The sequence below is a fragment of the Pseudoalteromonas sp. SR41-4 genome (genome assembly GCF_014163985.1).
GTDB classification, from domain to species: domain Bacteria; phylum Pseudomonadota; class Gammaproteobacteria; order Enterobacterales; family Alteromonadaceae; genus Pseudoalteromonas; species Pseudoalteromonas rhizosphaerae.
In genome coordinates this window covers 195,412-253,082 of sequence record NZ_JACJEI010000002.1, presented here as the reverse complement: position 1 = coordinate 253,082, position 57,671 = coordinate 195,412, and the positions used below count along the sequence as shown (strand labels likewise).

The following is a 57,671-nucleotide window of genomic DNA, read 5'->3' as shown; positions in this document are numbered from 1 at the left end:
TAAATATGCCCTTGAACATCAATGGGTTGATTCTTTAAAAACCAATCAACAAGTGCGTCAACAATTAATTACCTTAGTAGGCACTGAAGAAACAGGCAAAACCTTTAACCAAGTATCGTTTAAAGAATATCTCTCATTAGTTAAATCGCCGATTGAGTTTGATAACCCAATGACAGAAAAAGTCGCCGTTGTGGTTGCACGCGGTACTATCTCTGACGGCGAACGTAAAGCCGGTGAAATTGGTGGTGACTCTACAGCGGCTTTACTACGTAAAGCACGCTTAGATGATAAAGTAAAAGCGGTTGTACTGCGTATTGATTCTGGCGGTGGCAGTATGTTTGCCTCTGAAGTTATTCGTGCTGAAGTGCTTGCTCTTAAAGCAGCTGGTAAACCAGTGGTTGCTTCAATGAGCTCAGTAGCAGCTTCTGGCGGCTACTGGATTGCCTCTGCTGCCAACGAAATTTGGGCAGCGCCGAGCACAATTACCGGCTCAATTGGTGTATTTGGTAACTTTATGACCTTTGAAAACACCATGGCTAAATTAGGTGTTTATTCAGATGGCGTTGCCACAACTGAAATGGCTGGTCTATCAATCGCTCGCCCGCTTAATGAAAAAATGGCACAGGTTATTCAACTAAGTGTAGAAGATGCTTATCAACGCTTCTTAGAGGTTGTTGGTGAAGCACGAAATATGACCCCTGAGCAAGTTGACTCTATTGCACAAGGCCGTGTTTGGATTGCAAGCCAAGCGCAAGAGCTTGGCTTAGTTGACAAATTAGGCAATAAGCAAGACGCTATCAAAGCGGCAGCTGAACTGGCTAAGCTTGATTTTTATGAAGTTAAAACCATTAAGCAGAGTCTATCGGCGGAAGAGAAATTAATGCAGGATATTTTTGGAAATGCATCGATTAGATCGCTAATTGGCTCACAAAGTACGCTACAAAACGCACTCTCAAACCAAGCATCTATCAATGGTTTAGTTAAGCAATTAACAACTGAGGTTGAAGGTCTAAAAGATTACAACGATCCGCAAGGCATTTATGCCCGCTGCTTAGTGTGTAATATTTCGCAATAAATAGTGTATAGGCTGTAATCGCAGCAACTAACCGTTATACTAAGCCCAGTTTTTTTACTGGGCTTTTTTTATGAAACGTAAACGTATTTATATCGCATATACTGGCGGTACGATTGGGATGAAAAAATCGAGTCGAGGCTATATTCCCGCTGAAGGTTTTTTAACACAAACCGTAGAAAACAATGCCGAATTTAATCGTGATGAAATGCCCTTATTCGATATTCACGAGTATTGCCCGCTGATTGACTCATCAGACATGTCCCCTGCTCATTGGCAACTAATTGCTGATGATATTAAAAGTAAATACCAAGATTATGATGGCTTTGTCGTGCTTCATGGTACAGATACCATGGCGTATACCGCATCTGCTTTGTCCTTTATGTTTGAAAACTTAACAAAGCCAGTGATAGTGACAGGCTCGCAAATTCCACTGTCGCAATTGCGCTCTGATGGCCAAGTAAATTTACTTAATGCGATGTATTTAGCGGCTAATTATCCGATTGCTGAGGTTAGTCTATTTTTCAATAATCAATTATTTCGCGGCAATCGTGCAACTAAAGCACATGCCGATGGCTTTGATGCCTTTGCATCCCCTAACTTAGACCCACTGGCTCTCTCAGGTATTAATATTCAATTATTAAAAGGCCAGTTGAGCCCGTATGTTGAAAATGAGCTACAAGTCACCAACATCACGCCGCAACCTATTGGTGTTTTATACTTGTATCCAGGGATCAGTCATGCTGTAGTTAAAAGTCTGGTAAACGACAATATCAAAGCCCTCGTATTATTGAGCTTTGGTGTGGGCAATGCACCACAAGATCCAGACTTTTTAGAGATCCTCTCCAGCGCAAGTAAGCGCGGTATGGTTATCATCAATTTAACCCAGTGTTTAAAAGGGCATGTAAATATGGGCGGCTATGCAACTGGTAACGCATTACTTAACATTGGTGTGATCAGCGGTTACGATATGACCTTAGAGGCATGCTTAACTAAATTACACTACTTATTTAGCCAAAAGCTTGAAATTGAAACTATTCGCCATTTAATGCAAGACAACTTACGTGGTGAGTTAAGTAGATAAGCTGAGCGCTTTATAATAAAAACTATTTTTTTAAACTAAAAAGGCACGCTAATTAGCGTGCCTTTCATTTTAACTTATTGGCCTAATTAACGTACTTTCGCGTCAATCTCTACTAAATCAGTTAAATGACATACCTCACCACTATGAGTTTTAATGCCATGCTCACCAAAATAATCTCGCTGTGCTTGTACTAGATGACCATTGCTTGGTGTCGTCAACGTCGCAAAATACGTTTGCGTTGAGCTAAGTACCGGAAATGCTAATCCAGTCATCATTGCTTGACCTGTTATTTTACGCAGCGCTAATGACTCTTTTTCTAAAGTGTCGATAAACTCAACACCTTCAGCGATGTTATCTAAGTAATCAGCACGGATAATACAACCAGCACGCCATGTTTGCAGTGTTTTAGATAAATCGACTTTCCATTGATGTGCACGTGATGCACCTTTGATCAGCGCAAGGCCTTGACGATAAGCCAGTAAACTTGCAAACAAGAAGGCATCTTTAAGTTCATCTAAATCTAATTCAACCTGTGAAGTTGATTTAGCTGCATACGTCATTTCTTTCGCTGCATGTGTGTCACCAGTATTGGTTAAGTGACGCGCTTGCACAGCTGCAACCAATGAAGGAACGGCTATACCCAGTTCTAATGCATTTTGTGCCGTCCACAAACCCGTGCCTTTCGCGCCAACTTTATTATCAATCAAATCAACTAACGCTTCACCCGCATCGGTTTCTAACGATAAAATATGACTTGAGATAGATAATAAATAGCTATTGAGTGTGCCTTCAGACCATTGATTAAAAATCTCTGCAACTTCATGTGGAGTGCGGTTAGTGCCTAAGCGTAATAATTGATACATTTCTGCGATTAGTTGCATTAATGCATATTCAATTCCGTTGTGCACCATTTTTACAAAGTGACCACTGGCTGATTGACCAACACGGGCAAAACACGATTCACCTTTGTAGCTTGCTGCTACTTTTTCAAACCATGGCTCAACGCGTTCCCAGCCGCCTTCTGAACCACTTGCCATCATCGCAGGACCATGACGCGCGCCTTCAGCACCGCCAGAAATCCCCATAGTGGCAAATTCAAATTTATTTTGATATTTTAGTTTACGAGTAATACCGTCTTTATAATTACTATTGCCACAATCGACGATAATATCGTCACAATCAACGCCTGCATCAACTAAATCGCTGCAAACTTTATCGACTAACTCACCCGCTGGCACTAATAACAAAATTGAGCGAGGCGGCGTTAACCGTTTTACCATATCACCTAAATCAGACACAATGTGCAGACGATCTGCCATGCCTTGTAATTTAGCACAGCTTAATAGCTCTTCGCCCGCGTCTGGGTTTTTATCATAAGCTACTAGCGTCATCCCTTGTTCAATCAAGTTGAGAGCAAGATTTTTACCCATAACGCCTAACCCTACTAATGCAACTTGCATTTAGTGTCCTCCTCGGTAACAACTATTGGTTAGTAAATGAAATAATACCGCGCGCATTATATACCCAAGCCACTTAAAATTGCGAGCCTAGACAACAGATACAACGCTTTGCGCAAGACAAACACGCAAGATACAGTGATTATATCAAACAACCGTTGCCTCGGGGCGATAAATTTTCCTGATATGGATTTCTGAGTCGAGCATTGACGAGACCTGACACCGGTGTCATAATGTGGTCATAATTTTTTTGTATAAAATAATGACAGCTTTACACGTTACCTTGATGTCAACGCGCTATTTGCTGTCAGTAAAAACTGTATTATGCGTGTCAGTTAAACTAACACCTATAAATAACGAAAAACCGTCAACCTGCTTACAACATTGTAAGCCTACAGGAGAATTTGATGCTTAGACGCACAAAAATAGTCGCGACCCTTGGACCTGCAACCGATCGAGATAACAACTTAGAAAAAATAATCCGTGCTGGTGCAAACGTAGTGCGTTTGAATTTCTCACACGGCATTGCACAAGATCACAAAGACCGTGCCCAAGCAGTGCGTGACATTGCCAAAAAACTAGGCAAGCACATTGCTATTTTAGCCGATCTACAAGGCCCAAAAATTCGTGTATCGACATTTAAAGATGGCAAAGTAACGCTACCTGTTGGTGCAAAATTTATTCTTGATGCAAAAATGGAAAAAGGCCTAGGCGATATCAACGCCGTAGGTATTGATTATAAAGAATTACCACAAGATGTTGCCCCTGGTGACTTACTACTTTTAAACGATGGTTTAATTCAATTAACAGTAGTAAATGTTGAAGGTCATTTAGTGCATACCACAGTAACTGTTGGTGGCGTGTTATCTAACAATAAAGGCATCAACCGCTTAGGTGGTGGTTTAACTGCTCCAGCCTTCACTGATAAAGATAAAGAAGATTTATTAACTGCAGCAGAAATTGATGTTGATTATATCGCAGTATCATTCCCACGCAGTGGCGACGATATGCGTTATGTGCGTTCACTAGCTGAAGCTGCAGGCTCTAAAGCACAGCTTTTAGCTAAAATTGAGCGTGCTGAAGCCGTTGAAACGGTAGAAGCAGTTGATGATATTATCCTTGCTTCAGATGCGGTGATGGTTGCTCGTGGTGACTTAGGTGTTGAAATTGGTGATGCTGCCTTAATGGGTAAACAAAAACTCATTATCCGTCGTGCTCGCTCACTTAACCGTACCGTGATCACAGCAACACAAATGATGGAATCAATGATCGATAACCCAATGCCTACCCGTGCAGAAGTTATGGATGTTGCCAACGCAGTCCTTGATGGCACTGATGCGGTAATGCTTTCAGCTGAAACAGCGGCAGGCGATTACCCAGAAGAAACCGTGGCAACCATGGCGCGCGTTTGTTTAGGGGCAGAATCACAAAAAGAAACTCACGTTTCTAAGCATCGCTTAGATAGTCGTTTCTCTTCTAATGCAGAATCAATTGCATTGTCAGCTATGTATGCGGCAAACCATTTAGATTCAGTAAAAGCGATTATTACTTTAACTGAATCAGGTAGCACAGCAAAATTGATGTCACGTATCAGCTCTGGCTTACCTATTTATTCATTGTCTCGTCATGCCAGTACACTTGGTCAAACAGCATTATATCGTGGTGTTTACCCGGTATTCTTTGACTCAACACAATGTGAAAAAGATAACATGGTAAAAGATGCCCTTAACACACTTGTGAATGCGGGTTCATTACAATCTGGCGATACTGTGATCATCACTCATGGTGATGCTATGGAAACGATTGGTGCAACCAATACTATGAAAATTGTTACTGTTGCTTAATTAACGCAGTTATAAAAAAACGCGAGCCAAGGCTCGCGTTTTTTTATTTAAAACACATGGTTTAATTTACTTCGTTATATAACAGCTATTGAGCCCGTTTCTAAGTTAACTTGCTAACGCAGCTTTTACTTTATCGCGATAACTACGGCTTACTTTTAATTCTTGGCCGTTCTCAAGCACTAATAAATACTCACCACTTACCTGAGTTACAAGCTTGCTAATTTGTTTAGTATTTACAATCGCACTGCGATGGACACGTACAAATAGCTGAGGATCAAGTTCCTGTTCTAGTTCTTTCATAGTTTTTCGTAAAATATGCGTTTGACCATCTTGGCAATGTAAACACATATAGTCACCAGCGGCATCAACCCATTGAATTGTCGCTACAGGTACACGGATTATTTCACCCTGCTCTTTCACCGCTAAAGATTCTGGGTAACGGCGATCTGTTAATGTATCGCCAGTTGCCAGTTTTTTCAAAATCTCTTCACAATTATTACCAGTAATTCCAGCTACAAAACTCGCCAATTTCTTTTTATGGGCGTTGTCTTGTTGCGTCTTCAAGTAGGTATGCACTTTTTCTACCGCCTGTTTTAGTCTGTTGTCGTCGACTGGTTTAAGGATGTAATCTAAAGCATGGATCTCAAATGCTTTGACTGCGAACTGATCAAATGCGGTTACGAATACAATAGCAGGTAACGCTCTGACACTTTCACTGAGTGCTCTGGCAACCTCAAACCCATTCATTCCAGGCATTTGAATATCTAAAAAAACTAAATCTATTTTCCCTGCTTGGCATGCATCGATAGCCTCTTGACCAGAGTTACATAACTTAATGACTTCGATATCATCAAACTCCTCTAATCTTACCGCTAACCCTCTACGGGCTAATGGTTCATCATCGACAATCAGGGTCTTAATCTTGCTCATTTCTTCACAGCCTTCTCAAACGGAACGCGCAGATTCACTTTCAATCCACTTGGCGTATTATGTGATAACACAAACGAATAGTTATTTTCATACAAAGTTTTCAGGCGGTCTTTCGTATTTGCCACCCCTACCCCTTGTGAATTAACTAATTGGCCATTAAGTAATTCAGTACCGGGGCCATTATCGCCTACTTCCAATAATAGTTCATTAGCAAAAACTTGTGCTTTAATATCAATTACTCCCCCTTCGCTAAGATGAGCTATTGCATATTTAATCGCATTTTCGATGATCGGTTGCAATATTAAACTCGGCACTAATGCATTTTTTGCTTCATCACTGATTTGCACATTCACTTGCAACCGTTCATCAAAGCGTACTCGCTCTATTTCAAGATAAAGCATCAGTGCATGCAACTCTTGTTCAAGTGGGACTTTTTTTATCGGATCGGTATTGAGTGTATAACGTAAAAAGTCGCTCAACTTTGACACCATTAAATTAGCATCTTTATTCTCTTTTACCAAAATCAACGTAGATATAGCATTAAGAGTATTAAACAAAAAATGAGGATTTAATTGATAACGTAGCATTTTCAGTTGTGCTTCATGCGCCATCGTTGTTGCTTTAAGGGCTTTTTGGCGCTCACTTTGCAGTAGTTGATAATATTTAATGCCAAAGTACAAACCACTCCAACAAAGAATAATATAAACCGAATCTAAGCCTTGTTGCAGATAGTAAAACCATTCTGTAGGACGATAACCATGGCGATAAATCTCCCATAAATTAAATTTTTGTATTACCGCCCATAAAGTGCCTGTAATGTACGAAGCGCCGAACACTACTAACATTAAAACCCAAGGAGATGCATTCCAGGCTTTGCGATACATATAGCGCAATGGCACAGTCATTAAACACCCGGCGTAAGCATTGAGTACGATCACAAATACATAAATATCGCGCATCTCAAAGACTTTTGAGCCAATGTAGTTAACAAGTGCATAACCGATCCAACCCGCAATCTGTAATACCCAGAAAAAGCGTTGGCGGTTATCAACTAAGGATTGCCAATTCAAAATAGTTAATTACCTCATTTATTTGTAATTATTATATAGCGTTAGCGCAGTTGGGATCACTACCGACTATCTCGCTTTTCACGAGCCTTACCGCAAATAACTGTTGGTGAAAACTTTATTTTAGCCACAAAAAAAGGAGCCATAGGCTCCTTTTTAATACTTATTTTAAAAGCTTAAGCTGCCGCTAGGCCTTCTTTAGCTTTTGCAACAAGCGCTGCGAATGCAACTTGGTCATAAACAGCGATATCTGCAAGGATCTTACGATCGATTTCTACAGATGTCTTTTTAAGACCATTGATAAAACGGCTGTAAGACAGACCATTTTGACGTGAAGCAGCATTGATACGTGCAATCCATAATTGACGGAAAGTACGTTTCTTCGCACGACGGTCACGGTAAGCGTATTGACCCGCTTTAGTAACAGCCTGGAAAGCTACGCGGTAAACACGTGAACGTGCTCCGTAGTAACCTTTTGCTTGTTTTAAAACTTTTTTGTGACGTGCACGTGCGACAACGCCGCGTTTAACTCTTGCCATTTCTAAAAACCCCTATTAAGCGAATGGTAACATACGTGAAACTAGACCATGGTCGTTCTTATGAACCATCATCTTAGGACGTAGGTGTAACTTACGCTTAGAAGTTTTCTTAGTCAGAATGTGACGAAGATGCGCTTGTTTACGCTTGAAACCGCCAGAAGCAGTCTTTTTGAAACGCTTAGCCGCGCCTCTGTGACTTTTTAGCTTATAAGCCATTGCAATAACTCCAAATGTATTGCTTTAAAATTAGTAAGCAGGCGTGAGATATATTGCTATAGCTCCACTTTTAGGCCTAACTTACTGCCATATTCCGGTGAAAACCCAACATAAATGCTGCAGTTTTACTTTATTACCGGTTAGCACAGGTGAATATTTGCATATTACTTGGTGACCTGAGCTAAATTCGCTGCGTATCTTAGCTTGTTTATTGCTTTTTAGCAACAGGCGCCATCATCATAACCATTTGGCGACCTTCAACACGATTAGGGAAAGACTCAACAACTGCAAGCTCTTCCAAATCGCCTTTGATACGGTTTAATAATTCTATACCAATTTCTTGGTGGGCCATTTCACGACCACGGAAGCGGATGGTAATCTTAGCTTTATCGCCACCTTCTAAGAACTTACGTAAGTTGCGAAGCTTAACCTGATAATCACCTTCATCCGTGCCAGGACGGAATTTGATTTCTTTTATCTGGATTTGCTTTTGCTTCTTCTTCTGCTCTTTTAGTTCTTTGCTTTTTTCAAAGATAAACTTACCGTAGTCCATGATTCTACAAACAGGCGGCTCAGCATTTGGGCTAATCTCTACTAGATCAACACCAGCGGCATCAGCCATAGTTTGCGCGTCTTTTAATGACTGAATTCCAGCTTGCTCGCCTTCAATGTCAATTAAGCGAACTTCTTGAGCTGTAATTTCTTCGTTAATACGATTTTTTTGGGCTGTTTGTTGCCCTTTCTTGCCGCCTCTAATAGTACGTTCCTCCAAGAATATCAAATAATAAGCGTGTAGTTAGCAATTAAATGTATGCCCTACACGCAGAGTTTTTATAGTCGATTTTTAATTTCTTCGCTAATTTTAGCGACAAATTCATCAACATTAAATTTGCCCAAGTCTTCACCTGTGCGGGTACGTACAGCTACTTCTTGTTGTTCAACTTCTTTATCACCAACAACAAGTAAATATGGGATACGTTTTAATGTGTGTTCACGGATTTTAAAGCCAATCTTCTCATTTCTCAAGTCAGCAGCGGCTCTAATTCCAAGTTTATTTAATTTTTGTACAATTTCCTGCACATAAGCAGCTTGTTTATCAGTGATATTCATAATCACTACTTGCTTTGGTGCAAGCCAAGTCGGGAATAAACCCGCGTACTCTTCTGTAAGAATACCGATAAAGCGCTCGATAGAGCCCAATATTGCACGGTGTATCATAACAGGTGTACGACGTTCGTTGTTTTCAGCAACATAAGTTGCCCCTAAACGCCCTGGTAATGCAAAATCTAGTTGCACTGTACCACACTGCCACGCTCTGTCTAAGCAATCGTACAAAGTAAATTCAATTTTTGGACCGTAGAAGGCGCCTTCACCCGGTAAATAATCAAATTCGATGTTATTTGCTTTCAGTGCATCAGCTAATGCAAGCTCTGCTTTGTCCCACATATGATCTTCGCCAATACGCTGTTCAGGGCGTGTTGACAGCTTAACCACAATTTTTTCAAAGCCGAATGTTTCGTACGTATCGTAAACCATTTGGATACACGCTGATACTTCGTCCATGATTTGCTCTTCAGTACAGAAGATATGGGCATCATCCTGAGTAAAGCCACGTACGCGCATTAGACCATGAAGTGCGCCTGACGGCTCGTTACGATGACAACAACCAAATTCAGCCATACGCAGTGGAAGATCACGGTACGATTTTAAACCTTGATTAAAGATCTGTACGTGACCTGGGCAGTTCATTGGTTTGATTGCGTATTCACGCTTTTCAGATTCAGTGGTAAACATTGCTTCTGAATACTTTTCCCAGTGACCTGATTTTTCCCATAAAGAACGATCCATCATCATTGGACCTTTTACTTCTTCGTACTGGTACTCGCGTAACTTTTCACGCACAAACTCTTCAAGTTCACGGTAAATGCTCCACCCATCGTTGTGCCAAAACACCATGCCTGGCGCTTCTTCTTGCCAATGCCATAAATCAAGTGCTTTACCAATACGACGGTGATCACGTTTTTCGGCTTCTTCTAAACGTTGTAAGTAGGCTTTAAGTTGCTTTTTATCGCCCCATGCAGTGCCATAAATACGCTGCAACATTTTATTATCTGAATCGCCACGCCAGTAGGCACCGGCTACTTTCATTATTTTGAAATGTTGGCAAAAACGCATGTTCGGTACGTGTGGACCACGACACATATCGATGTATTCTTCGTGGTGATATAATCCTGGACGGTCATCTTTAGCGATGTTTTCGTCAAGGATTTGAATTTTGTACATTTCGCCGCGCGCTGCAAATGCATCACGGGCTTCTTGCCAGCTTACGGTTTTCTTAATCACGTCGTAGTTTGTTTTAGCAAGTTGCAACATGCGCTTTTCAATAGCTTCTAAGTCATCTTGACTTAATGAATGTTCCATATCGATATCATAGTAAAAACCATTATCAATCGTTGGACCAATTGCCATTTTTGCATCAGGAAACAGTTGCTTAACCGCATGTCCTATTAAGTGAGCACATGAGTGACGAATTATTTCTAAGCCGTCATCATCTTTTGCGGTGATGATTTCAAGACGAGAATCGTCAGAAATTAAATCACAGGCATCAACGCGAGTGCCATTAACACGACCAGCGATAGTGGCTTTTGCTAAGCCTGGGCCGATATCATTGGCTACATCAAGTGTACTTACAGGGTTTTCAAAACTACGCTGACTGCCGTCAGGAAGAGTAATAACTGGCATTATAAGTCCTTACTACAGTGGTGACGCCTACAATGCATCACATGTATTTATTAAATTAAAATGAATAACTCGACAACGCTTTTACGAATAAGCATTGTTAATTTTAACCGTATTTGGTTAATGTATTTGTTGAGTCTTAGCAAACACAAGCGGTTATTGTCGCGTTTGGAGCCACTAAATACAAGTATTTAGCCAGACAAATTGACAAATAACCCTCGCATTTCATACTTAATTTAATTTCAGCTGTTGGATAACCTAATGACGACGTCTAATCGTATCCGTTTTGCCACTTTAAATTTACTTAATTTTACGGCGCCACCTTATTCTTTTTATCAATTACATGAACGTTACAACGCAACGCAATGGCGGCAAAAACAGCAATTTATCACTGACTTTCTACAGCAAAGTCAAGCAACGGTTGTTGCTTTCCAAGAGGTGTTTAGCCCTAAAGAATTGGCCATTTTGTGTAAAGAGCAAGGCTATGACTATTTTGCTACTGTTGCCAGTCCACGCAGTGATCATCTCTATCCACAGGTATTATTTAACCCTGTGGTGGCGATTGCCGCGAAAATCCCTTTTCAAGCATGCCACGAACTCACCCCTTGCCCAGAACTACTTGAGTACTTAAATAATCAAAATGAATTTAAATTTAATCGCACACCTATTAAATGCAGTTTTGATGTACCTGAATTTGGTGATTTAACCTGCTATGTGGTGCACTTTAAATCACAACGGGTGCATTCAATGGCGCATATTTTAAACATTCATAATCAAGACGATCCCTTATTAAATCTATTACAACAAACCGTTGGCATGATGCAATCGCAAATATCACGCTCACTGGAAGCTTCGATTGTTTATTATGATGCGCTAAAAACCCAGCGTGAAAAAAACTGTGCAACATTAGTAATGGGGGATTTTAACGACAATATTGACAGCCCTGCGCTGTCATTCATGACCCAAGGATTTCACCCTACTCGTTGCGAGCCCTGTTTAGAGCTTGAACAACCCATTGTAGGATTAACTGATTCGTTTGAATTAAGCAGTGAATCGGCAAATGGTAAAGTAAAACCAGCAACACATTACTATCAAGGTCGTGGCAATGTGCTTGATTATATTTTGACCTCAGGACACTTTAATACTGATTGTGCATTATCGCGGATAAAATCGTTGCACTATCTAAGCTTTGATAAACACTTAAATCCAAACCAAATTGATGAAGATATCTGCGTAAGCGACCACAGTGGCATTGGGATTGAAATCGGTTTTTAAAATGCACTGTTTTTAAGGCGTTTAATTGATATAATGCTGCCCAAATTAGTTATTTAGAGAATGACAATGAGAACATGCGGTGTAGAAATTACCGGTAGTGACGTACTACTGTGTATTTTAACAAAAGATAACGATGTATTTGATATACGAGATATTCGCCAAACTCGCTTTACCTTAGGTAATGGTAATGACACTGAAGTAATGCGTAAATTCCAATTTGATTTTGCGAAACTTATGCAGGACTATCAAATTGACTCAGTTGCTATTCGTCAACGTGCGCCTAAAGGTAAATTTGCCGGTAGTGCGAACGGTTTCAAAATGGAAACTGCAATTCAATTGATCCCTGAGCTGAGTGTTTATTTATTCAGTACAACCGAGATCAAAGAACAATTAAAACGTAATCCTATTCCTATTGATTTCGCTGAAACGGGGCTTAAAAAGTACCAAGAAAATGCGTTTGTAAATGCATATGTACATTTAATGAAAAAAACCTACCGCAGCGAAGAGCTTTAATTTTCAATTAGAGTTCAATTTATAATCAGATACTACGCTAGTGTGTACTGCAATGTTTTTGTTGTAGCTACAGCTAGCGTTTTTTTATTGCCTAATATTTATCATTTTTATTACTACATTGGTCGTATAGCGCTTTCATTTGTCGACAATCTGTGTTTTTCTAACTGAGTAGACTCTCACAACATTGACACGGAGACCGTACATGCAAATAAGTAACAATAATACAACTGCAACCGATGCGAATAAAACAGTCAAAGATACAGCTGGCTTAGAGCATAGCTACTATAAAGGAGCACAAAGCCCAGCATTGATCAATAAAACCATAGGTGATTACTTCGACTCCATTGTCGACAATAATCCAGACCACCCTGCGATAGTGCTGCATCATCAAAACATTCGTTTAAGCTATAAAGAATATCAGCAGCAGATCAACCAGCTGGCAATGGGGTTACTGGCTTTAGGTGTAAAACCAGGTGATCGTGTTGGTATCTGGTCACCAAACAACCTTGAGTGGTGCTTAACCCAATTTGCGACCGCCAAAATTGGCGCAATCATGGTCTGTATTAACCCAGCGTATCGTCCAAACGAACTGCAATTTGCACTAAATTCAGTCGAGTGTTCAACTCTTATAACCGCTTCAAGTTTCAAAGCCAGTAATTACCTAGGCATGCTTAATGAATTACTGCCCGAACTTGCCGCTGCAAAAGCTGGGCAACTGCAGGCAAAAAACCTCCCCTATTTAAAAAATATTATTCGCATTGGTGATGAGCCTGCCGCAGGCATGTTTAGTTTTAGTCAAGTTATGACAATGCCAACGGCCGCCCACCGCGTTGAGCTCAACGCCATTGGTGCAACTTTGCAACCAGATCAAGATATCAACATTCAGTTTACCTCCGGCACAACAGGCAATCCTAAAGGCGCTACGCTCTCCCATAAAAACATTTTAAATAATGGTTTTCTTATGGCTAATGCAATGCGCTTAACTGCAGATGATAAGCTGTGTATTCCAGTGCCGTTATATCACTGTTTTGGAATGGTATTAGGTAATTTAGTATGTATAAGTAAAGGAGCTACGGCAGTATTTCCAGGAGATTCTTTTGATCCAACAATCACGCTTGAGGTAGTTGAAAAAGAACGCTGTACTGCACTGCATGGCGTACCTACGATGTTTATTGCTGAACTGGAACTAAAAGATTTTGCTCGTTTTGACTTATCCAGTTTACGTACGGGCATCATGGCAGGCTCGACGTGTCCTGAGCAAGTAATGCGTAAAGTACAATCGCTGATGCATATGAATGAAGTTGTTATCGGTTACGGCCAAACGGAATGCAGTCCCATTAATAATGCCACGGAGATTGACTCATCCATTGAAAAACAAGTTACTACCGTCGGCCGCGCGCTGGCGCATACAGAAGTAAAAATTATTGACGAAGTAGGTAATATACAAAAAATAGGGCTTGCTGGCGAAGTATGCAGCCGTGGTGCGGGTATTATGCGTTGCTATTGGAATGATGAAGAAAAAACCGCCGCAACTATCGATAAAGAAGGCTGGCTACACTCTGGTGATTTAGGTGTAATGGATGCGGAAGGTTTTGTTGCAATAGTGGGCAGAATTAAAGATATGATCATTCGTGGTGGCGAAAATATCTACCCGCGCGAAATTGAAGAAGTACTTTACACTTACCCTGGCGTGCAAGATGCTGCTATTTTTGGCATCAGTGACGACAAGTACGGCGAAGAAGTATGTGCTTGGGTGCAGCCTAAAGATGATGCCGTGTTAACAGAGCAAGAAATTCGCAGCTTCTTAAAAGATAAATTAGCTTATTTTAAAATACCAAAACATATTCAATTTGTTGAAAGTTACCCTATGACGGTTACCGGAAAACTACAAAAGTTTAAAATGCGCGAACAAATGCAAGCACAATTAAAAGACAACGCGTTTTCATAATTAGCCAAAGCTCACGTTAGTTAATAACGCCCAATGTAATTTAAAACCTTGGGCGTATTATAAGATTAATAGCTTAACAGGCCTATTCTGGCGGTTTTAAAAAATACGTTTGCGCTAATGCATTATGAATGCCCGCTAATTCAATTTGGATTTGATCCATATAATTGTGTAAGTGGCCATTTTTAAGCGCTCTTACATCTTCAGCTTTCAATTGTTTTACCACTGCATCTATTAAATTTATAATCTCTGTAGAGTTTGGCAAAGGTGAAATCAGCGTTTTCAGCTCTATTAAGCAAAACAAAATTGATCGTGGAAATACTTCACTGTGCATCACGAATTCTAATACATCAGCACGTTGCACCCGTACGCTCATCTCTTGTCGATACATTTGATAAGCACTAAGCGAGCGCAATAAGCTGATCCACTGAATATTTTCATAAGGTTTTGCTTCATCGCTGGTGATCAACGTCTCTGAACGAATGTCTAATATCCGTGACGTCATATCAGCACGTTCTATTAACGACCCAAAGCGGATAAACGTAAAACCATGATCATGGTTAATAGTCGCATCTAAAGCACCAAATATTTGATGGGCTGATTCGATGATTTTCTTTAGATAAGCAAATCGGCCACGCTTAGCAAGCCCTTCTTTTTGATTATCTTTTACATAGTAATAAAGGGAGTTAATTTCTTCCCATACATCGCGAGGCATTACGTCTCGGATCGTCCGAGCGCTCTCTCTAGCATAGATAATAGAATTTAAAATAGACGAGCCATTATCACTACCTACAAGTAAATAACGCAGCGCTTTTTGCTCTGTGTAATCAGCGTGTTTATCTTCATACGCCTGACGTGCGCCAATAATATCTATTAATGGCTCCCAGCCTGTACATACGCCTTTAGGTAAATCCAACATCAGCATGTTGTTGACATTAATTAACCGTGCAACATTTTCTGCACGTTCAACGTAACGAGCTACCCAATATAAAGTTTCACCTACTCTTGATAACATATTATTTAGCCTCTTCGTCAACAATCCAGGTATCTTTACTACCACCGCCTTGAGATGAATTTACCACTAATGAACCTTTCACCATCGCAACACGAGTAAGGCCACCAGTAGTGATCTGTGTGTCTTTACCTGACGATAATATAAACGGTCTCAAGTCAACGTGACGTCCATCAGGCTCTGTCCCGTCAAGGGTGGGAACCGTAGACAAATCAAGAGTTGGTTGCGCTACCCAATTCCGTGGATCGGCTTTTATTTGTGCAATGGTTGCTTGTTGCTCTTTTTTAGTCGATTTAGGACCAATCAATAAACCATAGCCACCCGACTCGTTTGCAGGTTTGACAACTAGTTTATCGATATTTTTAATAACATAATCACATTCTTTAGGATCTAAACACTTATAGGTTGGCACATTTTCTATCTTGGGTTCTTCATCCAAGTAATATTTTATGATGTCAGGTACATAGGCATAAACCACCTTATCATCCGCAACCCCTGCACCGGGTGCATTGACTAACGCCACATTACCTTTCGACCATGCTCGCATTAAACCGGGTACACCTAATTGTGATTCAGGTAAAAAAGCTTCGGGATCTAAGAATAAATCGTCGATGCGTCGATAAATTACATCAACGCGTTGCAAGCCTGTAATTGTGCGCATATAGACACAGTCGTCTTTTTCGACTACTAAATCACGCCCCTCTACTAATTCACAGCCCATCTCTTGAGCAAGGTAACAATGTTCAAAATAGGCGGAGTTAAATACACCGGGTGTTAATACCACTACTTCAGGCTTATCGTCTGGACGAGGTGACATTGCTGCCAACATATCAAACAGTTGTGAAGGATAATCATCAACTGGTAAAATCGACACTTGTTCGAATAACTCAGGGAAAACACGTTTCATCACAGAGCGGTTCTCAAGCATATAAGACACCCCAGACGGCACGCGTAAGTTATCTTCGAGTACAAACATAGTGCCATTTCCATCGCGCACTAAATCGGAGCCGCAGATATGCGCCCATATATTATTTGGCGGAGTAATTCCAACACATTGAGAGCGAAAGTTAACTGATTTTTCGAGTAAGCCTTTTGGAAAAATACCGTCTTTTATTATTTTTTGATCATGGTATAAATCATTTATAAACAGATTCAACGCTTCAACACGCTGTTTTAAACCTACCTCAATAGTTTGCCATTCTTTTTTACCAATAGTGCGCGGAATAATGTCAAACGGCCACGCTCTATCGATCATATTGCCTTCATTATAAACTGTAAACGTAATGCCCATTTCTTTTATGGCAAGATCTGCAACAGCTCTGGCTTTAACTAATTCTTCTTTTGATAAGCTAGAAAAAAACTGTGCTAACTGTTTACCGTGCGTTCGAATATTTCCTTGTGCGTCTATTAATTCATCAAAAAAGCCATTTGTTTGATATGCTTTCCAGTCAATTTTCATACATCCTTCCGCCTTATCCATTATTAATATTGAGTTGTTTTAATCACTCCAATCGAATCATATCAACCGCTACATCAAGCAATTGTGTACCGCCACCAAAAACCACGCCTTTCAAAGGAGTGACATCAGAAAAATCACGGCCAACAGCAAGTGTTATATGCTGCTCATTAGGCATAACATTATTTGTTGGATCAAAGTCTACCCAACCAAACCTTGGCACAAACACAGAAAACCATGCATGGGTCGCATCTGCACCTGCTAACTTTTCTTCCCCCTCGGGAGGCATTGTTTCTATATACCCGCTAACATAACGTGCTGCTAAACCAATACTGCGTAAGCACGCTATCGCAAAATGTGCAAAATCTTGGCAAACGCCCCTTTTTTGTGCAAAAACAACACTCAAAGGCGTACTAATCGTAGTAAAACCGGGATCATACTGAAACTCATGAAAAATCCGTGCCATGAGATCTTTACAGCCACAAATCAAGCTAATATCAGCTAAAAACGACGTTAAAGCGTATTCCTTTATACCCTGTACAAAAGGAGTATATTGAGATGGCAAAATAAACTCCGATGTTTTTAACAGCTGATATGTATTTGGCTTTGCGACGATATCGCGAGCCTCTTGCCAAGGCATATCAGTGTCGACGAGGTTAATATTTGCACTTAATAAAAGTTCCACTTCACTGGTCATAGTCACTTTCAGTTTTTTATGCTGAGTGGCTATTTCAAACGCGGTCACTTTATTATCAAAATAATCCGTAAATTCTTGTAGATAATTTGCCGGCGGCTCAATATCTATGCGACTACTGTGGCATATCTGAGCACGATTTGTTTTTGGTGTTAACCGTGCTTGGTTTTGACACAAGCTAACAAAATCGGCATAACTGTAGGTTGTGGAATGCTTTATTTTATATTTCACGATTGAGCTTGCTCAATATTAGTCCAATTCAATTTATTCGCCGTTTGTGTATGAGAAAAATACTGCAATAATAATACATCACAAAAGGTATTTAAGTTCAGGCGAATATTATGGTTAAACTCGATTAACTGTTTACGAACTCCAGCGTCCGTCCTTTGCAGGTAGTCTTTTTCTGTGACATAGCAACTCGTTTTAGAAAGTAAAATTGCTTTTTCATGTGCTGCTATCACTCCCTGTCTGCGTTTAGTCGGTAAATGCTTACATAACTGGTTTATTTGCTCTAACTGAAAAAGTAATGAGCGAGGGTATTCTGCATCCAGTAATAACAGCTCAAGCCCAGTACCTATACTTTGATACATTCTATAGCGACGTTTATGGGTCACTAAGCTAACTTGACTACTCAAAACCGCTTCGAGTAAACCAAGCTCTTCAGCTTGCTCGAGTTCTTGCGTTAATAAAGCCCCTGTTAATGAGGTGATTTGTAAGCTGCGCTCAATCCTGCGACCCATCTCAAGTAAAAACCAGCCATTGCTGTTTGGCATACAATCCACTAACGAGCCATTAAAGGCCATGATCAAACCAATCACTTTATCTAAAATACTTTGCATCGCACGTGATGAAATATTGATATTGATATGCTTTAGCACTTTAACTTGTTCATTGATTTCATCAATAATACGACGACTATCATGGGACAATAATTCTTGGACCTGTACTGATGCATTCGCTAAATAATTTAACGTATTTATTATACTACCCGCGCGTAGCTCATCAGCGAGTAAAGCAAACGCTGTTTGCTTAGACACTGCGCTATCAAATTCTTCAAGCTTGATTGCTTGCTCTACATAAGGGTAAACAATATGCTGAGCGCTGATAGCAGCCAACAAACGAGCAACAGTACTGCGGCGTATTAAATCTGGATAAATAGCCAACTCAGTGTAACGATCAATAAAGATACGTAATATTCTTATGGTATTTTCACAGCGCTCTAAATAACGACCGAGCCAAAATAAATGTTCTGCAGTACGACTTGATATAACCCCTTCAAGTAAGCTTACATCCATTCTTTTTTTAATTGGTGTTGGTACACTTTGCTCAGTTAAATCAATATCTTTACTGGTATTTATCCAAGTATCTTTGAGCCAACCAGCGCCCTTAGCGTTAGCACTATTTTGATAAGAGAAACACAGTGCCGATGGCAGCACTTCGATGCCATTTTCTGTGGTTAATACATAACACCTAAATACCACAGGTTTTGCAATTAACTTACCGTCATCCCAAAATGGTGCGCTACTAAATGCGGGTTTATCTTGAAAATAATAATCGCTAGGTTGCTTAGTTATAAGTTGTTTAATTTTATCCGCGTCTAAATGGCCATCAAGTGTTAGTTTAGGATCTTTATAACTACCAAACACTAACTGTGACCAATCCGATGATTTAACATCTTCAATGCTGTGGTACTTAGGGCAATCTAGTAATAATGGTTGTTGTAAAAGTTGCTCTGATAGCTGGGCTAAATTACATTGTATTGCTGGTGATGAGAGTACCCCGCTACCAAAAGGATTTAATACTTTTACTGAGCCCTCACGTACAGCTTGTAATAAGCCTGGAATACCATGTAACGAGTATTGTGTTTGTTCAAGTGAATCGATACTTTGATCTGGGATCCAACGTAAAATCACATTGATTTTCCCCAACCCTTGTAATGACTTTAAACACACTTCGCCATTACGCACTGTTAAATCAGCGCTTTGCACTAAAGTATAGCCAAAGTAAGTAGATAGAAACGCATGCTCGTTATAATTTGGATCATCGATCCCTTGAGTTAAAATAACAATACGAGGATCATCCATATAATGAATAAACTCGTTAATGCCTTCTTGAAACAAATTTAAAAACTCTTTAATTTGTTGCACGTTGCATTCAGCAAACTCTTCAGCCATAACGCGCCTAGCTATAATGCGGTTTTTAAGCAATAGCCCTAGACCTAACGGACATTGGCAATGATCAGCTAAGACTTTAAATTCACCCGATGGTGCGCGATACACATCAACCGCTGTAAAAAACAGTTTTAGCTCATCACTTGGTAAGCTAAATCCTTCACGTAAGTAATGACTATCTTGGTACAGCTGCTGCGGTGATATTTGCCCACTCAAAAGTAGCTTTTGCTCAGAATAAACATCTTGTTGGATCTTATTAAGTAATAAAGTTCGCTGTTTTATGCCTTGCTCTAACGTATTCCAATCTGCTCGAGAAAACATAAAAGGCAGTGGATCGAAGTGCCACTGTTGATTACTCTCACTTTTAATATTGCCATTTTGCAAAAGTTGCGTAATTTCAATGGCACGACTACTTACATCTTCAGCGGTTAAACTTGCTAAACGATTAAATAAAGTATCCCAATGCTCAGGGTTTAAGCCACTGTGATCCGCCAATTCATCATGACCGTGGCGTTTATCAAGGTATAAAGACAACCAATTAGGCAGCTCTGGCATCGTATTATTATTAATGTACAAGCTAAAAGCGCTCCGCTATAGAAAGTAAACTATCATTCTAGTTCAATTTGTTGGTAATTGTATTAACAAAAGCGTCTGTTAAATAATGACTCTACTTTGCGTAATGTCAAAGTGGAGTCATACAATGAACAACCCAAAAAGATGATTTATTTGAACTTAGGTTGTCTCCTTAAATCGAGCGTATTAGGGTAATCTGAATTAGTATTTTCTTCATCGGGAACAACAAATTCACTCACCGATTGTGCTGATTCAAAGCTTCGTGTCGCAGCCGATGGGCTCCAACTAGGCTGATCAGATGCTAATAATGATGGTGTGTGACCATGCTCCCAAAATCGTGCAACCCTTCGCCCTTCAGCTTCAAATGCATTAACGGGTAATGTTTCTGGATTTCGCCCACCAGCATGACTAACATGGTAGACAAAACCACCCATTGAGCGGCCTTCCCAGGTATCGATCAGATCAAATACTAACGGTGCATGTACACCAATTGTAGGATGCAGCGCTGTTGGTGGCTGCCATGCACGGTAACGGATCCCGGCAACCATTTCATCTTTCGCTTTGCCTTTAACAATTTTAAGCGGCACGCGTCGGCCATTACATGTAACGATATAGCGGTCACTCATTGTGCCAATTACTTTGATTTGCACGCGTTCTAATGACGAATCAACATACCGAGCAGTACCAGATGCACTGGCTTCTTCACCCAGTACATGCCAAGGTTCAATCGCGGTTCTAAGCTCTAACGTCACATCATCGAGTTCTCGGGTGCCGCAAACAGGGAACCTAAACTCAAAAAATGGGTTTAGCCAACTTACTTGGAATGCAAAACCAGCTTGCTGCAGATCTCTAACAACCTCAGCTAAATCATTTTCAACATACTGAGGTAATAAAAATTTATCATGTAATTCGGTGCCCCAACGGATCAACGGTTTGTGATAAGGCTTTTTCCAAAACCAAGCTAATAAAGTCCGTAATAACAACATTTGCACTAAGCTCATTTGTGAGTGAGGTGGCATTTCAAACCCCCTAAACTCGACAATACCTAGTCGTCCTGTTGCTGAATCGGGTGAATATAGCTTATCAATACAAAACTCCGCCCTGTGTGTATTACCTGTTAAATCAACAAGTAAGTTGCGTAACAAACGATCAACGAGCCATGGCTCAGGTACTTCCCCTTCAGGCATATGTGAAAATGCGATTTCAAGCTCATAGAGCAACTCATCACGTGCTTCATCCACACGAGGTGCTTGGCTTGTAGGGCCAATAAATAAACCTGAAAATAAATAAGATAATCCAGGATGGTGCTGCCAATAAGTAATAAAACTTCTTAAAATATCTGGGCGTCGTAAGAACGGGCTTTGCTGCGGCGTTTCACCACCTAAAGTGACATGATTACCCCCCCCGGTGCCGGTATGACGACCGTCCGCCATAAACTTATCTGTTCCTAAACGTGCTTGTTTGGCTAGATCGTAAAGTGTCGTTGTTCTATCTACCAATTGCTGCCATGACGAAGATGGGTGGATGTTCACTTCAATGACACCTGGATCAGGTGTCACGGCGTATTTTTCTACACGACTATCTTTAGGCGGGCTATAGCCTTCAATAACAACTGGGATTTGCAGGGCTTTTGCGGTGCTTTCAATCGCATTTAATAGCGACATATAATGTTCAAAATGGCTCGTTGGGGGCATAAAGATGTACAACCGCCCTTCTCTTACTTCCAATGCCATTGCGGTTTTGATCATTTGTTGACCAATAAAGCCTTTTTGCAGTTTTTTAGCTTTTGTAAAGTTATCTGGAATATCAAACGGATCTCGCTCAATAATGTTGCTTGTCCACTCAAGGCTATCAAGCGGTAATCTATAACCAAGGGGTGATTCACCTGGTAATAAAAAACAGTATTCGCGTTTAAATTCCCATTTGCATGACTGCCAGCAATGTTTCGCTTGATTAAACTGCAGCGGCAATGCATAACCAACAGGCTTTTCAATACCTTGTTCCATTTTAGCTAAAAAGCCTTTACGGCTCATTGCACTAAGAAGTTCAGGCTGTTTAGGCCCCACCTCTTTGGGTAACGATGCCTCTTGCCATAAATGATATAAAATATCTTCATAGGCTGTAGTGATAGCCTTGGTTTCAAGGCCTATTTCTGCACATAGCTGTTCTGTAAAACGCTTGGTATCTGTGTGGTCTAATTTATAATCTTTATTCGGATCAGCTAATAAACTGGCATCTTGCCACAAAGCTTCACCGTCTTTTCGCCAATAACATGCATATTGCCAGCGAGGCAGTGACTCTCCCGGATACCATTTACCTTGCCCATAATGTGTAAAGCCACCTTTGGTATATGCTTTGTTCATCGCAATAAATAAGCTTTGTGCTAACACTCGTTTTTCTTTACCGTCGGCTTCTGTGTTCCATTGGGGATGTTCCATATCATCAATAGAAATAAACGTCGGCTCACCGCCCATTGTTAAATGAACACCTTCCTTAACATATACATCATCAACTTGCTGACCCAAGCGGTTTATTGCAGCCCATTGTGTTTCTGAATATGGCTTTGTAACGCGAGGGTCTTCATGTACGCGCGTTACTTTGTTATAAAAACTAAATTCTGATTCGCACTTATCTATGCCACCAGAGACAGGTGCTGCTGAGCTAGGTTCAGGTGTGCACGCAAGCGGAATATGGCCTTCGCCAGCAAATAAGCCGGAGGTAGGATCAAGCCCGATCCAACCTGCGCCTGGGATATATACTTCAGTCCATGCGTGTAAATCAGTAAAATCTTCATCAGGACCACTTGGGCCATCAAGTGATTTTTGATCTGATGTAAGTTGGATTAAATAACCAGATACAAAACGAGCAGCCAAACCTAAATGACGAAACAGTTGTACTAACAACCACGCAGAATCTCGACATGAACCGGTTTTTTTTGTGATGGTTTCGTTCGCCGTTTGAACTCCAGGCTCTAAACGAATGCCGTAGCCAACAAGATTATAAATTGACTGATTGACCGCAACTAAAAAATCAACACTTCTGATTGGTTTTTCCGGACGTAACGAATCAATCAATTCTAAAAACTTAGGACTCGCCTTACGTTTTTTTAAATAGGGATTAAGCTCAGCCTTTGCGACTTTATCGTATTCAAATGGAAACTCTTCAGCATATTCTTCTAAAAAGAAATCAAACGGATTAATTACCGTCATTTCAGCCACTAAATCAACAGTAAAACTAAACTCAGTTGTGGGGCTATTAAATACCACTCTTGCCTGATAATTACCAAAAGGGTCTTGCTGCCAATTGATGTAATGATCTTCCGGCACTATTTTTAATGAATAGCTTTTAATTTTAGTTCGGCTATGCGGTGCTGGACGTAAGCGGAAAATATGCGGCCCCATATTTACTGGGCGGTCGTACTTGTATTGAGTATGGTGCGCTATACCAACAGTAATTGTCATCGATTAATCCCTCTTTAATTTTTTGTATAGCCATTTAAGTATAACTTACTACTACCTGCCTGCTATTTAAGCAATATACATTCCATATAGATTACATAATAAAATTAGGCTGTTAGCCTATATATTGGTCACTATTGACTGTTTAGAATCAAAGAGCGAGCGCTGTGAAGAATTATTTGGTGCGACATTCGCACCAAATTAGCACAAAGCTAAGTATTAAAAATCACACAGCGCTTATTATTTTATGTAATTCACCAATAAAGCATGCCTGTTTTTTCTAGCGATTAAATAGAAAAAAGTCCCAATTAATCACAACACCAGTTAAATGCTTCGCTAAAACGAACTTAAAAAATAGTTCGCAATAAAACCACGATTAAGCTTCTTAACAGTGTTATAGTAGTTTGATTTTTAATCGCCCTGAAAGCCAAACTAGCAAGCTTAGTGTCTTTAAACAAGCAATGTTGGCATTTTATTTTGCTAATTTATTATTAGCATCAATGCTTAAGGTAGATTGTTCACAGTTAGATCATGACGTAATACACATCCCGCCTATCTTCATATTAAGGACTCTATTTATGCAAACATTAACAAACATTGGTGACAACTTGGTTAAAGGAATATCTGCCCGCTATGGTTTAAGTTATGAGGCAGTAGTACATATGTTAGTTGCAGTAAATAATGGCGGCGGTTCAATGGCGCAGTTTAATTGCCCAGAGCTTGGCGGCTCAGGTCAATGGATGCGCGGTGGAATGACAATGGTAGGAGACATGTTCAATAATGGCTTGAAAAACACCGTTGATAACTTATGTAACGAACTTGCCACTATTTTAGCAAACAACCAAGTTTTCCCCGTCATTCCTGCCGGTACTTTAGGTAGCAACCAGTGGTGGCCAGTTAATTTAGGTAATCCATCGAGTACCGGTTCACAAAACAACACCCGTTATGCTGTTTTTCCTAATCGCTTAGCCATTGAAAAAAATGGTCAGGTCACACTCTATGATACGCTCGATCACCAGATCGGGGGAGTAAGCCAGCAACAAGGCAACGATATATCGCTTACCTTTAGTAGCCAGTGGGGAAACATTAGCGTAAATAGTTTGCCAGTGATTGCTGATGATAGCTTCACTCAGACACATTCAAGTCACAATACCAACTTTGCCCAATCAACAGACTTTGCAAAACAACAGCAATCCCCCCCTGAGACAGGCTCAAATGATAAAATGATGAGTAGCGAGTCGACAGCTATTAATGCTTCGCAATACTCAGTGAATGAAACCCTCGACATTATTGAAAAATTAGCACAATTACGTGATTTAGGCGCACTCACTGATGCTGAGTTTAATGAGAAAAAATCAGATTTATTGCAACGAATTTAACGGCAAGTAATCTCAGGCTTATTAATTTTATAATTTGCTAACTTTATAATTTGTTAGCAATATAGCTAATGTAAGTCTGTTCACTGAATAATTTGTCATTGTATTTATCAACGGATACGGTAAAAAATATGAAAACGTTTAAATGTAACTGCAAAGATAATCAAATATTGTTTTTTGAAAGTAGTCACTGCCTTGCCTGTGGCAAAACTGTTGGTATTGATGACAATTTTAACCTTGTAGAACCCTACGAATTTAATGACACAACGGGCTTATATTACAAAGCGTCAGCCCCTGATGTGCCCTATCAAAAATGTGATAACAATGCACACTATAAGGCATGCAATGGCATGGTTGATATCGACAGTTTTGTACCAGCGCCAGACACAGAAGAAGTGCTGTGTTTCGCATGTCGGTTTAATGAAACAATCCCAGATCTAAGTATTAATCAACACATTCCACTTTGGACCAAAATGGAAACAGCAAAACGCCGAGCATTGTATACACTTAAAGCGCTTTCTTTACTATTAAATAACCTCAGCCAAGATGCCGAAGGTGGCCTTAGTTTTGATTTTATAACCGACCGCAGTGTTAATGACCATTTCGTGACTAAATTAGCAGGTCAAGAAAATGTTTTTACTGGCCATAACTGCGGCCATATTACTATCAATTTGGCTGAAGCTGATGATGTCGCTCGCTCACAAACAAAGCATGCTATGGGTGAGCGCTATCGCACTTTGCTTGGTCATTTTCGTCATGAGTTAGGACATTATTATTTTGACCAGTTAATTGCAAATTCACCGCATAAACATGCTCTATGTAAACAATATTTTGGCGATGATTCTTTAGATTACCAACAAGCGATTGATGCCCATTATAAAAATGGCGCTCCTGCTAATTGGCATGAAAACTATATTAGTGAATACGCCACCATGCACCCTTTTGAAGACTGGGCAGAAACTTGGGCGCACTACATGCATATTATTGATACTTTAGAGACAGCAAAAAATTTCTCTATTACCGGTTCTACACTCGGTAATGAATTTGAAGTTGAGGACACTGATGAGTTAAGGCTACCGCAAAACTCGTATTACTTTAATAGCCAAACATCAATCGCAGTAATGTTGGATAGCTGGATGGAATTTTCGATTATTTTAAATTCGTTAAATCGCAGCATGGGCTTAGCTGATGCTTATCCATTTGTTTTAACACAGGCGGTACGCACTAAGCTTTCGTTTGTTCATCACGCGATCCATAACAGGCTTAACCTTATGCCTGATTTAAATACAACAGCTGAGAACACATAACAACAGCTTTGATAATGTAATTTCGGCAAATGCTCTATCCGGATTAACAGCACTGACACAGATAACAAACCGCAGTACGTTATCAGCCAGCTAACACAACACATCCGCTAATGAGTATGACCTGTATTGCGTTATAAACTTTTGGTATTACAAACTAAAGCTTGCCTGATACTTAGTTGAAATTAATCGTACTCGTTCAAATGGCCAATGCTCAGCGAGCCAATGTAAGATGCATAACCGTAAGGTATTATTTAATTCCTGACTATCATTACGTAGCCAAAAAGTAATCTCACTATCGAATTCATTGTTCACCCCAGGATCAATATACACTGAGCCTAGGCAGCGTGTTTTTTTAGGGTTTAATATCGCATAAGCAAATGCTTTTTTTTCGTTAAACTCTGCGGCATGTTGAGCTAAGCTTTGACGATTCTCTTCAAGGGTCATATCGGCTTTTGGCCAATCAGGCTTGGGGGCGAATATACCTTTTAGCTGCGGCACACTTGACATTACAGCAGTAAAATCAAGCTCGACTACCTGCTCATTTAATGGAGTAAAATAAAACGCAGTTGTTTGCAGCGCTTCTGGGGGGTTAAAATCCGTCGATACAAATAAAGACATTGCTTCCTTCCTTGCTAATATTTAACTGATAAAACCAGCCATTGTTGTTTTAATCCTATAAAATGAAAGCCGCCAATCAGTAAACAAATGATCGAGCTCCAAAGCCAAAACATCTCACTGCGTCCTAGCGGATTAGTCATTAAATATAATCCTGCAATACCGCGAAATAAATAAATCGCAGTTACCACAACTAACACAAAGCGTATGAAAGGTAGCTGTTTGAACAAACCCGCGGCTGAAAAAGCATATAACGACCAAACGCTTAATACAAAAGCGATGAAGAAAGTGATCAGCGAAGGCGTCAACTTACCCTGCTCCGCGAGCATTGCCATGTGCTCACCAGCACCGAAAAAGCGATACCACGGCGCACCAAAAACAATACAACCAAGGTGAGCGAGTGCGGCTAAAGCACTTAAGCTGCCTGCAATCAGCAAAAATAGGTTCATACACTGTCAACTAATTCACATTTAACTCCACCATAATACGAAAAAGCTATTAACTTCAAGTATTCACTGAAATTATTGTATGAAAAGCGTACATTCATAAACTAAGGTCAACATAAAATACAACTATTGCTGTTCAATTGCGAAGTCCGCTACTAAATTGTCTTGCCTGATATTCAAGCGCAACTGTAATTACGCTTGAATATCAGACGCTACACATTACTTTAGTGTTTGCTCAAACGCACCTACATCGCCAGGGAAAACCACCGGTGATTCAATACCGTCTTTATTAACCGCAGCAACCCCAAAATAATAATTATCAATGACTACATTTTTAAGAGTCGCTTCACTTACATCACCCACATAGCGGCTAAACTGCCATTGTGGTTCACTGGTATAACGCCAATAGAGTCTGTACCCCGTGGTCGTTTTATCATTATTTTTTTGCCATTTTAAGGTCGTACTAGGTTGCACAGCACCTGATATTTCAACGTTATTAGGTGGTGCCGGTGCCCATGCCATTGACGCTAAACTTACCGCATTAAGCGCTGTTAATTTTGCGGTATAATCAAAATCAACGCCATCAATGGTATCACCATAAACAATACCATCCTCAGTGCGTAAGTCTTGATGTTGATGGTTATAATTTTCGTTCGTTTCCATTACCCTTACAGCAGCATAACCCATGTCGTTAAACGGGCGATGATGCCCTCCTCGACCAAAGCGATCGAGTCGATAAACTAACAATGTGTCAAGATTGGGAATATAGCGATCGGCAATGGTATCGATATAACGGGCTAAATTACGACTAGCTGAATCGACCTCGCCACCGGTAAAACGGCGTTTATGCGCTTGCTCTTTGGTTTCGATAACCCGCGTACCTTCAGAGAAAATACGTGCAGTCGTGTTATCAGTAACGCCATTAATACCAGTAATATTACCAATCATGTCATTATTGAGTACACCGTGTACTTGCCAGCCTTGCTTTTGTGCATAGTCGGCTAAAATTTTACCACCAAACAGTCCTTGCTCTTCGCCTGAAAGCGCGGCATAAACAATTGAGCCATTAAATTTATATTTAGATAACACGCGAGCTGATTCAATCACCCCAGCAACACCCGATGCATTATCATTCGCCCCTGGTGCGTCGCTGGTAAAATCCATTACATCGCTGACCCGTGAATCAATATCGCCCGACATCATCACCATCCGGTTTGGCTGATCAGTACCGCGTTGAATAGCAATAATATTCACCACTTCAACAGGATTTGGAATACGCTTTTCGCCAGAAATGGTATCTTTAACTTCTATTACTTCTAAACAGCCACCGCATTGCTGAGAAATTTTCTCAAACTCAGCCTTGATCCAACGCCGAGCTGCACCAATTCCTCGGGTGTTTGATTTTGTATCTGATAACGTATGACGAGTGCCAAAATCAACAAGTGTTTGAATATCACTGCCAATACGTGTTGCTGAAACATCAGCGGCAATATCATGAAGCTTGGTTTGATCTTGATAATTTAGCTCAGCGGCCAAGGTGCTTGTTGAAATAAACAATGTAGTTATTAAAATTGCGGGCTTGAGGGTCGATAGCTGATAGGTTTTATGATCAGACATAGTGTTGATGCTCTTTATTATTTGATAAATATACAATACGTGAGCAGTTACCTGCTGCAAATAATTTTGAGACCAACACCTGTTTAACTCGTTCAATCACTGATTGGTTAGATAAACGGGATAATAATCGCGATATGAACAAATATACGTCAATAAAAAACCCACCACCAATATAGTGGGCTCATGTACATTAAGACTATCGTTTGTTAAACAACACCTTGCTCAATCATAGCATCTGCTACACGACGAAAAGCAGCAATATTAGCACCTAACACTAAATTACCAGGTTGATCAAATTCAGCGGCTGTATTACTTGCTGTATCAAAGATATTTTTCATTATTTGTTGCAGCTTAGTATCGACCTCTTCGAATGTCCACATTTGCATACTGGCATTTTGCGCCATTTCTAATTGGCTCGTCGCAACACCACCCGCATTAGCTGCTTTGCCAGGGCCATAGGCTATTTTAGCAGCAAGCAACACATCGACCGCTTCTTTAGTACTTGGCATATTTGCGCCTTCACAAACTAATATACAGCCATTGCTTATTAACGTTCGCGCATCAGCTTCAGTTAACTCATTTTGCGTCGCACAGGGAAAAGCAGCATCAGCAACAAAACGCCATACCGCATGTCCATCACTGGGGTAATCTGCACAAGTAATATACTTCGCATCGCTGTGGGTTTCTAAATAGACAGCTAAACCTTCACGCGCACCTTCTTTAAGCTTTTTAACAAGTGCAACATCAATACCTGATTCATGATACAGCGTACCGCTTGAATCACTGCAAGTGATAGGTGTTGCCTCTAATTGATAAAGTTTTTCCATCGCGTAAATTGCCACGTTCCCGGCACCAGAAACTAAACAGCGCTTACCTTTAAGTGAGTCATCATTGTCTTGCAACATGTAATTGGCAAAATAAACAGCGCCATATCCTGTCGCTTCTTTTCGAGCCAATGATCCACCCCACAATAAACTTTTGCCGGTAAAAGCACCGTCGTAACGTCCGGTCAACCGTTTATATTGACCAAACATATAGCCTATTTCGCGTGCCCCAACGCCAATATCACCCGCAGGCACATCGGTGGTTGGGCCGATATGACGATACAGCTCGTTGATAAATGATTGGCAAAAACGCATTATTTCGCTGTCAGAGCGGCCCTTAGGATCAAAGTTTGCGCCGCCTTTACCACCACCAATCGGTAAGCCAGTTAACGCATTTTTAAAAATTTGCTCAAACCCTAAAAATTTTATGATGCTGGCATTTACACTTGGATGGAAACGTAAACCACCTTTGTATGGACCTAAGCTTGAGTTAAATTCAATTCGATAGCCTTTATTGACATGAATATTACCGTCATCATCAACCCAAGGGACTCTAAACATAATTTGACGTTCAGGTTCAACTAGACGTTGAATAATCGCATTTTTTTGATAGTCGGCTGAGTTTTCAAGAATAGGTTCAAGTGATTCAAGCACTTCTTCAACGGCTTGATAAAATTCGCATTGTGCTGGGCTAGTTTGTTTTAAATGTGCAATGGTATCATGGATATAATTCATAATTATTCTTCCGTGTTAAAAGTTATGCTTGTCTCAGATGTTAAAATAGACGTGATCAAGTTTATGGGTCATCTAGTTAAGAGCCTTAAAAATTGTAATATTTTTAATACTGTAACATGATAAACCTATATATTTAACGTTCGATAACGTGAATTATTTTTGAGTTCATACGCAAGAGCAACAATTAACGCTCATTAAAAAGAATATAAATTTATGAAATGTGAATAAATAAAGATTTAAATACTAACGCAGAGAGCAGCTTAAAACACCGATGCTTAAAGTGGGGTTAAAAATCATATCCGTACGGTATAAATACGGATATGAACACGTAAATTATTCGCCGCTTGCCTCTGGACGAAGTTGTAGCTGTAAACCAGTTAAAAAGTTACGTAATATTTGGTCATTACATACACGATAATGCTTGTTCTCGGCTTTACGAGAAAATGCACTTAACTCATGCTTACTCAAACTAAAATCAGTTAAGGCAAGGACATCGATCACGTCTTCCGTTTTCATATTTAATGCGATACGTAATTTCATTAAAATAATATTATTATTTAATTTAATTTCTGGCGCTGGTTGCTCACCGTCGCGCTTACCGCGCTTTGTATTAATAAAACCATTTAGAAAAATGGCAAACTCAGTATCACTTGGATCTACGTAACCCTCTTCCCCTTCTCTGGTTAGCCAACCAATCACTTGTTGTTGAGTCACGTCATGATCTGCTGCAGCAAAAATTTCAATCATGGTAGTATCAGCTAAATTAAAGGTATAGCGAAGGCGGCGTAAAATATCATTATTAGTCAAAGTAAATTCCAGAGTAAGATAAGACAACCAAGCAGGTATTGCTGGCTTATGAGTAGCCATACAGTTTAGCAGAGTTAACAAGGCCACCCTATTGATTTTTTGTTTTGCTCAACATCCCCATTATGAAGGAACGGCATGATTGATTTAACGCCATTTACTACCGATGCATACCTAGTAGCAACAATCCAAAGTAAGCAAGACACGCTAAAGATTTTTGAAAATGCTGATTATCGTTGGCTTACACTCGGGGATAAGCTAACTTTACAAGGTGTAATGGAAAAATCACAACCGCAGCAAGTATGTAATCCGGTAAATCAAGCTATGCTGCTATTTTTGCTTTGTAGCGAACCCTCCTCACAGATATTAAATTTAGGTTTAGGCAGCGGTTGTTTTGAACGAGCAGTGACTAATAAAGCCGGATTTGAATTAACGACTGTCGAAATTAATCCGAATGTAATTAAAGCAGCTAAGCAGTATTTTTTCCTCAATGACAACAATCATATTGTAGCGCAATGTGCTGAACAATTTATTGCTCAAAGTAGCCGCAAATTTGATGTGATTTTAATTGATGTTTTTAGTGGTAAATCGCAGCCAGCGTTTTTACAAAAGCAGGCATTTTTGTGCGACTGTCATGCTCGACTTAGCACATACGGTAAGATCTGCATCAACTTTACTGCAAAAAATAAACAACAATTAATCGCTCTACTAACGACACTTCGAAGTCTATTCAGTCATATTGTGGTGATTGAATTTAACCAATATAAAAATATTGTGCTGATCGCCAGTGAGCAACGCCTTGATGCTATTAATATTGAACAGATAAAACAGCACAACAATTTTAGCTCGCCTGATTTAGCTGCTGAAATTAAACAATTATTTCATATACCTAAGCTTGATTAAAAATGCGAGCCTGGTTGAGCTAAAAACGCAACTTCCTCGGCGCTGGACTGACGCCCTAAAATGGCATTTCGGTGTGGGTAGCGACCAAACTGATCGATAATATTTTTATGGGCAAGTTCATAATCTTCATTACTCAAACCTTTAAATAATACCATCGCCTGTTGGTGTATAAAGCTCGATTCGCTGTGCATAAACGGCATATAAAAAAACACCCGCTGCTCAACAGGTAATAATTGATCAAAGCCTTTTTCGATTGCCAACTGTGCCAATGTTAACGCTTGCGGATCTTGACTAAACGCGTGAGGGGTATCCCGGTAAATATTACGAGAAAACTGATCAAGCACAATCACTTCAGCTAATGCACCTAAGGCAGTCACTCGCCAAGACGCATACTCGCCTTTTGTAATAGCTATCAACAGATCACTAAATGTATCTCGTATCTTAATATCTGTAGCATCAGATTTTTTATACCAACCAGATGGACCAAGTTCATCAAACCAATAATCAATTACTACTTGATAACTAAACATAAATTTCCCTTAGTTGCCTAATACCTTGGCTGGATCCACTCTTGTTGCCTGCCATGCAGGGTAAATAGTGGCTAATACTGCCAACACAAAAGTTACAATAACAGTGATCACAATATCTTGCCATACCAGCTTACTGGGTAAAAACTCAATAAAATACACCCCTTCCAGCGGGTTTGAGCCTAACAACTGACTCAGTAGGGTAAAAAGCTCACTGATGTTCAGCGCCAGTATCACACCTATAAATGAGCCCAGTACCACGCCAATAAATGCTTGGCTAAGTCCTTGTAAAATAAAGGTCGCTAATATCGTACTGTCTTTAGCGCCCATGGTTTTTAATATCGCTATGTTGGCCTGTTTTTCACGTACTTCTATCACTAATGACGAAACAATATTAAAACTTGCCACCGCAATGATTAAAAACACCACAATATAAACAATGGTTCTGACCATTTGTATATCTTGGTATAAGCTACCTTGGGTTCTAAACCAGCTAGAGATATAAACATAATCATCAATTGTTTGGCCAACCCGTAGCGCAATTTGGTGCGCTTGAAAAACATCGGTTACTGCTAAGCGAAGCCCTGTTACTTGCAGTGGTTCATAACCAAGTACTGATTGCGCCTTACTGAGATGGATGAAGGCAGCAGAACTATCAATAGGGCCACCCATTTCAATAATACCCGCAAGGGTTAAAGTGACCCTTTTGGGTGCTAAAATCTCAGTACTTATCTCATTAACTTGCGGGATCAATAAGGTAATTAACTCCCCTTGCTTAACACCTAATTGTTTAACAATTTGTTGGCCTAAAATAATTTCGTCTTCGCTTATTTGGCTGACCAACTTGCCATGAGTAAACTGATTAACCGCCGATACGTCACTTTCTAGAGCAGGATCAACCCCTCGCACTTCAACCGCTTTTAGTTCACTTTTGTATTGCGCCATGCCATTGACACTAATAAAAGGTGCTGCACCGGTTACGCCACGTTGCTCTGAGAGCTTTTGAACTTTATCCGGCCAGTTATCAATTGGACGATTAGGCGCAACATATTCAACTTGTGGCACAACGCTTAATAAGCGATGTACTAGTTGTTGTTCAAAGCCATTGATCACCGACAAAGCAACAATTAACACTGCAACGCCGAGTAAAATACCAATGGTTGACGCTTTGGCAATAAAACTAACAAAGCCATTTTTTTCATCGCTGCTGCCGGAGCTTGCTCTAAAACGTTTACTTAAATAGGCACTAAGCAACATGGCTGGCCTCTTTAATTGCCAATTTCCCATCATCAAGGTAAGCAATTTTACCCAGCTTATAGGCTAATTCTAAGTCGTGCGTCACCACTACAAAACTGGTATTCAAACTGCTATTAAGCTCTTTGATCAAATCGTAAATTTTAATCGCATTTTGTTTGTCTAAGTTACCTGTTGGCTCATCGGCCAATACTAAATCAGGTTCGCTCACCAATGCCCGCGCAATTGCCACACGTTGACGCTCTCCACCAGAGAGCATTGATGGTTTATGGCTACTACGGTGCGATAGCCCTACTTTATCGAGCATTACGAGGGCTTTAGCATTGGCTTTTTTAGCGCTGAGACCTTTGATCAAAAGCGGCATCGCAACATTTTCTAACGCGTTAAACTCCATTAATAAATGATGGAACTGATAAATAAACCCTAAATGCTCATTACGAAATTTTGCTTGCTCAGCACGTGATAGCTTAGCAACTTGTTGACCTTTAATTTTTGCCACACCGGCACTTTGTGAATCCAAAGTCCCCAAAATGTGCAGTAAAGTACTTTTACCAGAACCAGAGCTGCCAACGATAGCCAGCATCTCACCTTGTTGTAAGGTTAAATCAACCCCTTTTAAAACCTCAACGTGATTTTCACCATCTTGATACACTTTACTTAACTGTTCACATTGGATAACTAAATCATTCATAGCGCAATACCTCTGCTGGGCTAACATTGGCAGCTTTACGCGCCGGATATAAAGTGGCTAAAAAGCTCATGGTAATACTGCCTACGGCAATCAGCGATAAGCTCATTACGTCAAATTTTACTGGTAAGGCAATCCCTGTTAACAAGTTTAAACCTATGCCTGCCAGCACTTCGTTGATATAAGCACTGAGTAATAAGCCAAGGGCTGCACCGATACTGGTGCCAATCAAACCATTGTACAAACCTTGGATCATAAATACTTGCTGCACTTGAGCCGGCGTTAAGCCAAGCGTTTGTAAAATAGCCACTTCACTTTGTTTTTCGCTCACCATCATGGTCAACGCAGAGACAATATTAAATACCGCAACTAATACAATCAGCGCCAGCAGCATCGACATAATGCGTTTTTCCATTGCAACTGCTGCAAACAAAGTACCTTGTGACTGGCGCCAATCGGTGACTGTATGTTGACTTAAAATTGCACTAGCTGAAGCGCTAAAGGCATCTAGTTGAAAAGGATCGTTCAGTGAAATACTCAAATTAGGAGCACTAGTTTGTGGCAACTTTAATACCCGTTGTAGCGATTCGCCGCTAGTAAAAGCAAGTCCCATATCAATTTCAGAACCTGTTTCATAAATGGCAGCAACGGTGAACAAACGTTGGCTTGGTACGCGACCTAAAGGTGTATAGGTTGACGCATTAGGCATGATCACGCGCACTTTATCACCTAAACCAATTCCCAGTTTACGTGTTAAATAACGACTAACCGCAATGTGATAGCGCGATGTCATGACTGTTTGCCAGTTGCCTTGAATAACTTTATCGCTGATTTTATAAAGCGATGCGTTATCGTCGTACAAACCTTGCAATAGCACACCATGTAAATCGCGATTGGTTTGTAAAATGGCTTCACCATGGCGATACAAACTCGCTCTTTTCACAAATTTGGACGCAACAATGGTATCTTGCAGCTGGATCATTTGTGCTTGAGTTTGTCCATCAGACGCAATTTCAACATGAGGAATGAGGCCCAACATATTGGTTTTAAGGTTATTTTCAAAACCATTCATCACTGAGCTGACAGTAAATAATGCCATTAAACCAATGGCGATACCGGCAATGGAGAAAAACGAAATAAAAGAGATAAATGCGTTCCCTTTCGAGGAGCGACTGTATCTCAGCCCGATAAACAGGCTAACAGGTTGAAACATAATTATTTATGGTCACATTTAATGCCAATTCAGCGCTCATACTAGCATAAATAAAGCGCCATTGGGTATGCGCAAAAGTGTAAAAATTCACGACAAATCAACTGCTGTATCAAAATTAAGCCGCTTTATTTAAACTTTTAGTTTAGAGATTTAATAAGGTGATCGAGTAATGCTCTGACATTGGTCGCAACAAATTGTCGCGGAGGATACACTCCCCATACACCTTCTGGTTTTGGCTGATTATTGGTTAAAATAGGCACTAAATCACCCGTGGCTAAATCACTCTCAATGTAATAGTTTGGCACTTGTATGATACCAAGACCCTTTTTAGCTGCATCAGCTAACGCCCAGCCACTATTACACTGTAACCGCCCCGCAATTTTGATATGTTTATCACGCCCTTGCTCGCACACCCGCCAATAACTGCTGTTGCCGACTAAGCATTGATGGTGCTGTAATTCAGCTAATGTGTGAGGTTCGCCAAAACGTGCTAAATAGGCTTTTGAGCAGCAAATTACAAAATGACGCGCACTTAAGCGTCGTGCTTTTAAGCTAGAGTCTTTTAAATGACCAAGGCGAATAGCTAAGTCAAAGCCGCCCTCAAGTAAATTTTCTTGTTCATTGCTCAGCGCCATCACCACTTCTACATCAGGGTGCAGTTGCATAAAAGTATGCACTGCTGGCATCACGAAGCTTTCTCCATACATAACCGGAGCTGTGAGTTTAATTTTACCTTTAGGAGCATTTTGCTGTTGTGCTAATAACGCGGTGGCGTCGTCCATTGCATGCTGTAAATGTTTTGTTTGATGTAAAAAGACTTCGCCTTCTTTAGTCAGTACAACTTTACGGGTAGTACGCGTTAATAATTGGGTATTTAAGCGCTGCTCTAATTGCGTTACATGGCGGCTTATGTGTGCAACAGATACCCCTAATGCGGTTGCAGCGCGGGTAAAGCTGCCTTCTTCACCGACTGCGATAAATTCGTCTATGCCTAACCAACGACTCATTATTACCATACTGTAAAAGTGTTTTATTAAAATGAAGATTAACATTGTTTGAGAAACAAATAAAATAGCGTTATTGTTTTCAAGTCATCTTCGTATTTAACCAGCAAGAGAGTTACTATGTCTGAATTTATAAAATCAAAAGCCGCAATTGCTTGGGGTCCAAATCAACCACTATCTGTAGAAGAAGTGGATGTAATGATGCCTAAAAAAGGCGAAGTAATGGTAAAAATTACTGCTACTGGCGTATGTCACACCGATGCATTTACATTATCAGGTGCCGATCCTGAAGGGATTTTCCCAGCCATTTTAGGGCATGAAGGCGCTGGTGTTGTTTATGCTATCGGCGAAGGCGTAACCAGTGTTGCTGTGGGCGATCATGTTATTCCTTTATATACTGCAGAATGCGGTGTATGTAAAATGTGTACTTCAGGCAAAACAAACTTGTGTTCCGCTGTACGTGAAACGCAAGGTAAAGGCCTAATGCCAGACGGCACGACTCGCTTTTTCAAAGATGGCCAACCAATTTATCACTACATGGGCACATCAACCTTTTCTGAATATACGGTACTGCCAGAGATCTCACTGGCTAAAGTAAACAAAGCAGCATCACTTGAAGAAATTTGCTTACTGGGCTGTGGTGTTACAACTGGTATGGGCGCGGTCACAAACACTGCAAAAGTTCAAGCAGGCGATACCGTTGCTATCTTTGGTTTAGGTGGTATTGGTTTATCAGCAATTATCGGCGCGAAAATGGCTGGTGCCTCGCGTATTATCGGTATTGATATCAACACATCTAAGTTTGATCTAGCCACTAAATTAGGTGCCACAGACTTGATCAATCCAAAAGATTTCGACAAGCCTATTCAAGAAGTTATTGTCGAGATGACCGATGGTGGCGTTGATTTCTCATTTGAGTGTATAGGTAATGTTGATGTCATGCGCTCAGCCCTTGAATGTTGTCATAAAGGTTGGGGGGAATCGGTGATCATTGGTGTTGCTGGTGCAGGACAAGAAATTTCAACTCGCCCATTCCAGCTAGTCACTGGCCGTGTCTGGCGTGGTAGCGCATTTGGTGGGGTTAAAGGTCGTTCACAACTACCTGAGATTGTTGAACGTTACATGGCTGGCGAATTTGCATTAAATGACTTTATCACTCATACCATGGGTCTTGAAGACATAAACGACGCGTTTGATTTAATGCATGAAGGCAAAAGTATTCGTACTGTGATCCACTACTAATATTAAAAATACAGATACCGCATAGCGTGTAAGCTATGTGGTATTTTAGCGAGGAATCTATGTTAGATAATTTAAGCGCCACAAAAGTTAGCGGTGGCTGGCACAAGCAATACAGCCATACATCTACAAGCACCCATTGCCCAATGCGGTTTGCTATTTTCTTGCCACCCGGTGCCAGCCAAACTAATAAAGTACCGGTGCTGTATTGGTTATCAGGCTTAACCTGTACGGATGAAAATTTTATGCAAAAAGCAGGTGCATTTAAAAAAGCGGCAGCGCTTGGTATTGCTATCGTTGCACCTGATACTAGTCCTCGTGGCGACACTGTGCCAGACCAAGACAGTTATGATTTTGGCCAAGGCGCGGGGTTTTATTTAAACGCCACCCAAGCCCCCTATAACACGCACTATAATATGTATGACTATGTGGTAAATGAATTGCCTTCGCTAATTGAACAGCACTTTCCCGTGACTGATAAAAAAGCGATTAGCGGGCATTCTATGGGGGGGCACGGTGCGTTGATGATTGCATTGCGCAATCCAAAAAGTTACACCAGTGTTTCTGCTTTTAGCCCAATCACCAACCCTATTGACTGTCCTTGGGGGCAAAAAGCGTTTAGTCAGTACTTAGGAGATGATCAATCACAATGGGCCAATTACGATAGCTGTGAACTAATGAAAAAAGCACACAGTAACGAATTTTTACCAATGCGTATTGACCAAGGTGATGCCGATAATTTTTTAGTCGAGCAACTAAAACCAGACAATCTAACTGCAGTGGCAAAGCAAGTTAATTACCCGCTAACGTTGAATATGCACGCAGGCTACGATCATAGTTACTTTTTTATCAGCAGCTTTATCGACGAACACTTATCATTTCATCAACTGTATCTTCAGCGTTAATTGTATTCTCTACTGTGAGGTTGTCAGTCGTTACCTCCTCACATTGTTGTATTGATTTAGTTATTCTTTTGCAGACCAGAGTAGGCTCTGAGCTATCTTGCACTAACCCCACTAAAAAACGATCTACTTCGATGCCTAAGTCCGCAAATGACAAAGTCTGTTCATGACTAAAGTAAGTATTATCTTGAGGCGATACATGTGCGGGGGCCTGCGCTAAATCAGCATCATAATTTGTATCCGCTTTTGAATAAATAACTCCATCAACTAATACACCCGCTACAGTGCATGCGCTTAGTAATTGGCTGACAAGTAAAACAGTAATAAAGTGCTTGAACATAAATTTAATCCTTTATATCCCATTGCTTAAATGCGTAAGTTATTATTTAACTACCTCGAATGAGCCAGTTTTTAATAGCATTAGTATTGCTTAGTGGTTGTATCTGTAATACTCACTATAAACGAACGAGTATAAAACACTGTAAAAAACTGTAAGTGAATAACAATAAAGTAATTAAACTATAAACTAGCTCGAGCATAGCAACAGTAATAGGTTTAACTACACTTGTAACTCCTTCATAAACTCTTTTACAAATCCTATCAGCTGCAAAATAAAAATAAACAAAAATGGCACTGCACCAATAATTGCAATACTTCGGTTAAGTAATTCATTATTTTGTAATAACAATACCCAGCTACTTAGAGCTAAAGTAAAAGACCACACATACAAACTAAATCGATGACTGCTTTTTGTCCCCGCTAAATTACGGATCACTAAAATTGCAGAATCTGCCGAAGTAGCAACAAAGATCAGTAATAATAATAAGCTCGACCAAATAAGCACACCTCCTTGCCAACCTAACTGCTTAAAAAATACAAATAAGCCTTGTGTATAATCAGTTTTAATAGCGGCCATAATGCCACTACTATGGCCGCTATCCCAAGCAATAGCAGATCCCGAAAAAACACTAAACCAAATTAAAGTAACGAAAGTTGGCACAATTACTACGCCAACAATGTATTGCCAAACTGGCCGACCTTGACTTATTTTAGCTAAAAAAACCCCAACAAAAGGTCCCCACGCTAGCCACCAAAAATAATAATTATACGTCCAACTATTAGCCCAAGCAGGATCATTTAGTTGACTTGATAATTGCCATGTCCCTGTCACTAATAAGTGGCTATAAAATTTAACGCCACTGATCGCCACATCTATAATCGGTTGTAGTGGTACCATCATGATGAGCCAAATAAGTACTCCAAATGCTAAAAAAACATTAAATTGACTGAGTGTTTGAATACCCTTTTTTAATCCTAAGCGCGCAGATAAGCTAAACAACAGCGCTAATAACATAATAATAATCAAACCAACTAACCAAGGCGAGTTAATGCCAAGCTCAAGCTCAATCCCTTTTCGTAGTAATAATGTTGAATTTGCAATCGTGCCAACTACACCAAAAAAAATAGCTAAAATGGCCACTAACTGGATCACGTATTTACACTTTAGCTGCCCTGCGCGACTTAAAAATGAAATTGTTACACTCAACACCGGAGCACTTATATCTCCCGCTTTGCCACTGTTATGGCTCAAACCACCTAAGACTAAGCCAAATACTGCGTAGAGTGCCCATGCATGAGCGCCCCAGTTTACTAACGTAATAGCCAATGCAGCACCTTGTCTATCAGGGTAAAGACTTTGCTTTAATGGCGGTTGCAATACGTGCATGGCAGGCTCTGCTACGCCCCAAAAAATTAAACCCGATCCCATTCCTGCAGCAAATAACATTGACAACCAACCAAAAGTTGAAAACTCGACAGATGTATGCTTTCCACCTATTTTACGTTGTCCGAGTGGGCTAATAGCCAGCACAATAACGCTTATCAATAAAAAATTAACTAACAGAAAAAATGGTCCACCCAACACTGATAATGCATTAATGATCAGTGGTTGAATATGCGCGGTGAGCATATCAGGAAATAATAGAGCCCCGCTAACAAATAGCACACACAAGGTGAGCGCTAGTTTTTCAAGATTCGACACTAATTTAGGAATACGAGCTTTAATTACCACATAGATACCTTAAAAATTATACTAATTAAATCGGTTTTATCAGCGCTAACGTTACGACGCTTTAAAGCTACACCAAAGCAACTTTTTAATTTTACATAATTTAGACACAAAAAAACCGGCCGCAGCCGGTTTTCTGATACTTAATAGCAATTATATTGATTTACAGAGCTCTTGAACTCGCTTGCATGATCATGCATTTAATAAAACTGAGATCAATAAACTTTACTTTGCAGCCAAAAGCTTCGCTTGCTCTTGTTGGCTTGCCATAAATTCGTTAAAGGTGCCGTGGAAATTAACCACTTCTTTGTCACGAATATCAATAATACGAGTTGCCAATGATGAAACAAACTCACGGTCATGGCTGACAAAAATCAGCGTACCTTCAAAGCCTTTTAATGCATTATTAAGCGCTTCAATGGCTTCCATATCCATGTGGTTTGTCGGTTCGTCCATCACCAAAACATTTACGTCTTGCATCATTAATTTGCCAAACAATAGGCGATTTTTCTCACCACCTGAGCAGTTTTTAGCTTTTTTATTCGCATCATCCGCAGTAAACAATAACCGACCTAACATGCCACGCACCATTAAATCGTTATGCTTGGCTGTACGCCACTGTGACATCCAATCAAACAAGGTTAAATCGTTATCAAAGTCTTTACTACTATCTTGCGGACAATAGCCAATCGATGCATTTTCTGACCATTTTACAACACCGTGATTAGCTTCAAGTTCACCCACTAAACAGCGAATAAAGGTTGATTTACCAACACCGTTTTCACCAATAATCGCAAGTTTTGAACCCGCTTCTAAAATCAGCTCGCCGCCTTCAAACAATACTTCACCGTCAAAACCATGGCCAAAGTCTTCTAAGATCAATGCTTGGCGGTGCATCTTTTTACCTTCATCAAAATACAATGACGGCGCCATTCGGCTTGACGACTTCACTTCATCTAAGCTGATTTTATCCATGCGTTTAGCACGTGAACTCGCTTGTTTTGCTTTTGACGCATTAGCACCAAAGCGGTTAACGAAATCTTGTAACTCTTCAATTTCAGATTGCTTTTTAGCATTACCAGCAAGTAATTGATCACGAATAAGTGTTGATGCTTCAATGTATTTTTCGTAGTTACCTGGGTAAATACGCAGCTCACCGTAATCAATATCAGCCATATGAGTACATACCGCATTAAGAAAATAGCGGTCATGAGAAATAATGATCATGGTACATTTACGCTGGTTAAGTTCGTGCTCTAACCAGCTAATGGTATGAATATCCAAGTTATTGGTTGGCTCATCCAGTAATAAAATATCAGGGTTAGCAAACAAGGCTTGCGCAAGTAAGACGCGCAGCTTCCAGCCTGGGGCTACTTGTGACATTAGACCAAAATGAAATTCTTCTTCAATACCCGCTTTTAATAAAATATCACCCGCGCGGCTTTCTGCACTGTAACCATCCATTTCAGCAAAAACGCTTTCAAGCTCAGCGACTTTCATACCATCTTCTTCACTCATTTCTGGCAGTGAATAAATACGTTCACGTTCTTGCTTTATTTTCCATAATGCAACGTCACCCATGATCACAGTATCAACCACTGAGTATTGCTCAAATGCAAACTGATCTTGGCTTAAGTTACCGACTTTCAGTCCTGGGCCAATTGATACGTTACCTGATGTTGGCACTAATGAGCCATTGAGGATTTTCATGAAGGTTGACTTACCGCATCCATTGGCGCCAATTAAGCCATAACGATTACCGTTACTAAATTTAGCGGAGATATTTTCGAACAAGGGTTCGGCACCAAACTGCATGGTGATATTAGCGGTAGAGATCAAAATGAATTTCCTAAGCAAATACTGACAAGTACACTGTTCGCTGAATAAGGAAAAGTTAATACAGGCAATAAGACGGTATAAAGAGGCCGCGAATTATACAGGCACTAGCTGCACTAGTCGAGCTTAGTCTCAATAATTGACTCACCGAGCACTGGTTTTTATGTGACTTAAATAAATTTTAATGTCATCTACGGTTTCAGCCAATGATTTGTTCGATAGCAACAAAAAAGCGAAGGCAGTGCCTTCGCTTTTTTATCAAACGTCTCGTTTAAGCAAGTTTGTCTGAAGCAACTTTATAAGTTGGATCTTCTATTACATTAACTTCTACTAAGTCGCGCGCTTTATGTAATAACTGTATACAGTCTGGGCTCAAGTGGCGTAAATGCAACTGCTTACCTGCCTTGGTGTATTTATCAGCTAAAGTATCAATTGCTTCAATGGCACTGTGATCTGCCACTCGGCTGTATTTAAATTCGATGATAACGTCTTTAGGGTCATTTTTAACATCAAACAACTCCGCGAACTTTTTCACTGAGCCAAAAAATAATGGGCCGTGTAGTTCGTAGACTTTAGAACCTTCTTCATCAATGTAGTTTGTAGTAAAAATATGTTTAGCATGTTGCCATGCAAATACTAAGGCTGACACAATCACACCCACACATACTGCAATTGCTAAGTCAGTTATCACCGTTACACCCGATACTAATACAATGACAAAAGCATCTGATTTTGGGACGCGTTTCATCATTTTGAAACTCGCCCATTCAAAGGTGCCTAATACCACCATAAACATCACGCCAACCAATGCTGCCAGCGGCACCATTTCAATCAAACTGGCGGCAAAAATAATGAATGCTAGGAGCATTAATGCTGCTGTAATACCAGATAAACGCGAACGACCACCTGAGTTAATGTTGATCATTGATTGACCAATCATCGCGCAGCCCCCCATCGCACCAAAGAAACCACAGGTAACATTTGCAGCGCCTTGACCAATGCATTCTTTATTGCTGTGACCACGGGTTTCTGTGATTTCATCAATCAGGCTAAGGGTTAATAGTGATTCAATTAAACCAATTGCCGCTAAAATAAGTGCATAAGGTAAAATAATTTTCAGTGTTTCAAAGGTAAATGGCACCATTGGAATGTGAAATTGTGGTAAACCACCAGCAATAGTTGCCGCACTGTCACCAGTCATATCTTTTAAGAAATCAAGTACTGTACGCGCTTCTAAATCAAATCCGATAACAATGGCGGTTACAGTAACAATAGCGACTAATGTTGATGGCACAGCTGTAGTCAACTTTGGCAAAAAGTGAATAATAGCCATCGTTAAAGCGACTAATCCTAGCATGATCATCATCGGCGTGCCTGTCATCCACTGCATGCCACCTTGACCATCGGACACCTTAAATTGACCTAGTTGCGCTAAGAAGATGACAATCGCTAAACCATTTACAAACCCAAGCATCACCGGATGCGGAACCATACGAATAAACTTACCGAGCTTAAACACCCCTGCTAGTATTTGCAGTATCCCCATCAGCAATACAGTCGCGAAGAGATACTCAACCCCATGATCTAGCACTAAACTTACCATAACAACGGCAAGTGCACCGGTTGCACCGGAGATCATACCTGGGCGGCCGCCAAAAATAGCGGTGATCAAGCCAACAATAAATGCTGCATATAAACCAACTAAAGGCTCTACATTTGCAACAAACGCAAATGCAACAGCTTCAGGAACGAGCGCTAGGGCAACCGTTATACCTGATAAGATATCGTTTTTAGCAGAGCTCGGCGCCTTGCTTAATAAGTTAAACATTGAATTCCTCTTCGGGGTGTGGGATCAAAAAAGCGCTGAATTCTAACAAATTAAGCTAAGGTTAACAATTGCAGTAAGAGGAACATGCTAACGCCTTTATAGCGCTAGCATGATTAGATACGATTAAAGTGGCAGCGATGTACTGCGTTTGACACAAGTCATAGTGACATTTGAGTGAACTTCTTGAACAAATTCAAGATTCAATAAATTATCACGAACAAACTGTTCATAGCCTTCAATGCCTTTAGAAATGATCCGCAACATAAAGTCCATAGTGCCAGCCATACTGTAACATTCTGTTACTTCATCATAACTTAGGATAAGTCGTTCAAACTCAGCTAAATTTGTACGGCCATGATTTGATAAACGAACATGAGCGTACACTAGCATATCAAAGCCGAGCTTTTTCTCATCCAATAAGGCAACTTTGCCTTTGATGTAACCATCTTGCTCAAGCTTAGCAATACGACGCCAACAAGGTGATTGAGATAAACCGACTTTATCAGCAATATCAGCGGTCGAAAGACTTGCATCTTGCTGTAACAGTGCCAAAATTTGGCGGTCAACATGATTTAGAGACATTTTATTTCTTATTTATTTTACTAAATTGGTTAAATTATACATTGGTTTATAGGTTGAGTCTTGTACTTTTATGCATTTATTATGCGCAACTAACCAAATTTACCACTTATAAATGGATTCGATATGCGCTCAGTCAGCACTTTAGTGTCAGGTCCATGCCCAGATAGAATTCGCGTTTCATCAGGCAGTGTCAAAATTTGATTTTTAATCGAGTCAAGTAACTGCTGGGCATCCCCTTTAGGGAAGTCTGTACGCCCTACTGAGCCTTTAAAAATAACATCACCCACTATCACTAACTGATGTGTTGCTTCATAAAATACAATATGCCCAGGCGTGTGGCCCGGACAATGACGAATGTCAAATCGCAATTGACCCAATGTAAACGTATCACCATGACTTAACCAATGCTGAGGATGAAAAGGCGCAATTGGTGCAAAGCCAAACATTTGCGCTTGCATAGGTAATGCATCAAACCAAAACAATTCGTCTTTTTGTGGCCCGACAATATCAACAGAAAAATGCTCAGCAAGTACTTTTGCCGCACCGACATGATCAAGATGGCCATGGGTGAGTAAAATACACTGCAAGCTTAACTGATGCTTGGCAAGCTCAGTAATGATTTTATCAGCGTCGCCACCTGGGTCGATAACCGCTGCGTGGCGTGTTTGTTTACAAATAACCACTCGGCAATTTTGTGCAAAAGCGGTCACCGGTACGGTAATTATTTCCATATGTTAATTCTTTATTTGCGGTTTAGTGTCAAATGTCATCAGCACAGGATACTTTAAATAAGCTTGATCATAAAATGGCGTATGCTCATAGAGCCAGTTTAATCGTGCTTGTGCATCTTTAGCAAAAGCGGCATCCTCACGAATTTTTTTATCAAACTCAAGTGCAAGTGCCGGTTTATCTTTGAGCATATGGCGAGCATACGGCGCTAATGCATAGTTTTCCATGTACTCAGTACGTTGAAAAATCGTATTAAACTCACCCCACGCAAAAAATGAATCCGGTGCTTTGGGGTGTAAAAGATGGGCAACTAACTCACCGAAAGGTTGAGCAGTTTCAACTTTAGACCAACCGATCAGAGACTTTTCTGGTACATCGACAAAATCAAAATCTGCGTTTACTCGAAAGCGTCCTTCAAACGGCGCTTTATCAAATTCATGCTTTGTTACTACCGCGACTTTTAAATTAGTTACCAGCTCATCACTGCTCACGTTTTCTACTGTAATACCATGTAATTTGAGTTTTTCGACAATGTCTGGATACGCAGGTGGAATATAAAATGTACTTGGTACGGTGATCACGGTTTTTGCGTCCTTCTGCCAGTAAATAGGCAACGCATCATAGTGCTGTTTTTCGCCTAAATACTTTACTTCCATCTGGCCACTCAAGGCGCTTTTACTGCGCGAATATTTGATCCCTGCAAATGCGATAGTGTTTGGCTCTTTTGCATAACTGCGTTCAACAATAAGCTGGCTTGGCACAAAAGCTCGTTCTTTTTCAACCGCTTCGGTTAATTGATGATGATGTTGCGCCAATGCTGAAATAGCCCCATCTAAAAATACATAGGTGCCAAGTACACGTTGTTTATACGGTTTTAATGAATGATTTTCGACAAGAATTGTGGGTAACGATCTTAAATCCCCCCAACCATTCGAATAACGAGGCGTGGCAACCCAGCCCGCTAAGCCTTTTTTAAACTCGCGCTTATCCATTACAAATACCAGCGGCCCAGGTATATGGCCTTGCTCTTGTAATTTTGTGTCGATAATAGGTTTAAAATAATTATTGAGCGCATCTGACACACTTGGCGATTCACTGGCAAATACGGGGTTGTAACCGTAAGTTACATCGTATTGATAATCTGCACCGTCAGTCACATGCACATCGATATATAAATCTGGGTTAAACTGCTTGATCACCTTTAATACACCACGTACTTCCGGCGTATCTAGTTTGGTGAAATCACGATTTAAATTTAAATTATTAGCATTGGTTCTAAAGCCCATTTCAACTGGCCCACGCTGGTTTATGCGATTAAACTGACTACTACGCTCATGGCCATCAACATTTAAAATAGGAATAAATAAGATGTTCACTTGGCTTAAAATATCTCGACGTTTACCGGTTGCAATATCGCGTAGCAACATAAACATCGCATCTTTACCGTCAATTTCGCCGGCATGAATTCCCGCTTGAATAAAAATAGTCGGCTTGGCGTTTTGCATTAACTGCGAAGGTGTAAATGCGCCATCTTCGCTTGCTACCATCATGTTGATCGCACGGCCACTGGCACTATGTGCAATAGTTTGCACTTGGAATTGGGTAGGGTTTGCTGCAACAAGACGATCTACAAAAGCCATAGTTTGCTGATAATTTGGTGACTTTAGCCCTTCGCTTAGTTCGAAATCAGTGGTTAATGGGCCTTTTTGTTGTATCAGTGCCAAACTTTGACCTTGCCATGGCAACAATGGCGGTAAATGGCTATCTAATGTAACACTGGCACTTAACAATAATAAACTGGCGATCATAGGACTCTCAAACGTTGGCCTCTTTAATAGCTTGAAATTATAACAAGGATAAATGACAGATCGCGTAAACTGCGGTGATTCAACAAAAAAATGCAGCCAATGACAATTTAAAAACTTTATAGGGCTAATTTTCACGCATTAAAAAAGGCGCTATAAAAGCGCCTTGCCACTCAAGAATAATGTGCTTAAAACATATCTTGATAAGGATTCGTTTTACTAAATGCAATGGCTTTATCAAAACCGGGAATATGCATGTCGGTATCAGAAATGACAATTTCATCTTCATCAATCATGCCATCACCAAAGCGATAGATTAGCTCATATTGTCCTAAGTCAGCTTGTTGCTGATAATTAGTCTGAGCAGCTGTAACGGTTTGATTGCTCAATGCATATGCATCCATCACCGCACTACCATGGCGTTTTGCTAACATTTTCATGGTCACCATGGGTGACAAAACAGTGGCGGTGGCATTATTTCCGCCAAAGCCTTTTGAATTAATAAAAGCAATATCCATGTCTTCGCATTGATAATGCTCAGTACGAATATCTAAATACTGGTTATGCACATCCTTGGCCACTTTATCTATGGTGGTAATACCCGGCATAATATTATGTGCAAATACACCCAGCGCCATCGCTAATTGGTCGCCACTAGCTGGCGCAATTGTGTGCCCTACATACGCTTTTGGTGCTGCTACTTTCCAATTATCAATGGCAAACGTTTGTGCCACCTTATGATAAATTAATGACTCTGTTACGCGGTTTTGCGGTGTGCTTGAACCATGCGCTAAAATAAAGCTACGTTGTTGTAATGCTTCTTTACCTAATAAGCTCGTGGCTAATGCCGCCGACTTCGCCATGGTTATATAATTACCCGGTCCCGGTGATGTAATTGATTTTTTAACGCCATCAGCATTTACAAATACATCAGGCACGCAGCCTAGAATGTCTGCCCCCAACTCCAGTGCTAACGCATCATCCATTAGAATCGCTACTTGTGCGCCTTCACCTAAAGTAAAGCCACAATTTTCGCCAAATGGGCGGCTACTTTTACGATAATCAGGCTCATCATCATTGCTTAAGTTATCCAAGCGGCGTAAACCTTCAATATTCGCCAGCGCACTCATATTACCAAAGCCTTCAACAACTTCAGGGGTAATTGCGCATTCAACACTTGCCACAATAGCAACACGTGTACGCCCTGCTTGTATATCGTTTACTGCAGCGCGCAAGTTATATAAAAATGTTGCACACGCGCCTGAAGTTGAAAACGTAGTGCCTACATTGCCCGTCACATAGGCATTAATAAAATCGGTCGACATTGTATTTAAGCCAAGCGCTAACTGCTTGGTGCTGACGCGATCACCTTGCTGGCGCGCTTTTACTAAACCACCTAAGCCCTTGTCATCCATTTGACCAATAACCGACGCTGAATAAGTGCCAATTTTATCAGGCTCAACACTATTCATAATGTGTTGCCAATCGAGTCCGGTTGATTTAATCGCGTCAGTAGCAGCAAATATAGTGGCTTGTAAACCACGTGGCTGGTAGCGACTGTTGTACATAATAGACGGATCAAACCCTGTTGGTAGTTGCCCAGCCGATTTAATCGGATTATCGCGAGTAGAATCATGTTTAATATCAAACTGAGCCGCAATGGTTACTTTTACTTTTTTATTTTCAAGCTCTTCTACTTGCCAACTTGTAGGGACCGGCGAAGGTAAATCTTTACGACGTGTTTCAAACACAATAGCGCTTTCATCTGACGCGGTTAACGTCATTTTTTGCTGCCACGGTGTTGCATCGACATCAAAATGCTCTTTTTCAATTTTACGAATTAACGTACCGGCAATAATTTGCTCACCAAAGCGTGCTTCTATGTCGCTTTGCTCAACAGTATTGCCTTGTAAATCTTGCAGTTGCCCATTCACAAGACTCACTAAATTCATTAACGTGGCGAGGCCTAAAAATGTTTCTTGGCGGGCTTGAGTATCTAAGTTATTTAACACGATACGACGATAACCTTGATGAAAAGAAGTACGGCCTGCGGCGTTAATTCCACCCATGCCGATAATAACGGGTAATGCTGTCATAATTTACCTTGAGAAAACGTGTTATAGGAGAAGCTTGCAGTTTAGATGGATTTAATTATCAACATTGTGCTTAAATAGCCAAATAATGAGCCTATGAGGCCAAATCAAACTGGTCGGAGCAATTAAATGGACAACAACTTGGTACTTAGCCCTTTGCAAATAAGTATTTTGGTATACCAGCACTTATTGATCACCAGTGTCACCTTGCCAATTGAAATGCTCAGAGCCGGTGAGGCGTACGCCAAAGGGCATATAAACAGCGGAACTTTTCGGCCATTAACGATTAATTTAATCGCTGAGGACAGCGAACCTATCAAAAATCGCAGCGGCTTAGCAATATTACCGGATCACACTTACGGCACAGCACCTTACAGTGACTTGATTATTGTGCCCGGTATTTGGCGCAATCCTCGCCCTGTTGTCAGAGCAAACTCTGGGTTAGTTCAGTGGCTTGCCAGCAGCTGGCAAACGGGTAGCTCAATCATTGGCGTGGGTACTGGCAATTGCTTAGTCGCTGAAGCTAAGTTATTAAATGGTCACCCCGCTACCACTCATTGGCATTATGCAGAACAATTTAAACGCGACTACCCACAAGTGCTGCTCAAGCCTGATTTTTTTATCACTCAATCTGAGCGCTTATACAGTGTGGCAAGTCTAAATGCCTTAGCAGATGTGATCGTGCATATTATTAGCCAATACTACGGACAGGCCGCCGCTCAGCATGTTGAGCGCAACTTTTCTCACGAAATTAGGAAACCTTACGAAGATCAGCGCTACCTTGAAGGCGCCGTTGATCGGCATCCAGATGAACTCATCGCGCAAATTCAATTTTGGTTAAAAAACAACTTAACCACAGAACAAAGTTTAACAGAGGTCGCTCAACTATTTAGTTTGAGTTACCGCTCTTTTACCCGCCGTTTTCGCATTGCGACCAACCAAAGCCCCATTGAATATTGGCAGCAATTACGCGTACAAACAGCCAAAGAGCTACTTGCATCATCTAACTTATCAATTCAGGAGGTTGCTTTAGAGGTGGGTTACAATGATCAAGGTCATTTAACCCGCGTGTTTAAGAAAGTGCTCTCGCAAACGCCTAGCGAGTATCGAAAAGTGGTTAGAAGAAAGTTATTTGGTTAATAAGTTGGCGGGGTGTTATTTTTAAACAGTTAAACCTTTAGATAGCAAAATATACAGTGCGGGTTAAACATGAGTATCGACGTTTAACGCGTATCATTTATCATCGCTGTCGATTTGAGTACGCCTTTCAAATACTAACTTTAATGCTGCGTCCATTTCTTTAATAAAGTCATCCTTAAATGGAAATTTTTCTGATGGTGCTTTCAAATAACCAATGTGAGCAGTTCGCTTGAAAATAATTCTGTCTTGTTGAAGTTGACTCAAATCAACAAAAGGATGGCTTTTCTTAAGTGCTTTAATGCCTGATAAAATGGCCCACTTATCGTTGATATAACAGTCGATTCTATTTTTAGCCAGCTTCAAAATATTTGATAATGTATCTTTATTTTCCCATATTTTTATTTTGTTTTGCTCCATGGCAGTGTTCAATGCTTGATCGAATAAGAGATACCCTGCATTGATACCAACATTAATCGGCTTTAATGGATATTCTATATTTTCAATCTTGAGTAAGCTTGAGTTTGGATTACAAAAAGCTTGTATTACTTCTTCATGCAGCGGCTCTGAGTAAGGCCAAATAAAACTGCGCCCTTGCACATTTTTATAAGGAGGTAGTAAGGCAAAGTCCTCTCCTCGTCTAAGTGCGTCAACACCGCGCTTCCAAGGTACTGGTTGCAACTCTATAATATATTTTTCACTGATCAAATCGGCAGCTTGACGAACTACATCAACATATAAGCCCACTAACTCACCGTCTTTAAGGTAAGAATATGGGGGATAACTATCATCGACTAATATCACAACACGATAGCTTGGTTTGGCCACTACCTGTATTGTAAAAAAGAAAGCAAACAGCAGAAATACAATTCTTTTCGGCCCATTCCACTGTATTATTTGCCAACTCGATTCCATTAAACAACACCTAAATAATCACTGGTTATTAGCGTAGTCAGATTCATATTTTTTACAAATCTTACCATCCCCAAATATTATACCTACTGAAACGCTAAAATAACAAAAGCATAAGGCTTACTCTTATTATTACGATAAACGTACGACAAGGACCATCTAAGTGCCGGACTTTCTAGGCCATTAACGACCGATTTAATCGCGCAGGACTGCAAATCTATAAACGAGCTAGTCCCTCCCTGAATTATAGATAGAGAAAACTGAACTAAGCAGCAAATAAAATCAAACGCTAATTAGACGTTTATATCTATATAAATTATAGTAATAGCATTAAAAGTGCTAAAAAATCACATGGAGGCGCCATGACGGCAAATTTTAGCGATGTGCTTTTGGATCAAAAAGATAATTCGTCAATCGATGCTAAATTGACAAATTTGCTGGGATTAGTGCGCAAACATTTAAATATGGATGTTGCTTTTATTTCAGAGTTTATTAACGATGAACGCGTTTTCAAAGTTGTCGATAATCCATCAGTAAATAAAACGGTTAAAGTGGGCAATTCCGATCCTATTAATGAAACATATTGCCATAAAATCACTGAGAAACAGCTTAGCCCTATTATTACCAATTCAAAAATAAATCCAATTACTCAAATAATGCCAGTAACCGACAAGTTAAACATAGGCGCTTATATTGGTGTGCCTATCAATCTTTCAAATGGTAAATTATATGGTACGTTTTGTTGTTACAAATCGCATCATGATGAAAGCTTAAACGAGCGGGACTTGTCTTTTTTAAACATGATCTCTGAAATTGCAACTGGATTAATTGAAAAAAACCTGCATAACACTGCATTGCATTGCATTGCCAAACCAAATTAGCAATTGATGAGGTTATTGCAAGCAACAGTATAAGTATTTATTTTCAGCCTATTTTTAATCTATTTAGTAATGAAATTGCGGGCTTTGAATCACTGTCACGCTTTTTTACCAAACCTTATAAAACACCTGATCTCTGGTTTAAAGAGGCAACAGATGTGGGCCTAGGTGAATCTCTGGAAATGCTGGCGATAAAAAACAGCCTCGCCTATATTGCGCAATTTAATGACACCACTTATATCGCCATTAATTGTTCACCATCCCATATACTCTCGGGTGCACTTGAATATACTCTGCAAGGAGCCGATTGTTCAAGGTTGGTATTAGAAATAACTGAACATTCACCAATATCAGACTATACAGTAATGCGAGCTGCATTAGCGCCACTGCGAAAAAAAGGGCTACGTTTGGCTATTGATGATGTAGGTGCTGGCTTTTCGTCGTTTCAACATATTTTAGAACTGGAAGCCGACATTATTAAATTAGATATCAGCCTTACTCAAAATATAAATAAAGACAATCGTAAGTTTTTACTGGCCAAGGCACTGTGTGGCTTTGCTAAAGCAATAGACTGTTCGATTGTTGCCGAAGGCATTGAAACGCAAGCAGAGCTTAACGCATTAAGAAAACTAAATGTTGATAATGTGCAAGGTTACTTTATTGGCCGCCCAGCTCCTATTGAAGATGCATTGAGCTATCAAAGCATGACTTTATCAACATAAAAACGCCACTCTTAGTGGCGTTCTGATTCGTTAATTTCTTTTCGATAGTATCGTTTGTGATAACTTTTAACTTTAGCGTGTACACCTTTACTTAAGCTTTTAAACTTAGCTTCAAGGACATCTACACCATATAAAATACCCACCACTAAAATGGATAGTTTAATAGCTGCCAATAAATTATCGGTTGCAATCACTACACCAATAGATGCCAAAACCCAGATAGTTGCCGCAGATGTTACCCCAACCACAGCGCCATCTTTAGCGAGCATCACTCCAGCACCTAAAAAGCCGATGCCAGTAATAATTTGACCAACCACGCGCGAGTGGTCAATCACATCACCATGGAGCATAAACGCCGTGGCTAAAAACAAATAAGTACCTAATATAATCAGTACTGAGGTTCTTATTCCTACTGGTTTGCCCCGTAACTGGCGTTCCATACCAATCAAAGCACCACAAAATGCAGCACTGCCTATTGCCGACCACGAATAGGGGGCGATATCTACTAATTCAAAAAAAGTCACTCAAAATCCTAAAATTACTGCATGTGTATAGCCAGTGCCGTACTCAAACGAGAACTACCGAAACTGGCCATTTTTAAAAAGTCACTCTTAGCGATGGGTACGTGTTGACAATCAATCGCCAGCTGTTTATCGCTTTCACAAAAAGGGTCATGGACATATAGACAATGCTCATCTAAATGCGTTACACACACCCAATGCGGTGACTTTTTACCATCAAAGCGATACGTACTGATCAATAGCACCACGGCCATTTTGGCTGCTAACCAGCGCTCTATGTGCTCAAGGGTTAAGTCTTGATACTTCACATCTAGTTTGTGATTAATTGCCTCAACCACAAATTGATTATGAACCGTGTGTAAAATTGCTTTCTTCTTATCACTTCTTACGCCATCAACAAACAATGTATCACGTGTATTAATAATCACATCGGCTGTAAAACCGCGTTTATTGGCAGCTAAAGCAAGTCCTAATGGATGACAACCACCATGACCAGAGGTCATAAAAATAGTGGTTGCTTCACGCCAAATATCAAGCTCATTCACTTGTGAAATAATCGCTTTTTTTATTGATGACATTGCCATTAATAATGCCGCTGGCCCGCAAGTAAATTCGGTTGTTTGCTGATACCAAGGCGTTTCACGCGAAAACTCAAGCTCATTGGTTTTACGAATGTTTTTTTGCATCCGCAAGGCATCACTATGATCATCATAATAGTCACTGTATTGCCCAAATACCCGATAGCCAAGCTTTTCATAAAGTGCGATTGCAGCTTTATTATTTACCGCCACTTCAAGACGCATAAATAACCGTCCGCGTTCAGCCGTTGCTCTTTCTAGTGCTTTCAAAAGCTGCTGAGCAACGCCTTTTCCTTGTGCATTTGGTGCAACTGCTAGCGAATATAAACGTGCTAAACGAGTGCCTTTATGGCACCACACTAAGCCATAGCCGAGTAACTGTTGTTCTGACTCTGCAACCATTAAAATACCATGCTTGGCTGCAATCCAGCGCTTAAAGCTACGCGCACTTAATCTATCTTGATTAAAACTTTGCTGCTCTATCTCAAGTAACGCTTTTAAATCGCTATCTGTGGCAGCGCGAACTGCCACACTATGCTCGGTCATTAACTTCGACCTCGTGCTTCGAGGCGTTGTTTAAATTCTTCCATAATGATCATATAAAGTTCATCACCTAAGTAACCATCTTCTACTTTATGGTCAATACTTGGGTTATCGTTTACTTCAAGCACATATGCACGGCCTTGGTGTTCTTTAACATCCACACCATAGAGCCCTTTACCCACAGTTTTACATGCTTTTAATGCCGCATCTAAAACTGCTTTTGGCAACTCAAAAGTAGGCAGTGTTTCAAAACCACCAGAGAAAAACCGTTTTGCATCATGATTATAAATTTGCCAATGATTACGCGCCATTAAATAACGGCATGCATAGATAGCACGACCATTTAAAACTCCTACTCGCCAATCGTATTCTGTGTACATATATTCTTGGGCTAGAACTAAAGCGCTAAATTCAAATAACTCAGCCAATTTTGCTGCCAGCTCATTGCGATCAGTTACTTTGTAGACACCTTTTGAAAACGACCCTTCAGGCATTTTAAGCACTAATGGGTAAGTAAATGCCTCTTCAAGCTGACTGATGGTTTCATCACTTTGATCAGCTACTACCAAGGTTTTTAAGCTCGGTACTTTTTGATAATTAAACGCATCATGTAAATACACTTTATTACAACAGCGTAAAATAGACTCAGCATCATCAATCACCACTAACCCTAGGCTCTGCGCCTTACTTGCCAGACGGTAAGTTGGGTGGTCAATTGCAGTTGTTTGGCGAATAAATAGCGCATCAAACTGAGCGATATTATCTATTTCTTCAAAACTGAGCGCTTGAGCATAGATACCATGTTTAGCTGCCGCTTTAATAAAACGGGCTATTGCATCTTTATCGCTTGGTGGCACTTTTTCATTGTGATCAACTAAAATAGCCATATCCCAGCGGTAACGTTTTTGCGAACTGCTTATACGCCACTGTGTTTGCGTAAACTCAGTTAATTTAGCAACAAAGTCTTGATGCTGCTGAGTATTAAGCGACGCCAATGAACCTTGCTGTAACAGCCCGGCTTCATCTACAAATAAAATAGGCGCTGGATATTGTTTAAATACCGCTTTTGCTGCTTTGTTTTGTAGTTCATTTACTGCATGCCCAAAGTATAAGGCATCATCGAGATGGCCAACATTAAGCATCAAAGTTTGGCCATTACGTAGCGCATTAATCGTTTTTACGCTTGGCAATACTTGATGTTTACGTGCCTCAGCAAGTAATGAGCAATAATAGCCTTTACTCAAGTATTGGCTTGAGTCGCATAGATTAATAATGCGCGTTTTTGGCTCATTATGCTTTGGATAATCTCGTAAGTAGGTATTGAAGGTAATTACGTTTTCGAATGAGTGAGCAAGTGCCTGCTCGTTGTTATCAACCACAATCAAGGTTTTAAACACGACTTTTCCTAAAATAAGTCAAAATACAAATGTAAGAGTGAATATAAATAGAAACACCCATACTGCTAAGTCATCGTTGTGCAACACGTGTACTTAACAGGATGGGTGCTTTAGATTCAGCTACTGCTTAATCTACAGGTGATTTATAAAGGGTTTTTCGCTACCTTTCCAACGAGTAATTTTTAGCGTTAAGATAAGTAAATTTAATCAACCACAGTAAGATCAAAAAAAGCTGGTTAAAGCTCCTTTCAGCATCACTAACTTATTGAAATAATTTCTAATAACGTGGATTTATTCGCTATTGTAAAACTAAACTCATCACCTTGTTGCTTATCCATCAGTAATTGACCTAATGGTGACAGTGGTGTGAGAACATACACTGTAGTGTCTTTTATTTTAATGCTTAAACCACCAGAAAGTGGCCCTAAAAAATACCATTTTAGATTTTCGTCTTCATCGCAGATACAGACCAGCGAACCAATGGAAACTTTACTTGATACAGCGATTTTAAATGCCTTTTCAAACTCGATAATACTCAAATGG

General features: G+C 40.3%; 49 protein-coding genes (2 of these 49 only partly in view). 14 read left to right on the top strand and 35 right to left on the bottom strand.

Features of this window, described 5'->3' with window-relative positions; genetic code table 11:
- Together sppA and ansA are read left to right on the top strand one after the other, a co-directional pair.
- Nucleotides 1–1,075, top strand: partial view of a signal peptide peptidase SppA gene (gene sppA / locus H5180_RS02745; protein WP_145233189.1) — the 3' portion only. Its footprint begins 791 nt before the window's first position; only the last 1,075 of its 1,866 coding nucleotides appear in the window; its start codon lies off the left edge, out of view; it ends in the stop codon at nt 1,073–1,075.
- 70 nt (nt 1,076–1,145) lie between these two features.
- The gene (gene ansA / locus H5180_RS02740) at nt 1,146–2,156 is read left to right on the top strand and encodes an asparaginase (protein WP_182730605.1); all 1,011 of its coding nucleotides are present in this window, start codon (nt 1,146–1,148) and stop codon (nt 2,154–2,156) included.
- An 86-nt stretch (nt 2,157–2,242) separates the two neighbouring features.
- Here the strand turns inward: ansA and gndA are convergent, their stop codons facing one another.
- Nucleotides 2,243–3,616, bottom strand: a complete 1,374-nt coding sequence (gndA, locus tag H5180_RS02735) for an NADP-dependent phosphogluconate dehydrogenase (RefSeq protein WP_145233185.1) — start codon at nt 3,614–3,616, stop codon at nt 2,243–2,245.
- Nucleotides 3,617–4,020: 404 nt separating this feature from the next.
- Here gndA and pyk point away from each other — a divergent pair, with 404 nt between their 5' ends.
- Nucleotides 4,021–5,457, top strand: coding sequence for a pyruvate kinase (pyk, locus tag H5180_RS02730; RefSeq protein WP_182730606.1), 1,437 nt, complete (start codon nt 4,021–4,023; stop codon nt 5,455–5,457).
- Between the two features lie 105 nt (nt 5,458–5,562).
- Here the strand turns inward: pyk and H5180_RS02725 are convergent, their stop codons facing one another.
- The 6 genes from H5180_RS02725 to thrS form a co-directional block, all read right to left on the bottom strand.
- Entirely contained in the window at nt 5,563–6,387 is an 825-nt protein-coding gene (locus H5180_RS02725; RefSeq protein ID WP_145233180.1) for a LytTR family DNA-binding domain-containing protein, read from the bottom strand.
- On the bottom strand, nt 6,384–7,457 hold the full coding sequence (locus tag H5180_RS02720; RefSeq protein ID WP_145233178.1) for a sensor histidine kinase: 1,074 nt from the start codon (nt 7,455–7,457) through the stop codon (nt 6,384–6,386). The genes H5180_RS02725 and H5180_RS02720 overlap by 4 nt, the downstream gene beginning before the upstream one ends.
- A 173-nt stretch (nt 7,458–7,630) precedes the next feature.
- Complete coding sequence (gene rplT / locus H5180_RS02715; protein ID WP_008110477.1) at nt 7,631–7,993, bottom strand: 50S ribosomal protein L20; 363 nt, start codon at nt 7,991–7,993, stop codon at nt 7,631–7,633.
- A 15-nt stretch (nt 7,994–8,008) separates the two neighbouring features.
- Complete coding sequence (rpmI, locus tag H5180_RS02710; protein WP_004587840.1) at nt 8,009–8,209, bottom strand: 50S ribosomal protein L35; 201 nt, start codon at nt 8,207–8,209, stop codon at nt 8,009–8,011.
- Between the two features lie 208 nt (nt 8,210–8,417).
- Nucleotides 8,418–8,981, bottom strand: a complete 564-nt coding sequence (infC, locus tag H5180_RS02705; RefSeq protein ID WP_145233176.1) for a translation initiation factor IF-3 — start codon at nt 8,979–8,981, stop codon at nt 8,418–8,420.
- 59 nt (nt 8,982–9,040) lie between these two features.
- Nucleotides 9,041–10,951: a threonine--tRNA ligase gene (thrS, locus tag H5180_RS02700; RefSeq protein ID WP_182734229.1), complete on the bottom strand. Its 1,911-nt coding sequence runs from the start codon at nt 10,949–10,951 to the stop codon at nt 9,041–9,043.
- Between the two features lie 258 nt (nt 10,952–11,209).
- Between thrS and H5180_RS02695 the strand changes: the two genes are divergently transcribed.
- The 3 genes from H5180_RS02695 to H5180_RS02685 all read left to right on the top strand — a co-directional run bounded on the left by H5180_RS02695 (nt 11,210) and on the right by H5180_RS02685 (nt 14,684).
- Entirely contained in the window at nt 11,210–12,223 is a 1,014-nt protein-coding gene (locus H5180_RS02695; protein ID WP_182734231.1) for an endonuclease/exonuclease/phosphatase family protein, read from the top strand.
- A 66-nt stretch (nt 12,224–12,289) separates the two neighbouring features.
- The gene (locus tag H5180_RS02690) at nt 12,290–12,736 is read left to right on the top strand and encodes a DUF3010 family protein (RefSeq protein ID WP_145233170.1); all 447 of its coding nucleotides are present in this window, start codon (nt 12,290–12,292) and stop codon (nt 12,734–12,736) included.
- 202 nt (nt 12,737–12,938) lie between these two features.
- Complete coding sequence (locus H5180_RS02685; protein WP_182730608.1) at nt 12,939–14,684, top strand: AMP-binding protein; 1,746 nt, start codon at nt 12,939–12,941, stop codon at nt 14,682–14,684.
- Between the two features lie 82 nt (nt 14,685–14,766).
- Here the strand turns inward: H5180_RS02685 and H5180_RS02680 are convergent, their stop codons facing one another.
- The 5 genes from H5180_RS02680 to H5180_RS02660 all read right to left on the bottom strand — a co-directional run bounded on the left by H5180_RS02680 (nt 14,767) and on the right by H5180_RS02660 (nt 24,048).
- A complete protein-coding gene (locus H5180_RS02680; protein WP_145233168.1) occupies nt 14,767–15,696 on the bottom strand; it encodes an alpha-E domain-containing protein in 930 nt (309 codons plus the stop codon).
- Between the two features lies 1 nt (nt 15,697).
- Complete coding sequence (locus H5180_RS02675) at nt 15,698–17,152, bottom strand: circularly permuted type 2 ATP-grasp protein (RefSeq protein WP_145233167.1); 1,455 nt, start codon at nt 17,150–17,152, stop codon at nt 15,698–15,700.
- Between the two features lie 43 nt (nt 17,153–17,195).
- Complete coding sequence (locus H5180_RS02670) at nt 17,196–18,074, bottom strand: transglutaminase family protein (protein WP_145233166.1); 879 nt, start codon at nt 18,072–18,074, stop codon at nt 17,196–17,198.
- Entirely contained in the window at nt 18,071–20,590 is a 2,520-nt protein-coding gene (locus H5180_RS02665; RefSeq protein ID WP_145233165.1) for a circularly permuted type 2 ATP-grasp protein, read from the bottom strand. The genes H5180_RS02670 and H5180_RS02665 overlap by 4 nt, the downstream gene beginning before the upstream one ends.
- Nucleotides 20,591–20,736: 146 nt before the next feature.
- Nucleotides 20,737–24,048, bottom strand: coding sequence for a DUF2126 domain-containing protein (locus tag H5180_RS02660; protein ID WP_145233164.1), 3,312 nt, complete (start codon nt 24,046–24,048; stop codon nt 20,737–20,739).
- 575 nt (nt 24,049–24,623) lie between these two features.
- On the opposite strand from H5180_RS02660, the gene H5180_RS02655 reads away from it, so the two are divergent.
- Together H5180_RS02655 and H5180_RS02650 are read left to right on the top strand one after the other, a co-directional pair.
- Nucleotides 24,624–25,424, top strand: a complete 801-nt coding sequence (locus H5180_RS02655; RefSeq protein WP_149982508.1) for an SHOCT domain-containing protein — start codon at nt 24,624–24,626, stop codon at nt 25,422–25,424.
- Between the two features lie 128 nt (nt 25,425–25,552).
- Nucleotides 25,553–26,728, top strand: a complete 1,176-nt coding sequence (locus H5180_RS02650; protein WP_182757616.1) for a putative zinc-binding metallopeptidase — start codon at nt 25,553–25,555, stop codon at nt 26,726–26,728.
- 147 nt (nt 26,729–26,875) lie between these two features.
- On the opposite strand, the gene H5180_RS02645 is transcribed toward H5180_RS02650, so the two are convergent.
- From H5180_RS02645 to H5180_RS02625, 5 genes are all read right to left on the bottom strand, one after another.
- The gene (locus tag H5180_RS02645; RefSeq protein ID WP_182717431.1) at nt 26,876–27,346 is read right to left on the bottom strand and encodes a hypothetical protein; all 471 of its coding nucleotides are present in this window, start codon (nt 27,344–27,346) and stop codon (nt 26,876–26,878) included.
- Nucleotides 27,347–27,360: 14 nt separating this feature from the next.
- Nucleotides 27,361–27,792 carry a hypothetical protein gene (locus tag H5180_RS02640; RefSeq protein ID WP_182717430.1) on the bottom strand — a complete coding sequence of 144 codons (432 nt, stop codon included), beginning with the start codon at nt 27,790–27,792 and terminating at the stop codon, nt 27,361–27,363.
- Nucleotides 27,793–28,008: 216 nt separating this feature from the next.
- Nucleotides 28,009–29,406 (bottom strand): M28 family peptidase, encoded by a 1,398-nt coding sequence (locus tag H5180_RS02635; protein WP_149982512.1) that lies wholly within the window; start codon nt 29,404–29,406, stop codon nt 28,009–28,011.
- A 206-nt stretch (nt 29,407–29,612) separates the two neighbouring features.
- Nucleotides 29,613–30,965, bottom strand: a complete 1,353-nt coding sequence (gdhA, locus tag H5180_RS02630) for an NADP-specific glutamate dehydrogenase (protein WP_182757615.1) — start codon at nt 30,963–30,965, stop codon at nt 29,613–29,615.
- A 333-nt stretch (nt 30,966–31,298) separates the two neighbouring features.
- Entirely contained in the window at nt 31,299–31,772 is a 474-nt protein-coding gene (locus tag H5180_RS02625) for a DUF1456 family protein (RefSeq protein WP_182757646.1), read from the bottom strand.
- A 135-nt stretch (nt 31,773–31,907) separates the two neighbouring features.
- Between H5180_RS02625 and H5180_RS02620 the strand changes: the two genes are divergently transcribed.
- Nucleotides 31,908–32,672 carry a spermidine synthase gene (locus H5180_RS02620; RefSeq protein WP_182730616.1) on the top strand — a complete coding sequence of 255 codons (765 nt, stop codon included), beginning with the start codon at nt 31,908–31,910 and terminating at the stop codon, nt 32,670–32,672.
- Here H5180_RS02620 and H5180_RS02615 read toward each other — a convergent pair.
- The 5 genes from H5180_RS02615 to H5180_RS02595 form a co-directional block, all read right to left on the bottom strand.
- On the bottom strand, nt 32,669–33,202 hold the full coding sequence (locus tag H5180_RS02615; protein ID WP_145233156.1) for a DUF924 family protein: 534 nt from the start codon (nt 33,200–33,202) through the stop codon (nt 32,669–32,671). The two genes, H5180_RS02620 and H5180_RS02615, sit on opposite strands and share 4 nt — an antisense overlap.
- A gap of 9 nt (nt 33,203–33,211) precedes the next feature.
- A complete protein-coding gene (locus H5180_RS02610; RefSeq protein WP_182757614.1) occupies nt 33,212–34,456 on the bottom strand; it encodes a lipoprotein-releasing ABC transporter permease subunit in 1,245 nt (414 codons plus the stop codon).
- Complete coding sequence (lolD, locus tag H5180_RS02605; RefSeq protein WP_149982517.1) at nt 34,446–35,144, bottom strand: lipoprotein-releasing ABC transporter ATP-binding protein LolD; 699 nt, start codon at nt 35,142–35,144, stop codon at nt 34,446–34,448. Before lolD ends, H5180_RS02610 begins: the two co-directional genes overlap by 11 nt.
- Nucleotides 35,137–36,354 carry a lipoprotein-releasing ABC transporter permease subunit gene (locus tag H5180_RS02600; protein ID WP_145233153.1) on the bottom strand — a complete coding sequence of 406 codons (1,218 nt, stop codon included), beginning with the start codon at nt 36,352–36,354 and terminating at the stop codon, nt 35,137–35,139. Before H5180_RS02600 ends, lolD begins: the two co-directional genes overlap by 8 nt.
- 137 nt (nt 36,355–36,491) lie before the next feature.
- Complete coding sequence (locus H5180_RS02595; RefSeq protein ID WP_182739612.1) at nt 36,492–37,361, bottom strand: LysR family transcriptional regulator; 870 nt, start codon at nt 37,359–37,361, stop codon at nt 36,492–36,494.
- A gap of 117 nt (nt 37,362–37,478) precedes the next feature.
- On the opposite strand from H5180_RS02595, the gene H5180_RS02590 reads away from it, so the two are divergent.
- A complete protein-coding gene (locus tag H5180_RS02590; protein WP_145233151.1) occupies nt 37,479–38,600 on the top strand; it encodes an S-(hydroxymethyl)glutathione dehydrogenase/class III alcohol dehydrogenase in 1,122 nt (373 codons plus the stop codon).
- 59 nt (nt 38,601–38,659) lie between these two features.
- Nucleotides 38,660–39,502: an S-formylglutathione hydrolase gene (gene fghA, locus H5180_RS02585; RefSeq protein ID WP_145233150.1), complete on the top strand. Its 843-nt coding sequence runs from the start codon at nt 38,660–38,662 to the stop codon at nt 39,500–39,502.
- Here fghA and H5180_RS02580 read toward each other — a convergent pair.
- The 8 genes from H5180_RS02580 to H5180_RS02545 form a co-directional block, all read right to left on the bottom strand.
- Complete coding sequence (locus H5180_RS02580) at nt 39,456–39,839, bottom strand: hypothetical protein (protein WP_182757613.1); 384 nt, start codon at nt 39,837–39,839, stop codon at nt 39,456–39,458. The genes fghA and H5180_RS02580 overlap by 47 nt on opposite strands.
- Before the next feature lie 219 nt (nt 39,840–40,058).
- Entirely contained in the window at nt 40,059–41,570 is a 1,512-nt protein-coding gene (locus H5180_RS02575; protein ID WP_310736479.1) for a BCCT family transporter, read from the bottom strand.
- 222 nt (nt 41,571–41,792) lie between these two features.
- Nucleotides 41,793–43,406, bottom strand: coding sequence for an ABC-F family ATPase (locus H5180_RS02570; protein ID WP_145233148.1), 1,614 nt, complete (start codon nt 43,404–43,406; stop codon nt 41,793–41,795).
- A gap of 268 nt (nt 43,407–43,674) precedes the next feature.
- Entirely contained in the window at nt 43,675–45,231 is a 1,557-nt protein-coding gene (locus H5180_RS02565) for a SulP family inorganic anion transporter (protein WP_145233147.1), read from the bottom strand.
- 123 nt (nt 45,232–45,354) lie between these two features.
- Complete coding sequence (locus tag H5180_RS02560) at nt 45,355–45,813, bottom strand: Lrp/AsnC family transcriptional regulator (RefSeq protein WP_016707271.1); 459 nt, start codon at nt 45,811–45,813, stop codon at nt 45,355–45,357.
- Nucleotides 45,814–45,902: 89 nt separating this feature from the next.
- Nucleotides 45,903–46,544 carry an MBL fold metallo-hydrolase gene (locus tag H5180_RS02555; protein WP_145233146.1) on the bottom strand — a complete coding sequence of 214 codons (642 nt, stop codon included), beginning with the start codon at nt 46,542–46,544 and terminating at the stop codon, nt 45,903–45,905.
- 3 nt (nt 46,545–46,547) lie between these two features.
- Nucleotides 46,548–48,350, bottom strand: coding sequence for a M14 family metallopeptidase (locus tag H5180_RS02550; protein ID WP_182734250.1), 1,803 nt, complete (start codon nt 48,348–48,350; stop codon nt 46,548–46,550).
- A 185-nt stretch (nt 48,351–48,535) separates the two neighbouring features.
- Entirely contained in the window at nt 48,536–50,443 is a 1,908-nt protein-coding gene (locus H5180_RS02545) for a beta-ketoacyl synthase (RefSeq protein WP_149982523.1), read from the bottom strand.
- Nucleotides 50,444–50,569: 126 nt separating this feature from the next.
- Here H5180_RS02545 and H5180_RS02540 point away from each other — a divergent pair, with 126 nt between their 5' ends.
- Nucleotides 50,570–51,580 (top strand): GlxA family transcriptional regulator, encoded by a 1,011-nt coding sequence (locus tag H5180_RS02540; protein WP_149982524.1) that lies wholly within the window; start codon nt 50,570–50,572, stop codon nt 51,578–51,580.
- Between the two features lie 93 nt (nt 51,581–51,673).
- On the opposite strand, the gene H5180_RS02535 is transcribed toward H5180_RS02540, so the two are convergent.
- The gene (locus tag H5180_RS02535) at nt 51,674–52,492 is read right to left on the bottom strand and encodes an ABC transporter substrate-binding protein (protein WP_182757612.1); all 819 of its coding nucleotides are present in this window, start codon (nt 52,490–52,492) and stop codon (nt 51,674–51,676) included.
- A 359-nt stretch (nt 52,493–52,851) separates the two neighbouring features.
- Between H5180_RS02535 and H5180_RS23495 the strand changes: the two genes are divergently transcribed.
- Both H5180_RS23495 and H5180_RS23490 read left to right on the top strand, forming a co-directional pair.
- Nucleotides 52,852–53,370, top strand: a complete 519-nt coding sequence (locus tag H5180_RS23495; RefSeq protein WP_259399524.1) for a GAF domain-containing protein — start codon at nt 52,852–52,854, stop codon at nt 53,368–53,370.
- Nucleotides 53,349–54,089 (top strand): EAL domain-containing protein, encoded by a 741-nt coding sequence (locus H5180_RS23490; protein WP_259399523.1) that lies wholly within the window; start codon nt 53,349–53,351, stop codon nt 54,087–54,089. Before H5180_RS23495 ends, H5180_RS23490 begins: the two co-directional genes overlap by 22 nt.
- Nucleotides 54,090–54,100: 11 nt before the next feature.
- On the opposite strand, the gene H5180_RS02525 is transcribed toward H5180_RS23490, so the two are convergent.
- The 4 genes from H5180_RS02525 to H5180_RS02510 all read right to left on the bottom strand — a co-directional run.
- Nucleotides 54,101–54,613: an MgtC/SapB family protein gene (locus tag H5180_RS02525; RefSeq protein WP_145233140.1), complete on the bottom strand. Its 513-nt coding sequence runs from the start codon at nt 54,611–54,613 to the stop codon at nt 54,101–54,103.
- A 14-nt stretch (nt 54,614–54,627) separates the two neighbouring features.
- Entirely contained in the window at nt 54,628–55,734 is a 1,107-nt protein-coding gene (gene rimI, locus H5180_RS02520) for a ribosomal protein S18-alanine N-acetyltransferase (RefSeq protein WP_145233139.1), read from the bottom strand.
- Nucleotides 55,734–57,128 (bottom strand): RimK family protein, encoded by a 1,395-nt coding sequence (locus H5180_RS02515; RefSeq protein WP_145233138.1) that lies wholly within the window; start codon nt 57,126–57,128, stop codon nt 55,734–55,736. Before H5180_RS02515 ends, rimI begins: the two co-directional genes overlap by 1 nt.
- 257 nt (nt 57,129–57,385) lie before the next feature.
- A protein-coding gene (locus tag H5180_RS02510) for a GreA/GreB family elongation factor (protein ID WP_182757611.1) crosses the window boundary here: on the bottom strand, nt 57,386–57,671 show its 3' portion. Its footprint extends 191 nt past the window's final position; only the last 286 of its 477 coding nucleotides appear in the window; the start codon falls outside the window, past its right edge — the gene reads right to left on this strand; its stop codon occupies nt 57,386–57,388.

Excerpts from the sequence above, each read along its gene's own strand:
- fghA (WP_145233150.1), top strand. The coding sequence starts at position 38,660 with ATGTTAGATAATTTAAGCGCCACAAAAGTTAGCGGTGGCTGGCACAAG.
- H5180_RS02725 (WP_145233180.1), bottom strand. The coding sequence starts at position 6,387 with ATGAGCAAGATTAAGACCCTGATTGTCGATGATGAACCATTAGCCCGT.
- H5180_RS02560 (WP_016707271.1), bottom strand. The coding sequence starts at position 45,813 with ATGTCTCTAAATCATGTTGACCGCCAAATTTTGGCACTGTTACAGCAA.
- gndA (WP_145233185.1), bottom strand. The coding sequence starts at position 3,616 with ATGCAAGTTGCATTAGTAGGGTTAGGCGTTATGGGTAAAAATCTTGCT.
- H5180_RS23495 (WP_259399524.1), top strand. The coding sequence starts at position 52,852 with ATGACGGCAAATTTTAGCGATGTGCTTTTGGATCAAAAAGATAATTCG.
- H5180_RS02540 (WP_149982524.1), top strand. The coding sequence starts at position 50,570 with ATGGACAACAACTTGGTACTTAGCCCTTTGCAAATAAGTATTTTGGTA.
- H5180_RS02655 (WP_149982508.1), top strand. The coding sequence starts at position 24,624 with ATGCAAACATTAACAAACATTGGTGACAACTTGGTTAAAGGAATATCT.
- H5180_RS02690 (WP_145233170.1), top strand. The coding sequence starts at position 12,290 with ATGAGAACATGCGGTGTAGAAATTACCGGTAGTGACGTACTACTGTGT.
- lolD (WP_149982517.1), bottom strand. The coding sequence starts at position 35,144 with ATGAATGATTTAGTTATCCAATGTGAACAGTTAAGTAAAGTGTATCAA.
- H5180_RS02590 (WP_145233151.1), top strand. The coding sequence starts at position 37,479 with ATGTCTGAATTTATAAAATCAAAAGCCGCAATTGCTTGGGGTCCAAAT.
- H5180_RS02650 (WP_182757616.1), top strand. The coding sequence starts at position 25,553 with ATGAAAACGTTTAAATGTAACTGCAAAGATAATCAAATATTGTTTTTT.
- H5180_RS02580 (WP_182757613.1), bottom strand. The coding sequence starts at position 39,839 with ATGTTCAAGCACTTTATTACTGTTTTACTTGTCAGCCAATTACTAAGC.
- H5180_RS02565 (WP_145233147.1), bottom strand. The coding sequence starts at position 45,231 with ATGTTTAACTTATTAAGCAAGGCGCCGAGCTCTGCTAAAAACGATATC.
- H5180_RS02640 (WP_182717430.1), bottom strand. The coding sequence starts at position 27,792 with ATGAACCTATTTTTGCTGATTGCAGGCAGCTTAAGTGCTTTAGCCGCA.
- rimI (WP_145233139.1), bottom strand. The coding sequence starts at position 55,734 with ATGACCGAGCATAGTGTGGCAGTTCGCGCTGCCACAGATAGCGATTTA.
- H5180_RS02635 (WP_149982512.1), bottom strand. The coding sequence starts at position 29,406 with ATGTCTGATCATAAAACCTATCAGCTATCGACCCTCAAGCCCGCAATT.
- H5180_RS02600 (WP_145233153.1), bottom strand. The coding sequence starts at position 36,354 with ATGTTTCAACCTGTTAGCCTGTTTATCGGGCTGAGATACAGTCGCTCC.
- H5180_RS02615 (WP_145233156.1), bottom strand. The coding sequence starts at position 33,202 with ATGTTTAGTTATCAAGTAGTAATTGATTATTGGTTTGATGAACTTGGT.
- ansA (WP_182730605.1), top strand. The coding sequence starts at position 1,146 with ATGAAACGTAAACGTATTTATATCGCATATACTGGCGGTACGATTGGG.
- rpmI (WP_004587840.1), bottom strand. The coding sequence starts at position 8,209 with ATGGCTTATAAGCTAAAAAGTCACAGAGGCGCGGCTAAGCGTTTCAAA.
- pyk (WP_182730606.1), top strand. The coding sequence starts at position 4,021 with ATGCTTAGACGCACAAAAATAGTCGCGACCCTTGGACCTGCAACCGAT.
- gdhA (WP_182757615.1), bottom strand. The coding sequence starts at position 30,965 with ATGAATTATATCCATGATACCATTGCACATTTAAAACAAACTAGCCCA.
- H5180_RS02660 (WP_145233164.1), bottom strand. The coding sequence starts at position 24,048 with ATGACAATTACTGTTGGTATAGCGCACCATACTCAATACAAGTACGAC.
- H5180_RS02550 (WP_182734250.1), bottom strand. The coding sequence starts at position 48,350 with ATGATCGCCAGTTTATTATTGTTAAGTGCCAGTGTTACATTAGATAGC.
- H5180_RS02545 (WP_149982523.1), bottom strand. The coding sequence starts at position 50,443 with ATGACAGCATTACCCGTTATTATCGGCATGGGTGGAATTAACGCCGCA.
- rplT (WP_008110477.1), bottom strand. The coding sequence starts at position 7,993 with ATGGCAAGAGTTAAACGCGGCGTTGTCGCACGTGCACGTCACAAAAAA.
- H5180_RS02535 (WP_182757612.1), bottom strand. The coding sequence starts at position 52,492 with ATGGAATCGAGTTGGCAAATAATACAGTGGAATGGGCCGAAAAGAATT.
- H5180_RS02610 (WP_182757614.1), bottom strand. The coding sequence starts at position 34,456 with ATGTTGCTTAGTGCCTATTTAAGTAAACGTTTTAGAGCAAGCTCCGGC.
- H5180_RS02680 (WP_145233168.1), bottom strand. The coding sequence starts at position 15,696 with ATGTTATCAAGAGTAGGTGAAACTTTATATTGGGTAGCTCGTTACGTT.
- H5180_RS02695 (WP_182734231.1), top strand. The coding sequence starts at position 11,210 with ATGACGACGTCTAATCGTATCCGTTTTGCCACTTTAAATTTACTTAAT.
- H5180_RS02685 (WP_182730608.1), top strand. The coding sequence starts at position 12,939 with ATGCAAATAAGTAACAATAATACAACTGCAACCGATGCGAATAAAACA.
- H5180_RS02620 (WP_182730616.1), top strand. The coding sequence starts at position 31,908 with ATGATTGATTTAACGCCATTTACTACCGATGCATACCTAGTAGCAACA.
- H5180_RS02595 (WP_182739612.1), bottom strand. The coding sequence starts at position 37,361 with ATGAGTCGTTGGTTAGGCATAGACGAATTTATCGCAGTCGGTGAAGAA.
- H5180_RS02555 (WP_145233146.1), bottom strand. The coding sequence starts at position 46,544 with ATGGAAATAATTACCGTACCGGTGACCGCTTTTGCACAAAATTGCCGA.
- thrS (WP_182734229.1), bottom strand. The coding sequence starts at position 10,951 with ATGCCAGTTATTACTCTTCCTGACGGCAGTCAGCGTAGTTTTGAAAAC.
- H5180_RS02645 (WP_182717431.1), bottom strand. The coding sequence starts at position 27,346 with ATGTCTTTATTTGTATCGACGGATTTTAACCCCCCAGAAGCGCTGCAA.
- H5180_RS02675 (WP_145233167.1), bottom strand. The coding sequence starts at position 17,152 with ATGAAAATTGACTGGAAAGCATATCAAACAAATGGCTTTTTTGATGAA.